General features: G+C 72.2%; 54 protein-coding genes and 1 pseudogene. 31 read left to right on the forward strand and 24 right to left on the reverse strand.

Annotated features, from left to right (window positions below):
• The 5 genes from NX794_RS32480 to NX794_RS32500 form a co-directional block, all read right to left on the reverse strand.
• The coding region (locus NX794_RS32480) for an ATP-binding cassette domain-containing protein (RefSeq protein WP_258783254.1) at positions 1 to 321 on the reverse strand (321 nt) is incomplete at its 3' end.
• Positions 322 to 347: 26 nt separating this feature from the next.
• Entirely contained in the window at positions 348 to 1,385 is a 1,038-nt protein-coding gene (locus NX794_RS32485; protein ID WP_258783255.1) for an ABC transporter ATP-binding protein, read from the reverse strand.
• A 67-nt stretch (positions 1,386 to 1,452) separates the two neighbouring features.
• Positions 1,453 to 2,433 (reverse strand): ABC transporter permease, encoded by a 981-nt coding sequence (locus tag NX794_RS32490; protein ID WP_258783256.1) that lies wholly within the window; start codon positions 2,431 to 2,433, stop codon positions 1,453 to 1,455.
• A 95-nt stretch (positions 2,434 to 2,528) separates the two neighbouring features.
• Positions 2,529 to 4,286 carry an ABC transporter substrate-binding protein gene (locus NX794_RS32495; protein WP_258783257.1) on the reverse strand — a complete coding sequence of 586 codons (1,758 nt, stop codon included), beginning with the start codon at positions 4,284 to 4,286 and terminating at the stop codon, positions 2,529 to 2,531.
• Positions 4,287 to 4,367: 81 nt separating this feature from the next.
• Complete coding sequence (locus tag NX794_RS32500; protein WP_258783258.1) at positions 4,368 to 5,396, reverse strand: ABC transporter permease; 1,029 nt, start codon at positions 5,394 to 5,396, stop codon at positions 4,368 to 4,370.
• Positions 5,397 to 5,865: 469 nt separating this feature from the next.
• On the opposite strand from NX794_RS32500, the gene NX794_RS32505 reads away from it, so the two are divergent.
• Genes NX794_RS32505 through NX794_RS32525 form a run of 5 tightly spaced genes read left to right on the forward strand, consistent with a single transcriptional unit; the run spans position 5,866 to position 11,407 of the window.
• A complete protein-coding gene (locus tag NX794_RS32505; RefSeq protein WP_258783259.1) occupies positions 5,866 to 7,482 on the forward strand; it encodes a peptide ABC transporter substrate-binding protein in 1,617 nt (538 codons plus the stop codon).
• 6 nt (positions 7,483 to 7,488) lie between these two features.
• A complete protein-coding gene (locus NX794_RS32510) occupies positions 7,489 to 8,409 on the forward strand; it encodes an ABC transporter permease (RefSeq protein WP_258783260.1) in 921 nt (306 codons plus the stop codon).
• Positions 8,402 to 9,385 (forward strand): ABC transporter permease, encoded by a 984-nt coding sequence (locus NX794_RS32515; RefSeq protein ID WP_258783261.1) that lies wholly within the window; start codon positions 8,402 to 8,404, stop codon positions 9,383 to 9,385. Before NX794_RS32510 ends, NX794_RS32515 begins: the two co-directional genes overlap by 8 nt.
• Before the next feature lie 5 nt (positions 9,386 to 9,390).
• Complete coding sequence (locus tag NX794_RS32520) at positions 9,391 to 10,374, forward strand: ABC transporter ATP-binding protein (protein ID WP_258783262.1); 984 nt, start codon at positions 9,391 to 9,393, stop codon at positions 10,372 to 10,374.
• Positions 10,358 to 11,407: an ABC transporter ATP-binding protein gene (locus NX794_RS32525; protein WP_309506052.1), complete on the forward strand. Its 1,050-nt coding sequence runs from the start codon at positions 10,358 to 10,360 to the stop codon at positions 11,405 to 11,407. Before NX794_RS32520 ends, NX794_RS32525 begins: the two co-directional genes overlap by 17 nt.
• Positions 11,408 to 11,537: 130 nt before the next feature.
• Here the strand turns inward: NX794_RS32525 and NX794_RS32530 are convergent, their stop codons facing one another.
• Positions 11,538 to 13,670, reverse strand: a complete 2,133-nt coding sequence (locus tag NX794_RS32530) for a S9 family peptidase (protein WP_258783263.1) — start codon at positions 13,668 to 13,670, stop codon at positions 11,538 to 11,540.
• A gap of 164 nt (positions 13,671 to 13,834) precedes the next feature.
• On the opposite strand from NX794_RS32530, the gene NX794_RS32535 reads away from it, so the two are divergent.
• The 8 genes from NX794_RS32535 to NX794_RS32570 all read left to right on the forward strand — a co-directional run bounded on the left by NX794_RS32535 (position 13,835) and on the right by NX794_RS32570 (position 21,496).
• Complete coding sequence (locus NX794_RS32535; protein ID WP_258783264.1) at positions 13,835 to 14,029, forward strand: hypothetical protein; 195 nt, start codon at positions 13,835 to 13,837, stop codon at positions 14,027 to 14,029.
• Between the two features lie 50 nt (positions 14,030 to 14,079).
• Positions 14,080 to 14,943, forward strand: coding sequence for an N-acetyl-1-D-myo-inositol-2-amino-2-deoxy-alpha-D-glucopyranoside deacetylase (mshB, locus tag NX794_RS32540; protein ID WP_258783265.1), 864 nt, complete (start codon positions 14,080 to 14,082; stop codon positions 14,941 to 14,943).
• A complete protein-coding gene (locus tag NX794_RS32545) occupies positions 14,940 to 15,362 on the forward strand; it encodes a DUF6113 family protein (RefSeq protein WP_258783266.1) in 423 nt (140 codons plus the stop codon). The genes mshB and NX794_RS32545 overlap by 4 nt, the downstream gene beginning before the upstream one ends.
• Positions 15,363 to 15,521: 159 nt before the next feature.
• Positions 15,522 to 17,846: a hypothetical protein gene (locus NX794_RS32550; protein ID WP_258783267.1), complete on the forward strand. Its 2,325-nt coding sequence runs from the start codon at positions 15,522 to 15,524 to the stop codon at positions 17,844 to 17,846.
• Positions 17,847 to 18,025: 179 nt separating this feature from the next.
• Positions 18,026 to 18,958: an ABC transporter ATP-binding protein gene (locus tag NX794_RS32555; RefSeq protein WP_258783268.1), complete on the forward strand. Its 933-nt coding sequence runs from the start codon at positions 18,026 to 18,028 to the stop codon at positions 18,956 to 18,958.
• Positions 18,955 to 19,695 (forward strand): ABC transporter permease, encoded by a 741-nt coding sequence (locus NX794_RS32560; protein WP_258783269.1) that lies wholly within the window; start codon positions 18,955 to 18,957, stop codon positions 19,693 to 19,695. Before NX794_RS32555 ends, NX794_RS32560 begins: the two co-directional genes overlap by 4 nt.
• Before the next feature lie 5 nt (positions 19,696 to 19,700).
• Complete coding sequence (locus tag NX794_RS32565; protein ID WP_258783301.1) at positions 19,701 to 20,885, forward strand: sensor histidine kinase; 1,185 nt, start codon at positions 19,701 to 19,703, stop codon at positions 20,883 to 20,885.
• The gene (locus NX794_RS32570; protein WP_258783270.1) at positions 20,882 to 21,496 is read left to right on the forward strand and encodes a response regulator transcription factor; all 615 of its coding nucleotides are present in this window, start codon (positions 20,882 to 20,884) and stop codon (positions 21,494 to 21,496) included. Before NX794_RS32565 ends, NX794_RS32570 begins: the two co-directional genes overlap by 4 nt.
• 18 nt (positions 21,497 to 21,514) lie before the next feature.
• Here NX794_RS32570 and NX794_RS32575 read toward each other — a convergent pair whose 3' ends face one another.
• Together NX794_RS32575 and NX794_RS32580 are read right to left on the reverse strand one after the other, a co-directional pair.
• Positions 21,515 to 22,381, reverse strand: coding sequence for a transglutaminase-like domain-containing protein (locus tag NX794_RS32575; RefSeq protein ID WP_258783271.1), 867 nt, complete (start codon positions 22,379 to 22,381; stop codon positions 21,515 to 21,517).
• Positions 22,382 to 22,407: 26 nt separating this feature from the next.
• Entirely contained in the window at positions 22,408 to 23,424 is a 1,017-nt protein-coding gene (locus NX794_RS32580) for a GNAT family N-acetyltransferase (protein WP_258783302.1), read from the reverse strand.
• Between the two features lie 140 nt (positions 23,425 to 23,564).
• Between NX794_RS32580 and fdxA the strand changes: the two genes are divergently transcribed.
• Both fdxA and NX794_RS32590 read left to right on the forward strand, forming a co-directional pair.
• Positions 23,565 to 23,885, forward strand: coding sequence for a ferredoxin (gene fdxA / locus NX794_RS32585; protein ID WP_258783272.1), 321 nt, complete (start codon positions 23,565 to 23,567; stop codon positions 23,883 to 23,885).
• A gap of 121 nt (positions 23,886 to 24,006) precedes the next feature.
• Positions 24,007 to 25,104 (forward strand): bifunctional succinyldiaminopimelate transaminase/glutamate-prephenate aminotransferase, encoded by a 1,098-nt coding sequence (locus NX794_RS32590; protein WP_258783273.1) that lies wholly within the window; start codon positions 24,007 to 24,009, stop codon positions 25,102 to 25,104.
• A gap of 77 nt (positions 25,105 to 25,181) precedes the next feature.
• Here the strand turns inward: NX794_RS32590 and NX794_RS32595 are convergent, their stop codons facing one another.
• On the reverse strand, positions 25,182 to 25,649 hold the full coding sequence (locus NX794_RS32595) for an ATP-binding protein (protein WP_258783274.1): 468 nt from the start codon (positions 25,647 to 25,649) through the stop codon (positions 25,182 to 25,184).
• A 285-nt stretch (positions 25,650 to 25,934) separates the two neighbouring features.
• Positions 25,935 to 26,936 (reverse strand): VldE C-terminal domain-containing protein, encoded by a 1,002-nt coding sequence (locus NX794_RS32600; RefSeq protein WP_258783275.1) that lies wholly within the window; start codon positions 26,934 to 26,936, stop codon positions 25,935 to 25,937.
• A 95-nt stretch (positions 26,937 to 27,031) separates the two neighbouring features.
• On the opposite strand from NX794_RS32600, the gene dapE reads away from it, so the two are divergent.
• Together dapE and NX794_RS32610 are read left to right on the forward strand one after the other, a co-directional pair.
• Entirely contained in the window at positions 27,032 to 28,111 is a 1,080-nt protein-coding gene (gene dapE / locus NX794_RS32605; RefSeq protein WP_258783276.1) for a succinyl-diaminopimelate desuccinylase, read from the forward strand.
• Positions 28,112 to 28,216: 105 nt separating this feature from the next.
• A complete protein-coding gene (locus tag NX794_RS32610) occupies positions 28,217 to 28,975 on the forward strand; it encodes an LOG family protein (protein WP_258783277.1) in 759 nt (252 codons plus the stop codon).
• A 13-nt stretch (positions 28,976 to 28,988) separates the two neighbouring features.
• On the opposite strand, the gene folP is transcribed toward NX794_RS32610, so the two are convergent.
• On the reverse strand, positions 28,989 to 29,849 hold the full coding sequence (gene folP, locus NX794_RS32615; RefSeq protein ID WP_258783278.1) for a dihydropteroate synthase: 861 nt from the start codon (positions 29,847 to 29,849) through the stop codon (positions 28,989 to 28,991).
• 137 nt (positions 29,850 to 29,986) lie between these two features.
• On the opposite strand from folP, the gene NX794_RS32620 reads away from it, so the two are divergent.
• Positions 29,987 to 30,340: a DivIVA domain-containing protein gene (locus NX794_RS32620; protein WP_258783279.1), complete on the forward strand. Its 354-nt coding sequence runs from the start codon at positions 29,987 to 29,989 to the stop codon at positions 30,338 to 30,340.
• Entirely contained in the window at positions 30,337 to 30,918 is a 582-nt protein-coding gene (locus tag NX794_RS32625) for a DNA-3-methyladenine glycosylase I (protein ID WP_309506053.1), read from the forward strand. The genes NX794_RS32620 and NX794_RS32625 overlap by 4 nt, the downstream gene beginning before the upstream one ends.
• A gap of 14 nt (positions 30,919 to 30,932) precedes the next feature.
• Here the strand turns inward: NX794_RS32625 and chcB are convergent, their stop codons facing one another.
• Entirely contained in the window at positions 30,933 to 31,736 is an 804-nt protein-coding gene (gene chcB, locus NX794_RS32630) for a 2-cyclohexenylcarbonyl CoA isomerase (protein ID WP_258783280.1), read from the reverse strand.
• Between the two features lie 371 nt (positions 31,737 to 32,107).
• Between chcB and NX794_RS32635 the strand changes: the two genes are divergently transcribed.
• Positions 32,108 to 32,275 carry a DUF3117 domain-containing protein gene (locus NX794_RS32635; protein WP_018544333.1) on the forward strand — a complete coding sequence of 56 codons (168 nt, stop codon included), beginning with the start codon at positions 32,108 to 32,110 and terminating at the stop codon, positions 32,273 to 32,275.
• An 84-nt stretch (positions 32,276 to 32,359) separates the two neighbouring features.
• Here the strand turns inward: NX794_RS32635 and NX794_RS32640 are convergent, their stop codons facing one another.
• Positions 32,360 to 33,055, reverse strand: a complete 696-nt coding sequence (locus tag NX794_RS32640; protein WP_309506054.1) for an O-methyltransferase — start codon at positions 33,053 to 33,055, stop codon at positions 32,360 to 32,362.
• 236 nt (positions 33,056 to 33,291) lie between these two features.
• Here NX794_RS32640 and sigE point away from each other — a divergent pair, with 236 nt between their 5' ends.
• The 5 genes from sigE (at position 33,292) to NX794_RS32665 (ending at position 38,088) form a co-directional block, all read left to right on the forward strand.
• On the forward strand, positions 33,292 to 34,005 hold the full coding sequence (gene sigE, locus NX794_RS32645; protein WP_258783281.1) for an RNA polymerase sigma factor SigE: 714 nt from the start codon (positions 33,292 to 33,294) through the stop codon (positions 34,003 to 34,005).
• Positions 34,002 to 34,979, forward strand: coding sequence for an anti-sigma factor family protein (locus NX794_RS32650; protein WP_258783282.1), 978 nt, complete (start codon positions 34,002 to 34,004; stop codon positions 34,977 to 34,979). The genes sigE and NX794_RS32650 overlap by 4 nt, the downstream gene beginning before the upstream one ends.
• Positions 34,980 to 35,075: 96 nt before the next feature.
• The gene (locus NX794_RS32655; RefSeq protein WP_258783283.1) at positions 35,076 to 36,656 is read left to right on the forward strand and encodes a S1C family serine protease; all 1,581 of its coding nucleotides are present in this window, start codon (positions 35,076 to 35,078) and stop codon (positions 36,654 to 36,656) included.
• A gap of 84 nt (positions 36,657 to 36,740) precedes the next feature.
• The gene (locus NX794_RS32660; protein WP_258783284.1) at positions 36,741 to 37,175 is read left to right on the forward strand and encodes a sec-independent translocase; all 435 of its coding nucleotides are present in this window, start codon (positions 36,741 to 36,743) and stop codon (positions 37,173 to 37,175) included.
• 247 nt (positions 37,176 to 37,422) lie between these two features.
• Entirely contained in the window at positions 37,423 to 38,088 is a 666-nt protein-coding gene (locus NX794_RS32665; protein WP_258783285.1) for a hypothetical protein, read from the forward strand.
• Positions 38,089 to 38,122: 34 nt separating this feature from the next.
• On the opposite strand, the gene NX794_RS32670 is transcribed toward NX794_RS32665, so the two are convergent.
• The 5 genes from NX794_RS32670 to NX794_RS32690 all read right to left on the reverse strand — a co-directional run bounded on the left by NX794_RS32670 (position 38,123) and on the right by NX794_RS32690 (position 44,167).
• The gene (locus NX794_RS32670) at positions 38,123 to 39,991 is read right to left on the reverse strand and encodes a trypsin-like serine peptidase (protein ID WP_258783286.1); all 1,869 of its coding nucleotides are present in this window, start codon (positions 39,989 to 39,991) and stop codon (positions 38,123 to 38,125) included.
• Positions 39,992 to 40,258: 267 nt separating this feature from the next.
• Entirely contained in the window at positions 40,259 to 40,792 is a 534-nt protein-coding gene (locus NX794_RS32675; RefSeq protein ID WP_258783287.1) for a DUF4232 domain-containing protein, read from the reverse strand.
• Positions 40,793 to 41,114: 322 nt separating this feature from the next.
• On the reverse strand, positions 41,115 to 42,248 hold the full coding sequence (locus NX794_RS32680) for an Mrp/NBP35 family ATP-binding protein (RefSeq protein ID WP_258783288.1): 1,134 nt from the start codon (positions 42,246 to 42,248) through the stop codon (positions 41,115 to 41,117).
• A gap of 43 nt (positions 42,249 to 42,291) precedes the next feature.
• Positions 42,292 to 42,882 (reverse strand): DUF1003 domain-containing protein, encoded by a 591-nt coding sequence (locus NX794_RS32685; protein ID WP_258783289.1) that lies wholly within the window; start codon positions 42,880 to 42,882, stop codon positions 42,292 to 42,294.
• Positions 42,872 to 44,167 carry a magnesium transporter MgtE N-terminal domain-containing protein gene (locus NX794_RS32690; protein WP_258783290.1) on the reverse strand — a complete coding sequence of 432 codons (1,296 nt, stop codon included), beginning with the start codon at positions 44,165 to 44,167 and terminating at the stop codon, positions 42,872 to 42,874. Before NX794_RS32690 ends, NX794_RS32685 begins: the two co-directional genes overlap by 11 nt.
• A 250-nt stretch (positions 44,168 to 44,417) precedes the next feature.
• Between NX794_RS32690 and NX794_RS32695 the strand changes: the two genes are divergently transcribed.
• Positions 44,418 to 45,155, forward strand: coding sequence for a hypothetical protein (locus NX794_RS32695; RefSeq protein WP_258783291.1), 738 nt, complete (start codon positions 44,418 to 44,420; stop codon positions 45,153 to 45,155).
• Between the two features lie 11 nt (positions 45,156 to 45,166).
• Here the strand turns inward: NX794_RS32695 and NX794_RS32700 are convergent, their stop codons facing one another.
• Together NX794_RS32700 and NX794_RS32705 are read right to left on the reverse strand one after the other, a co-directional pair.
• A complete protein-coding gene (locus NX794_RS32700; RefSeq protein ID WP_258783292.1) occupies positions 45,167 to 45,679 on the reverse strand; it encodes a hypothetical protein in 513 nt (170 codons plus the stop codon).
• Between the two features lie 23 nt (positions 45,680 to 45,702).
• Positions 45,703 to 46,827, reverse strand: a complete 1,125-nt coding sequence (locus NX794_RS32705) for a magnesium and cobalt transport protein CorA (protein ID WP_258783293.1) — start codon at positions 46,825 to 46,827, stop codon at positions 45,703 to 45,705.
• Positions 46,828 to 47,282: 455 nt separating this feature from the next.
• On the opposite strand from NX794_RS32705, the gene NX794_RS32710 reads away from it, so the two are divergent.
• On the forward strand, positions 47,283 to 47,867 hold the full coding sequence (locus tag NX794_RS32710; RefSeq protein WP_258783294.1) for a suppressor of fused domain protein: 585 nt from the start codon (positions 47,283 to 47,285) through the stop codon (positions 47,865 to 47,867).
• Positions 47,868 to 47,898: 31 nt separating this feature from the next.
• On the opposite strand, the gene NX794_RS32715 is transcribed toward NX794_RS32710, so the two are convergent.
• The gene (locus tag NX794_RS32715) at positions 47,899 to 49,122 is read right to left on the reverse strand and encodes an MFS transporter (protein ID WP_258783295.1); all 1,224 of its coding nucleotides are present in this window, start codon (positions 49,120 to 49,122) and stop codon (positions 47,899 to 47,901) included.
• A gap of 172 nt (positions 49,123 to 49,294) precedes the next feature.
• On the opposite strand from NX794_RS32715, the gene NX794_RS32720 reads away from it, so the two are divergent.
• From NX794_RS32720 to NX794_RS32730, 3 genes are all read left to right on the forward strand, one after another.
• Positions 49,295 to 49,936 (forward strand): DUF6758 family protein, encoded by a 642-nt coding sequence (locus NX794_RS32720; protein ID WP_258783296.1) that lies wholly within the window; start codon positions 49,295 to 49,297, stop codon positions 49,934 to 49,936.
• A 195-nt stretch (positions 49,937 to 50,131) separates the two neighbouring features.
• Entirely contained in the window at positions 50,132 to 50,989 is an 858-nt protein-coding gene (locus NX794_RS32725) for a PHP domain-containing protein (protein ID WP_258783297.1), read from the forward strand.
• Between the two features lie 122 nt (positions 50,990 to 51,111).
• On the forward strand, positions 51,112 to 51,717 hold the full coding sequence (locus NX794_RS32730) for a MarC family protein (RefSeq protein WP_258783298.1): 606 nt from the start codon (positions 51,112 to 51,114) through the stop codon (positions 51,715 to 51,717).
• Between the two features lie 46 nt (positions 51,718 to 51,763).
• Here the strand turns inward: NX794_RS32730 and NX794_RS32735 are convergent, their stop codons facing one another.
• Positions 51,764 to 51,916 (reverse strand): hypothetical protein, encoded by a 153-nt coding sequence (locus NX794_RS32735; RefSeq protein WP_086805833.1) that lies wholly within the window; start codon positions 51,914 to 51,916, stop codon positions 51,764 to 51,766.
• A gap of 218 nt (positions 51,917 to 52,134) precedes the next feature.
• On the opposite strand from NX794_RS32735, the gene NX794_RS32740 reads away from it, so the two are divergent.
• Positions 52,135 to 53,040 carry an NYN domain-containing protein gene (locus tag NX794_RS32740; protein WP_258783305.1) on the forward strand — a complete coding sequence of 302 codons (906 nt, stop codon included), beginning with the start codon at positions 52,135 to 52,137 and terminating at the stop codon, positions 53,038 to 53,040.
• 7 nt (positions 53,041 to 53,047) lie between these two features.
• Here NX794_RS32740 and NX794_RS32745 read toward each other — a convergent pair whose 3' ends face one another.
• Together NX794_RS32745 and NX794_RS32750 are read right to left on the reverse strand one after the other, a co-directional pair.
• On the reverse strand, positions 53,048 to 53,923 hold the full coding sequence (locus NX794_RS32745; RefSeq protein ID WP_258783299.1) for an alpha/beta fold hydrolase: 876 nt from the start codon (positions 53,921 to 53,923) through the stop codon (positions 53,048 to 53,050).
• A gap of 133 nt (positions 53,924 to 54,056) precedes the next feature.
• Positions 54,057 to 54,527, reverse strand: a pseudogene (locus tag NX794_RS32750) (DEAD/DEAH box helicase); the annotation flags it as partial.

Here is a 54,527-nt window from a genome sequence, read left to right on the forward strand (position 1 = left end):
GGCGTACGGGTCCTGGAAGATCATCTGGATCTCGGACCGGACGGGCGCCAGCCCCTTGCGGCCCGCGTGCGTGATGTCCTTGCCCTGGTAGGTGATCGTGCCGCTGGTCGGCTCCATCAGCCGGGTGATCAGCCGGCCGGTGGTCGACTTGCCGCAGCCCGACTCGCCCACGAGGCCCAGGCTCTCACCCTCGGAGACCTGGAAGTCCAGGCCGTCCACGGCCTGCACGGCGCCCACGGTACGGCGGATCGGGAAGCCGCCCTTGATCGGGAAGTGCTTGGTCAGCCCGGAGACGTCCAGGAGGGGGGTGGTGTTGCTCATGGTGGTGAAGTCCCGTCTCGTGTCCGTCAGTGCCGCTGGAGCTCGGCGTAGTGGGCGAAGAGTTCCCGCTTTTGGTCCGCGGTGAGGTGGCAGGCGGAACCGCGGCCCGCGACGATCTCCAGCATCGGGCGCTCCGTGGAGCACAGGTTGCCGGCGACCTTGTCGGCGAAGGCGCAGCGAGGGTGGAAGCGGCAACCGCTCGGCGGGTTGAGGAGCGAGGGCGGCGAACCCGGAATCGGCGACAGCTCGACGTCCACCGGACCGTGCAGGTCGGGCATGGAATTGAGTAGACCGAGCGTGTAGGGGTGCTGAGGCGAGGTCAGCACTTCCCTCTTCGTCCCGCGCTCCACGCACCGGCCGCCGTACATCACCAGCACGTCGTCCGCGATGTCGGCGATGACGCCGAGGTCGTGGGTGATGAAGATGATGGCGGTGCCGAACTCCTGCTGGAGATCCTTGAGCAGGTCCATGATCTGGGCCTGGACCGTCACGTCGAGCGCGGTCGTCGGCTCGTCGGCGATCAGCAGCTCGGGGTCGCAGACCAGGGCCATGGCGATCATCGCGCGCTGGCGCATACCGCCGGAGAACTGGTGCGGGTAGTCGTCCACTCGCATGTCCGGCTGCGGGATGCCCACCCGGCGCAGCATCTCGATGGCCCGTTTGCGGGCCTCCGCCTTGGAGACGCCCGTGTGCTTCCGGTAGGTCTCACCGATCTGCGTACCGATGGTGTGGTACGGCGAGAGCGAGGCCAGCGCGTCCTGGAAGATCATGGACATCTTGTTGCCGCGCAGCCGCTCCAGCTCCTTCTCTGAGGCGTTGAGGAGTTCTTGGCCGTCGAGAAGGATCTCGCCGTCGATCGCGGTGCGGTCACGGTCGTGCAGACCCAGGATCGTCAGGTTGGTGACCGACTTGCCGGACCCGGACTCGCCGACGATGCCCAGCGTCTGGCCCTTCGCAAGGTCGAAGCTCAGTCCGTCGACGGCCTTGACGATGCCGTCCTCGGTGGAGAAGTGGACCTTGAGGTCCCTGATGGAGAGGAACGGCTGCTGATCGGTGCTCGTCACGGGGACGCTCCTGGGGGTGATGCGAGGTCGCCAGGTGGGGCGGGGGATGGGGGCGGCGGGGCGGAGGTCAGGCGAGCCGGATCCGCGGGTCGATGAGAGCGTAGACGGCGTCCACGACGATGTTGAAAAGCACGATCGCGCCGGCGGACAGCAGGGTCACGCCCAGCACCATGGGCAGGTCGCTCTTGTCCACGGCGTCCACCGCGAGCCGGCCGACGCCCTGGAGGCTGAAGGTGTACTCCGTGATGATGGCGCCACCGATCAGCGTACCCAGGTCGATGCCGAAGACTGTGACGATGGGGCCCATCGCACCGCGCCAGGCGAACCGGAAGAACACGTTGCGCGAGGACAGGCCCTTGGCGCGGGCGGTGCGCACGTAATCCTCGCTGAGCTGTTCGACCAGCTGGGAGCGGGACATACGGGTGTAGTTCGCTGTGAAGATGATCGCGAGCACCAGCCAGGGCAGCAGCAGGCCCGAGGCCCATGCGCCGGGATCCTCGGTAATGGGCGTGTACGACGGGTTGTCGAGGATGTCGAGCTTCGCGACGAGGAAGTACATGGCGATGTAGCCGACGAAGTAGATCTGCAGCGAGGAGCCGAGCAGCGAGGCGGAGCTGGCCAGCTTGTCCTGCCACTTGCCCTGCTTGACGGCGGCGATCATGCCGGCACCGACACCGAGAATCAGGAAGACGATCGCCGAACCAAACGCCAGTGAGAGGGTCGTCGGGAGACGGTCCATGATCGTGCCGAGCACGGGCTCACGGTTGGCGAACGAGTAGCCGAGGCAGGGAGCATTGCAGTTGCCGAAGTCGCCATAGCTGCGTCCGACGAAGATGCCCTTGACCCAGTACCAGTACTGGACCGGAACCGGATGGTCGATTCCCAGGTTGTGCCGGACCTGCGCGAGCATGTCGGGCGTGCAGTTCTTGCCGCAGGACATCTGGGCGGGGTCACGCGGGATGGCGTAGAAGAGCCAGAAGGTGACGGCGCTGATGATCAGGAGGATCACCAGGGCGCCGATGACTCGGCGGACAAGGAAGCGGAGCATGGGGCGTGACTTTCCGGACGGGGCGCCGTCGCCGGGGGTGAGAGGGGGGCCGGAGGGGCGGCCAGGTCATGGCCGCCCCCCTGGAACGATCGCGCTTACTTCTTCGCGTACAGCTTGCAGAGGGCGATGCAGGTGTTGCCGGCGTCGTACACGACGTTGCCGACCTTCGAACCGTGCATCCAGTTGCGAATGGAGTGGTAGTCCGGGACCACCGGCGCCAGCTCCATGATCTGACGGTCGACGTCGCCCCAGGCCTTGTTGGCGGCCTCCACATCGGCAATCTTGGCGGCGGCGTCGATCGCCTTGTTGACGCTCGGGTCGTTCAGCTGAGCGTAGTTGCTGCGGCCGTCGCCGATGTTCTTACCGCTCCAGCAGGGGTAGAAGACCGAGTAGCCGTTCGGCCAGTCCGGGCTCCAGCCTGCGGCGAACAGGTCGTAGTCGTTGTCGATCTTGCCGATCTGCGTGTAGAAGGTCGACTTGTCGATCTGCTTGTTGACGACCTGGAAGCCGGCAGCCTCCAGCGCGTTCTTGATCTGGACGGCCTGCTTCACGGCGTTGTCGGACTGCTGGTAGGCGATGACCAGCTTCTGGCCGATCTTGCCCGCCTCCTTCAGCAGCGCCTTGGCCTTGGCCGGGTCGCCGCCCGGCTTCTTGTCCAGGCCGTACAGGTCGAACTTCTTGTAGCCGGGAGTGACCGGGCTGAGGATGGTGGTGGCCAGCTCACTGGTGGCCTTGCCGCCGCGGATGGTCTGCAACTGCTGGTGCGGCCAGGCCCAGTTGATCGCCTGACGGACCTTGACGTCCTTGATGCGGGTCGTGTTGATCGGCCAGTAGTAGGTGACCGTGTCGACCTGGGTGAGAACGCGCTGCTTGAGCTTGGCGTTGGTGAGTACCTGGGCGATGCGCTCGGCGGCGACCTCGTTGAAGATCGTCATCGCGTACTGGTCGTTGCCGCGGTCCGCGATGAAGCGGTCCGTCGAGGCGATCGGCTGGAAACCGAACTGGAAGACGTACTTGTCCGGGTAAGCGTTGCGGATCGCGTCGGTCTTCGGGTCCCAGTGCTCGTTGCGCACGTAGGTCATCGACTTGCCGATGCTGCGGCTCTCGATCTTGTACGGGCCGCAGGAGAACGGGCGCTTGTCGTACTTCTCCTTGGTGTCGTGCTTCTTCGGCACCAGGGAGTAGCCGCGCATGGCGAGCGTGTAGTTGAAGTCGGTGCGAGGCTCGGTCAGACGGAAGGTGATCGTCCGGCCGGAGATCTCGATGGAGTCGAGTTCCTTGCCGCTGTAGGGGCCCTTGTACTTGTCACCGCCGACCAGCCACTGCTGGACGTAGCGCGGGCCCTCGGTCACGAACGAGGCGAAGAGGCGCTCGTAGGTGTGCCGGACGTCGTCGAGGGAGAGCTCGGAGCCGTCCTCCCACTTGATGCCGTCCTTGATGGTGAAGGACCAGGTCTTGCCGCCGTCCTTCATGGTGCCCGCGTCGGTGGCCGCGTCACCGACGAGAGTGCAGCCGCCCTTCTCGTCGATCTTGTAGCCGGTCAGACCACGCATGATCGGAACCGTGATGGCGCCTTCGGTCGACACGTAGATCTGCGCCGGGTCCAGGTGGTCCATGTCGAACTGGTCGAGCGAGTAGAGCGTGCCGCCCTTGACCGCGCCTTGCACCTCGGGGGCCGGGCCCGCCGAGTCGGCCTTGGTGCCGACCGGGATGTTCACCGTCTTGGCGTCGCCGACGGACGGGACACCGTTGCCCGATCCGCCCTTGTCGCTGCTGCTGCAGGCGCTCAGCACGGTCGTCGAGGCGGCGACCACACCAGTGGCGATCAGGAAGTTTCTACGGGAAAAAGACATGCTGAGCCTGCCTGTAAGGGTCAATTCGGACGGTCGGAACCAGCCGGACGTCATCGAACCGGGCCGGGTGGAACGGGATTGCTAGCGCTTGGACTTGGGGTCCAGCGCGTCGCGCACGGAGTCGCCGAGGAGGTTGAAGGCGAGGACGAAGATCACCATGGACAGTCCCGGAAAGAGCATGAAGGTGATGTCCTGGGAGTAGAACTGGGCTCCGCGCTGGATCATCACGCCCCAGTCGGGGGTCGGGTCGATGATGCCGACGCCGAGGAATGCCAGGCCGGCCTCCGCGGTCACGTATGCGGGAAGCATCAGCGTGGACTGGATGATGATCGGCGTCCAGAGGTTGGGCAGCAGTTCCTTGAAGACGATGCGTGCCGGTGACGCACCCGTGACCTTGGCGGCCTCGACGAACTCCCGCTCGCGCAGTCCGAGCACTTGGCCACGCAGCAGGCGGGCGATGGAGGCCCAGCCGAAGGCGGACAGGACGAGAATGAGAGAAGCCGCCCGCAGCGAGGTGGGGATGTTGTCGTCGTCGGCGACGAACAGTCCGTAGACGACCGGCATGAAGGCGATGAAGAACAGCGTGGACGGGAACGACAGCAGGATGTCGATGACCCGGCCGACGAGGTAGTCCGTCCGACCGCCCAAGTAGCCTGCTGTGATGCCGATGACCACGCCGAGAAGGGTGGTGAGCAGGGTGGCGGCGACGGCGATGCCCAGTGAGGTCCTGATGCCGTACAGCAGGAACGTGAAGACGTCCCGGCCGAGCTGCGGCTCGATGCCGAACCAGAACTCCGAGCTCATGCCGCCGTTCGGCCCCGCAGGGTACGAGAAGGCGTCCAGCAGATCCGGGCGGTCACTCGCGTAGGTGGTGTACGGGTTTTTGCCGTACAGCTTGGCTATGAGGGGTGCGGCTATCGCGATCACGAAGAAGAAGATCACGATGTACGCGGAGATGACGCCCGTCTTGTCCCGCTTGAAGCGGGTCCAGGCGAGCCGCCCCGGAGAGCGGCTCTCGTTGCCCTTCGGGCCGCCGGAAGTGGTCGGCTTCTCGACGGGGTCGCCGAGCACCTCGAGTGAGGCGGCAGCGGATGGAGTTGGGACGGTCATGGTGCTCCTGGCCCAAGGGAGGGTCTGATGACTCCGCAGGGCGCTCCCCTACGGGCTACGCCGGACTTTTTCAACGCAATTCATTCAAGGTCAATAAATTCTCGGTCGCCTTGGTTGCGTCTTTACCTTCTTTACTCTTCCTTGACCAATCCGTAGCTACGCGGGTAGCGCCTCGTAATCAATCCGTGCTTCACATCGGACCAACTGCGCGAAACGGGCAGGAGGTTCGATATGCGGACGGTGGAGTGTCGAAATGCGTACATCGGAACGTCGGATTCCAACGTTTCGGCATCGTTGCGCGAAGATCTATTGCGCGTCCCGCTCAAGATCGTCCCGTACCCGCTCGACGGTGACTGCAATCAGGTGACCTGCCCTCCCAAAGACTCCGCGTAAAGCCGACAGTCGTGCAATATGCCCGGTATAAGGCGATATTGGCGGCCGGGGGTCGCGGACGCAAAGGAGGCACGCCATGCGGGGAATGACGCCCGTGCGTTGGTCCGCCGCCGCGGCGGCGCTGGCGCTCCTCCCCACCGCCTGCGGCTCCTCCGCCGGTAACGGCGGTGCCGTGGTCAGCTCCTCCTGGGGGGACCCGCAGAACCCGCTGGAGCCGGCCAACACCAACGAGGTGCAGGGCGGCAAGGTGCTCGACATGGTCTTCCGGGGGCTGAAGAAGTACGACCCGAGGACCGGCGAGGCGCGGAACTGGCTCGCGGAGTCCATCGAGACCACCGACTCGCGGAACTTCACCATCAAGGTCAAGGACGGCTGGCGGTTCTCCAACGGGGAGCGGGTCACCGCGCGGTCCTTCGTGGACGCCTGGAACTACGGGGCGAGCCTGAAGCACCACCAGAAGAACGCGTACTTCTTCGGCTACATCGACGGCTATGACAAGACGCACCCCGACAGCGGGACACAGCGCGCCGACACCCTCTCCGGGCTCCGGCTCGTGGACGACCACACCTTCACCGTCCGGCTGAACCAGAAGTTCTCCGGGTTCCCCGACACCCTCGGCTACGCCGCGTTCGCCCCGCTGCCCCGCCTCTTCTTCACCGACCACGCGGCCTGGCTGGACAAGCCCGTCGGCAACGGGCCGTACGCCATCGCGTCCTACACCAAGGGCGCCCAGATGTACCTGAAGCGATGGGACGGCTACCCGGGCCCCGACAAGGCCCGCAACGAGGGCGTGACCCTCATGGTCTACACCGACAGCAACACGGCGTACACCGACCTGCTCGCCGGCAACCTCGACCTCGTCGACGACGTCCCGGCCGCCCAGCTGAAGAACGTCGAGGGCGACCTCGGCGACCGGTACATCAACACCCCCGCCGGCATCATCCAGACCCTCGCCTTCCCCTACTACGACAAGGCCTGGAACAAGCCGGGCTCGGCGAAGGTCCGCACCGGGCTGTCCATGGCGATCAACCGCGCGCAGATCACCCGGACCATCTTCCGCGGCACCCGCACCCCGGCCACCGACTGGACCTCACCGGTGCTCGGCGCGGACGGCGGCTTCAAGGCCGGGCTGTGCGGCAGCGCCTGCGATTACGACCCCCGCCGGGCGAAGGAGCTGGTGAAGGAGGGCGGCGGGATTCCCGGTGGGCAGGTCAAGATCACCTACAACGCGGACACGGGCTCGCACAAGGAGTGGGTGGACGCCGTGTGCAACTCCATCAACAACGCCCTCGGCGACGACAAGGCCTGCGTCGGCAACCCGGTCGGCACCTTCGCCGACTTCCGCAACCAGATCGGACAGCACCGGATGAGCGGCCCCTTCCGGGCGGGCTGGCAGATGGACTACCCGCTCATCCAGAACTTCCTCCAGCCGCTGTACTACACCGGCGCCTCCTCCAACGACGGCCAGTGGTCGGACAAGAGCTTCGACCGGCTCGTGAACCAGGCCAACGCCGAGACCGACACCGCCAAGGCCGTCACCGCCTTCCAGAAGGCCGAGGAGGCCGTGCGCGACGCCATGGCCGCCATCCCGCTCTGGTACCAGAACGGCAGCGCCGGCTACTCCGACCGGCTGTCGCACGTGGCGCTGAACCCGTTCAGCGTGCCCGTCTACAACGAGATCAAGGTCGGCTGAGCCGCCGTGGGCCGCTACGTCGTGCGCCGGCTGCTCCAGATGATCCCGGTCTTCGTCGGGGCGACCCTGCTGATCTTCCTGATGGTGAACGTGATGGGCGACCCCGTCGCCGGCCTGTGCGGGGAGCGGGCCTGCGACCCGGCCACCGCCGCCCAGCTGAAGAAGGAGTTCGGCCTCGACAAGCCCCTATGGCAGCAGTACCTGACCTACATGGGGAACGTCTTCACCGGAGACTTCGGTACGGCGTTCAACGGCCAGCCCGTCACCGAGCTGATGGGCTCCGCCTTCCCGGTCACCATCCGGCTGACCATCGTGGCCGTCCTCTTCGAGATCGTCATCGGCATCACGCTCGGCGTGCTGACCGGCCTGCGGCGCGGCCGGCCCGTCGACACCGGGGTGCTGCTCGCCACCCTGGTCGTCATCTCCGTGCCCACCTTCGTCACCGGCCTGCTGCTGCAACTGCTGCTCGGCATCAGGTGGGGCTGGATCAGACCCTCGGTACGCACCGGGAGTTTCGACGAGCTGATCGTCCCCGGCCTGGTCCTCGCCTCCGTCTCCCTCGCCTACGTCACCCGGCTGACCCGGACCTCCATCGCCGAGAACCGGCGCTCCGACTACGTCCGCACGGCCGTGGCCAAGGGCCTGCCGCACCGCCGGGTCGTCACCCGGCACCTGCTGCGCAACTCGCTGATCCCCGTCGTCACCTTCATCGGCACCGACATCGGCGCGCTGATGGGCGGCGCGATCGTCACCGAGCGGATCTTCAACATCCACGGCGTCGGCTACCAGCTCTACCAGGGCATCCTGCGGCAGAACACCCAGACGGTCGTCGGCTTCGTGACCGTGCTCGTGCTGGTCTTCCTGGTCGCCAACCTCCTGGTCGACCTCCTGTACGCCGTACTCGACCCCAGGATCCGCTATGCCTGAGCAGCCGCCGTACGAACCCGAGCGCGCCATCGCCGGCACCGGCATGGGCGGCGCGATGGACCTCGGCGCGAGCGAGGCGGCCGGCCTGGAGAAGGCCCCGGGCGGCCCCGACGGCACCGGGCCCCGGGACAAGGCGCGTTCGCTGTGGTCCGACGCCTGGCGGGACCTGCGCCGCAACCCGGTCTTCCTGGCCTCCGCCCTGGTCATCCTCTTCCTGGTCTTCGTCTCCCTGTGGCCCTCGGCGATCGCGTCCGGCAGCCCGCTCAGCTGCGACCTGGCCAAGGCCCAGGACGGCTCGGGCCCGGGCGCGCCCTTCGGGTACGACGGACAGGGCTGCAACGTCTACACGCGCACCGTCTACGGCGCCCGTACGTCCGTCACGGTCGGCGTGTGCGCCACGCTCGGGGTGGCCCTGTTCGGCTCCGTCCTGGGCGCGCTCGCGGGCTACTTCGGCGGTGTCTGGGACTCCGTCCTGTCCCGGCTCACCGACGTCTTCTTCGCCATCCCGGTCGTCCTCGGCGGACTCGTGCTGCTCTCCGTGGTGACCAGCAACACCGTCTGGCCGGTCATCGGGTTCATGGTGCTGCTCGGCTGGCCGCAGCTCTCCCGGATCGCCCGCGGCTCGGTCATCACCGCCAAGCACCACGACTACGTGCAGGCCGCCCGCGCCCTCGGCGCCTCCGACTCCCGCATCCTGCTGCGGCACATCGCCCCGAACGCCGTGGCCCCGGTCATCGTCGTCGCCACCATCGCCCTCGGCACCTACATCGCCCTGGAGGCCACCCTGTCCTACCTGGGCGTCGGCCTCAAACCGCCCAGCGTCTCCTGGGGCATCGACATCTCCGCCGCCTCCCCCTACATCCGCAACGCCCCGCACGCCCTGCTCTGGCCCTCGGGCGCCCTGGCCGTCACGGTCCTGGCGTTCATCATGCTCGGCGACGCGGTCCGCGACGCCCTCGACCCGAAGCTGAGGTGAGCGGCGTGCTGCTCGACGTACGGGACCTGCGGGTGGAGTTCCGGACCCGGGACGGCGTCGCCCACGCCGTCAACGGGGTCAGTTACGCGGTGGACGCGGGGGAGACGCTCGCCGTGCTCGGCGAGTCCGGCTCGGGCAAGTCGGTGACCGCGCAGGCCGTCATGGGCATCCTGGACACGCCGCCGGGGCGGATCACCGGCGGGCAGGTCCTCTTCCAGGGGCGGGACCTGCTCACTCTCAAGGAGGAGGAGCGGCGCAAGGTCCGCGGGGCCGGCCTGGCGATGATCTTCCAGGACGCGCTGTCCGCCCTCAACCCCGTGCTCCCGGTGGGCGACCAGCTCGGCGAGATGTTCACCGTGCACCGGGGGATGTCGAAGAAGGAGGCGCGGGTCCGGGCCGTGGAGCTGATGGACCGGGTGCGCATCCCGGCCGCCGCCCAGCGGGTGCGGGACTATCCGCACCAGTTCTCCGGCGGCATGCGCCAGCGCATCATGATCGCCATGGCGCTGGCCCTGGAACCGGCCCTCATCATCGCCGACGAACCCACCACCGCCCTGGACGTCACCGTGCAGGCCCAGGTCATGGACCTGCTCGCGGAGCTGCGGCGCGAGTACCGGATGGGGCTCATCCTCATCACGCACGACCTGGGTGTGGTCGCCGACGTCGCCGACCGGATCGCGGTGATGTACGCGGGCCGGATCGTCGAGTCCGCCCCCGTGCACGACATCTACAAGGCACCGGCCCACCCCTACACCCGGGGCCTGCTCGACTCCATCCCGCGCCTGGACCACAAGGGTCGGGAGCTGTACGCGATCAAGGGCCTGCCGCCCGACCTCGCCGCGGTCCCGCCCGGCTGCGCCTTCCACCCGCGCTGCCCGATGGCCCGCGACGTCTGCCGCACCGACGTGCCCCCGCTGCACGCGGTGGCCGACGGCCGGGGCAGCGCCTGCCACTTCTGGAGGGAGTGCCTGCGTGGCGACGAGCGCTGAGCCGATCCTGGAGGCCGACGGCCTGGTCAAGCACTACCCGCTGACCCGGGGCATCGTGTTCCACAAGCAGATCGGCGCGGTCAGGGCGGTCGACGGCGTCGACTTCACCCTCGGCCGCGGCGAGACCCTCGGCCTGGTGGGGGAGTCCGGCTGCGGCAAGTCGACGGTCGCGAAGCTGCTCTGCAACCTGGAACGCCCCACGGCCGGCGCCATCCGCTTCAAGGGCGAGGACATCACCCGGCTGTCCGGCCGCGCCCTGAAGGCCGTACGGCGCAACATCCAGATGGTGTTCCAGGACCCCTACACCTCCCTCAACCCCCGGATGACGGTCGGCGACATCATCGGGGAGCCGTACGAGATCCATCCCGAGGCCGCGCCCAAGGGGGACCGGCGCCAGCGGGTGCGGGAACTGCTGGACGTCGTCGGGCTCGACCCCGCGTTCGCCAACCGCTATCCGCACCAGTTCTCCGGCGGCCAGCGCCAGCGCATCGGCATCGCCCGGGGGCTGGCGCTGCGCCCGGAGGTCATCGTCGCCGACGAGCCGGTCTCGGCGCTCGACGTCTCGGTGCAGGCCCAGGTGATCAATCTGCTGGACCGGCTCCAGACGGAGTTCGACCTCTCCTACGTCTTCATCGCGCACGACCTGTCGATCGTCCGGCACATCTCGGACCGGGTCGGGGTCATGTACCTGGGCCGGATCGTGGAGACCGGACGGGACGCCGAGATCTACGACCATCCCACGCACCCCTACACCCAGGCCCTGCTGTCGGCCGTCCCGGTACCCGACCCGGCGGCCCGCGAGGACCGCGAGCGGATCATCCTCAGCGGTGACGTGCCCTCCCCGGCGGACATCCCCTCCGGCTGCCGGTTCCGGACCCGCTGCTGGAAGGCGCGGGAGCGGTGCGCCCGGGAGGTCCCGCTGCTGGCCGTGCCTGCCGGACTGCGGGAGGCGGGCGGCCCGGCCGCGCACGACTCGGCCTGCCACTTCGCCGAGCCCCGGCAGGTGGTCCCGCCCGAACAGGCCCGCCCCTGACGGGCAACGGGCCGGGGTGACATGGCGCACCCCGGCCCGTTCACGGCACCCGCACGGCCGTACGCGAAGCAGCCTCCCGCGTCCGTATATCGGTGCCGCTTCCGTCAAGTTGCCGGTGCGTTAACGCAGTTCAGGCGGGGGTTCCCGGGAGGCCGAGGGACCGCCGGAGGAACTCCACCTGGAGCAGCAGCAGGTTCTCGGCGACCGTCTCCTGCGGGGTCATATGGGTCACCCCGGACAGCGGCAGCACCTCGTGCGGGCGGCCGGCGGCCAGCAGCGCGGAGGACAGCCGCAGCGAGTGGGCGACGACCACGTTGTCGTCCGCCAGTCCGTGGATGACCATCATCGGGCGGTGCGGCAGCGCCGCGTCGACCAGACCGGCGTCGTCGATCAGGGAGTTGCGGCGGTACACCTCCGGCTGCTCGTCCGGCAGCCCGAGATAGCGCTCCTGGTAGTGGGTGTCGTACAGCCGCAGGTCGGTGACGGGCGCGCCGACCACCGCCGCGTGGAAGACGTCCGGGCGGCGCAGGGCTGCGAGCCCCGCGAGGTAGCCGCCGAAGGACCAGCCCCGGATCGCCACCCGGGACAGGTCCAGCGGAAAGCGCTCGGCGAGCGCGTGCAGCGCGTCCACCTGGTCCTGGAGCACCACGGCCGCCACGTCGTCCCGGATCTCCTTCTCCCAGGCCGGCGAGCGGCCCGGGGTGCCCCGGCCGTCGGCGACGACCACCGCGAAGCCCTGGTCGGCGAACCATTGCGAGGTCAGATGGGCGTGGTGCGCGGCGACGACCCGCTGGCCGTGCGGACCGCCGTAGGGGTCGAGCAGAACCGGCAGGGGAGTGTCACCGTGGTAGTCCCGTGGCATAAGCACGGCGCACGGAATTCGGCGTGCGCCCCCCTCGGTCAGCGTGACCCGGGGGGACATTCCGGGGTCTTCGGCGTACGACGGGACAGTGACCGCCGGGTTTCCGTCACGCAGCACCTGGACACGGGCGCCCGGCCTGTCCAGGGTCGCGGACACCAGGACGGTCACGCCGCCGGCCCGCACCGCCGTGTGCACACCGGGTTCCCGGGACACGCGCTCCCAGCCCAGTTCGTTCACCCGGTACACATGGACTTCGCCAATCTCGGCCGCCTCGGCCGCCGTGCCGGCCGAGGCGGAAACCAGTACGTCCGCCGCACTCACGTCCAGAACCGCACGGATGTGCAACTGGGCACTGGTCAAGGGGCGTTCACCGACCGCCAGGACCCGGGCGCCGCCCTCGTCCGCGATCCGCACGAGCTGTCCCGAGGGGCTCCAGCAGGGCACGCCAGGGAAAAGTTCCAGCCATGTTGGATCTTCGTCCGCGTGCACCATCCGCGTCGCCCCGGTGTCCGGGTCCACCGCCAGGTAGAGCTGGCCGCGCTGGTCCCGCGCCTGCACCAGGATCAGCGGTGCACCCGCCTCTGACCAGTGCACACGCGCCAGATAGGGATACCGGCCCCGGTCCCATGCGACCTCCGTGCGCTCCCCGTCCAGGCCGAGCACGAAGAGCCGTACGTCCGCGTTAGGGGTGCCCGCGGCCGGGTACCCGACGTTAGTTGGCTCACGCCCGGGGTTGGCCGGGTCCGCGGTCCACCACCGCCGCACCGGCGTCTCGTCCACCCGGGCGACCAGCAGCCGGGTGGAGTCCGGGGCCCACCAAAAGCCCCGCGAGCGGGCCATCTCCTCGGCCGCGACGAACTCCGCGAGCCCGTAGGTCACCTGCTCCGACTCCGGCTCCGCGAGCGCCCGGTCGCCCGTGCCGTCGGCGCCCACCACCCGCAGGGCACCCCCCGCGACGTACGCGACATGCCGGCCGTCGGGCGCCGGACGGGGGTCGATCACCGGTCCGGGGACCTTCAGTTCACGCGTCGCGCCATCACCGAGCCCGGCCGTGAAAAGCCGCCCTGACAAGGTGAAAGAAGCGAGTTCCAGCGCGGCGTCGGTGGCGTAGCCGACGATGCCGGCACCGCCCTCGCGGCTGCGCTCGCGGCGGGCCCGCTCCGCGGGCGACAGCTCCTCGGCGGCGCCACGCAGCAGGGCGCCCGGGTCGGCCGCGCGGCGCTCGGCACCGTCCGGCAGGTCCAGCACCCACAGGGAGTTGGCCCGGTCCGTGCCGGAGCCCGCGCGCAGGAAAGCGACGCGCGAACCGTCGGGCGCCACGGCGAACGCACGCGGGGCGCCGAGCGTGAACCGCTGGGTCCGGGCGTGCCGACGGGGGAAGGAGTCAGCCTCGGTCGTCATACCCCGACCATATTGGCCATGCGCCCCCTTGTGCGGCCGTGCGCCGAGCGATGCGCGAGTACGGATAGTTATGATCACTACCGCTGCGTGGGTATGAACCTGCTGGCGTTCGCGTGGATTTGCTCAACTGGTCTGGATCTCACGATCTTTGGAGGTGAGCCGCCGTGGCACTCTCGATTTCGGCGGTGGTGCTGCTGGCGATCATCGTCTTCCTGCTGATCAAGAAGTCGGGACTGAAGGGCGGGCACGCGGTCATCTGCATGCTGCTCGGCTTCTATCTCGCCTCCTCGACCGTCGCTCCCACGATCAGCGATTTGACGACGAACGTCGCCAGCATGATCGGCAGCATCAAGTTCTGACGGCCGCGCGTGCCGGGGCCGCCCTGACGGCGACCTCGTAGGGTGGTCCCATGACGGAACTGCCCGACCGGCGCCTGCTGCTGGTGCACGCGCACCCGGACGACGAGTCGATCAACAACGGCGCCACCATGGCCCGGTACGCGGCCGAGGGTGCCTACGTGACCCTGGTCACCTGCACCCTCGGCGAGCGCGGCGAGGTCATCCCGCCCGAGCTGCGGCACCTGACCGGTCCCGCGCTGGGCGCGCACCGGCGCGGCGAGCTGGCCGCCGCCGTCGGCGCGCTCGGCGTGACCGACGCCCGGCTGCTCGGCGGCGCGGGCCGCTACGGCGACTCCGGGATGATGGGCATCCCCGACAACGACGACCCGGGCTGCTTCTGGCAGGCCGACGTCGACACCGCCGCGGGCGCGCTCGCCGAGGTGATCCTGGAGGTCCGCCCCCAGGTCGTCGTCACCTACGACGACCACGGCGGCTACGGCCACCCGGACCACATCCAGGCCCACCGCGTCGCCATGCGCGCCGTCGACCTCGCCGCCGAGCGCGGCCACCTGGTCGCCAAGGTCTACTGGAACCGTGTCCCGCGCTCCGTCGCCGAGGCCGCCTTCGCCCGCCTCCAGGACGAGCTGGCCGCGCTGCCCTTCGACAAGGGCGCGACCGTGGCCGACGTCCCCGGGGTCGTCGACGACGAGCGGATCACCACCACGATCGACGGCGGCCCGGGCGCCGCCGCGGCCAAGGCCGCCGCGATGCGCGCCCACGCCACCCAGATCGAGGTGGCCGAGCCGTACTTCGCGCTCTCCAACGAACTCGCCCAGCCGCTGTTCACCACCGAGTACTACGAACTGGTGCGCGGCACCGGGGAGCCCGGGGAGACCGACCTGTTCGCCGGGCTCGGCACCGGGGCGGCGTCGTGAGCGGCGGCGGACCCGGCTCCGGCCCGCTGCTCGCCCAGCCGCTGCGGGCGCCCTCGGCCGGCCGGGCCCTCGCCCATCTCGGGCTCCTGCTGCTCGGCGCGGTCGTCGCGCTCGCCGGGACCCTCGTCCAGGGCGCCTGGTTCCCCGGCGGCCTGCTGCTCGCGCTCGCGGGCGCGGCCGGGGTGTTCCTCGGCGGGGCGTACGCCACCGGCGGCCGGGGCGGCGCCCTCGCGCCGGTGGCCGGCTGGATGGTCGCCGTCATCCTCCTCACCCTCGCGCGCCCCGAGGGCGACTTCTTCTTCGGCGCGGGCGGCGGCTCCTACCTCTTCCTGCTCGGAGGTATGGCCGTCGCTGTGATCTGCGCCACCCTCGGTGCGGGCAGGCAACCCGGCGGCCGTCCCGCCCGACTTGGCAAGTGACGTACCACTTCGCCGTCCGGCGCGCGTGCGAGTCCGGTGGGGGTTTCCTCGGCGGTCCCGGGATACGCGCCAGAGGTGGCCAGTATGGTGGTGCGCGCCGCCGAGCCGCCCGAGCAGTCAGGTCGGAACGGGCGGTGGAGCCAACCGGGAGAACCTGCCTTGAGTCGTGAAACTGACACTCCGTCCACCGGGCCCGACGGGCGCGGCGGAGCCTCGTACCCCTCCGGCACCCCGCCGTACGGGACCCCCATGGCTTCCGACGCCGCTGCGGACGCGGGCCGTTCGGGCGCGCGGCCGGAGGAGAAGAAGACCGAGACGACGCTGACGACCCGGATCCGGATCAACATCCCCGGATCGCGGCCCATCCCGCCGGTCGTCATGCGCACGCCCGTCGCGGACGGCGAGGGAACCGGCGACGAGACCCCCGCGCCCGAGGCGCGGCCCGCCGCCGACCGGCCGGCCGCCGAGGCCCCCGCCGAGCCGGCCGCACCGGCCGCGCCGACCGAGGAGAAGACCAGCGACTGGTTCGCGCCCCGCAAGTCCGGCCCCGCCAAGGGTGGTCCGGGCGGCGGCGGCACGAACGGCGCGGGTATCCCCGGCGGTTCCGCCGCCGGGGCCCCGGGTGCCCGTACGGGTGGTCCGGGAGCGCCCGGCGCGGCCGGTACCACCGGCGCGCGCCCGGGAGCGGGCCGTCCCGGCGGCGTGGTCGGCTCGATGACCGCGCCGGGCGCCCCCCGCCCCGGCGGCACCAACGGCAAGGGCCTGCCCGGTGCCACCGGCGGCCCCGTCGCCCCCGGCCACGGCGGCGGCACCGGCTCCTTCGACGTCACCGAGGCCCTGGCCGCCGCCAACGCGGCCAACGCCGCCCACACCACCGGTGAGCCGCGCCGCGACGACCTGCCGTACTTCGCCGAGAACGGCGGCGGTCCGGAGGGCCGCACCGGCACCGGCACGCACGGCGGGGGCCTCGGCGGTCCGGGAAGCGGTCCCGGCGGGCCCTCCGGCTTCAACGGCCCCGGCGGACACGGCGGTCCGGGCGGTCCCGGCGGCCCGCAGGGCCCGGCCGGCCCCACCGGCGGCCCGGTCACCGGCGACGGCATGCTCGTCCCGCCGGTCGGCGAGCCCTTCGACGGCCCCGGCGGCCCCGGCGGCCCCGGTGGCTACGGCGGCCCGAGCGGCCCCGCAGGCGTTGGCGGCCCCGGCGGTCCGGGCACCCCGCCCGCCCGCAGCGCCCTCGCCGACCTGGCCGGTCTCGACGGCACCGGGGGCACCGGCGCGCCCGCCGGGCACGTCCCCGGTGGCGGGCTCAGCGACGACACCGCGATCCTCACCCCGCAGAAGCCGGCCCCCGGACCGGGCACCCCCGGCTACCGCTCGCCGGCCGCCGACAACGTCTCCGGACACACCGTCACCAGCGGCATCCCGGTCGTCCCCGGCGCCGCCAAGCCGCCCTTCGGTTCCGGCGGCCCCGCCCAGCAGACGGCGCCCAAGCCCGCCCCGGCCCCGGCCCCGGCGCCCAAGGCCGCGGCCAAGCCGAAGAAGAAGGGCCGCAGCAAGCTGGTGCTGCTCGCGGTCGCCGTGGTCGTCGTCGCGGGCGGTGCCTACGGCGCCGGCCTGCTGATGAACCGCACCGACGTGCCGAACGGCACCACCGTGCTCGGCGTCGACATCGGCGGCGGCACCCGCGACGACGCCGTCAAGAAGCTCGACGACGCCTTCGGCAGCCGGGTGAACAAGCCGCTGAAGCTGGCCGTGGGCGGCAAGACGGTCAGCCTCACCCCGGAGAACGCCGGCCTCCAGTTCGACTACCAGGCCACCGTGAGCCAGGCCGCGAAGAGCGACTACAACCCGGTCCACGTCATCGGCTCCCTCTTCGGCGAGAAGCGCGTGGTCGACCCGGTCATGCCGGTGGACGAGGAGAAGCTCCAGGCCGCCCTCCAGCAGGCCGGCGGCGGCTCCGGCTCGGTCCAGGACGGCACCGTCACGTTCGAGGCGGGCAAGGCCGTGGCCGTCTACGGCAAGGCGGGCCAGGCCATCGACGCGGGCCGCTCCACCGCGGCCGTCGAGAAGGCCTACCGCGCCCAGGTGGAGACCGACACCGCCACCCCGGTGACCGTGCCGAGCACCACCCGGCAGCCGACGGTGTCGAACGCCGAGGTCGACCGGATGATGAAGGACTTCGCCAAGCCGGCGATGTCCGGCAACGTCACCGTGCGGACCGACGCGGCGCACTCGGTGCCGATGAGCCCCGAGAAGTCGCTGTGGAAGTTCCTGCGGGTGACCCAGGTCAACGGCAAGCTCGTCGACAAGCCCGACCTGACCGCCCTGAAGCAGCTCTACGGCCAGGCCTTCGACGGTGTCCTGATCACCCGCGGCAACGGCAAGAAGACGCCCGTCACGCCGCAGGACGTGTACGTCGCGCTGCGCCAGGCGCTGGTCAGCACGACCAACCGGGTCGCGGTCATCCCGACCGACCCGAGCTAGTGCTGCGACCGGAAAGGTTCACCGGCTCGCGGCCCGCGCCGGCACCGGGAAGAGGGGCCGCCCCCGTGGGCGGCCCCTCTTCCGCGTCCGAAGTCACCCGATCCACATGACATCTGTCATCCGGGAGTCGGGACCGCCGACACTGCCGGGCACCCGGTCCCGTTCGCGAGCATGGAGACATGACGACGACAGCGGTACCGGCCGCCACCACGACGACCGTGGTCGGCTTCGACCAGGTGACCAAGAGCTACGGCGGCAACCGGGCCGTCGACGGCCTCTCGCTGCGGCTGCACCCCGGCGAGACCGTCGCCCTCCTCGGTCCCAACGGGGCCGGCAAGTCCACCACCCTCGACCTGCTCCTCGGGCTCAAGCAGCCCGACAGCGGCACGGTGAGCCTGTTCGGCGGCACGCCGCGCGAGGCGATCGTCGCCGGCCGCGTCGGCGCCATGCTGCAGAGCGGCGGCCTGATGGACGAGGTCACCGTCACCGAACTGGTCAAGCTCTCCTGCTCGCTGCACCCGAAGCCGTACCCGGTGTCCGAGGTGCTGGCCCGGGCCGGCATCACACAGATCGCCGACCGCAAGGTCAACAAGCTCTCCGGCGGCCAGGCCCAGCGGGTGCGCTTCGCCCTCGCCACCGCCGGCGACAGCGACCTGATCATCCTGGACGAGCCCACCACCGGCATGGACGTCTCCGCCCGCCAGGCCTTCTGGGCCACCATGCGCGAGCAGGCCGACCAGGGCCGCACGGTCCTGTTCGCCACCCACTACCTCGAAGAGGCCGACGCCATCGCCGACCGGGTCCTGGTGCTGCACCGCGGCCGGCTCCTCGCCGACGGCACCGCCGCCGAGATCAAGGCCCGGGCCGGTGCCCGCCGGATCTCCTTCGACCTGGACGGCGAGATCGACGAGAGCGCCCTGCGCGCGCTGCCCGCCCTGCGCACCCTCGACGTCTCCGGGCAGACCGTCCGCGCCCAGTCCGCCGACCCGGACGCCACCGTGCACGCCCTGTACGGCCTCGGCCTCTACCCCCGCAACCTCGAAGTCGCCGGCCTCGGCCTTGAGCAGGCCTTCGTCGCCATCACCCAGGCCGAGGAGGCCGAGCAGTCGTGAACGCCCTGATCAAGCTCGAACTGACCCGCGCGCTGCGCAACAAGAAGTTCCTGTTCTTCTCCGTGCTCTACCCGGCGATCCTCTTCCTGATCTTCGCGGGCAGCACCGGCGCCGACGACAAGGTGGACGGCACGGGCCTGACCGTCGCCACCTACCTGATGGTCTCCATGGCCTCCTTCGGCGCCCTGACCGCCGTCCTGATGGGCAACAGCGAGCGCATCGCCAAGGAACGAGAGAGCGGCTGGGTACGGCAGCTGCGGCTGACCCCGCTGCCGGGGCGCGGCTACGTCCTCGCCAAGACCGCCAGCGCCGCCGTGGTGAGCCTGCCGTCGATCGTCGTGGTGTTCCTGGCCGCCGTCGCCGTCAAACACGTCCACCTCGACGCCTGGCAGTGGCTCGCCCTCACCGGCGTCATCTGGGCCGGCAGCCTCGTCTTCGCCGCGCTCGGCGTCGCCATCGGCTACCTCGCCTCCGGGGACGCGGTCCGCCCGATCACGATGATCGTCTACTTCGGCCTGTCCATCCTGGGCGGCCTGTGGATGCCGTCCACCACCTTCCCGCGGTTCCTCCAGGACATCGCGAAGTGGCTGCCCACGCACGCGTACGCTGCCCTGGGACGGGCCATCGAACAGAGCCAGGCGCCGCACGCGGCGGACGTGGCCGTCCTCGCCGTCTACTTCGTCCTCTTCGCGGGCGGCGCGGCCTGGCTGTACCGGAAGGACACGCTGAAGGCGTGAGCACCATGACGGAAGAACGGCCGGCCCGCGCCGGCGGGGACGTGCCCATCGGCCGGCCGCCCACCGTCCGGCGCGAGGTGCTGGTGAAGCTGCTGTGGATCGGCGTCTGGCTGATCTTCCTGGGCTCGCCCCTGGACGACCTGATCGGCGGCGCCCACTCCACGGACGCCACCGCGGCCGGCGCCTGCGGACTCGCCGCCTTCGTCGGCGTCTACCTCGCCCTGGTCTTCCGCAACATGGGCCGGCCGTTCTCCGGCCGGGCCGTGGTCGGCCTGCTCCTGCTGCTCGCCGTCCTCGCCTCGGTACTGGCCTGGACCCTCGGCAGCGCCTGGCTCGGCCTGTACGTGTACCTCTCCGTGGCCTGCGGGGCGACCCTGCCGCCCCGCGCCGCCTACTGGGCCATCCCCGCGACCACCGTCCTGATGTACGCCGTCGGCACGCGCTCCGACGAGGGGGAGGCCCGGGGCCTGATCCTGCTGACCGCGCTCATCGGCTTCGGCATGACCGGGATCCGCCAGCTCATCCACACCACCATCGAGCTGCGCAAGGCCCGGGCCACCGTCGCCCAGCTCGCCGCCAACGAGGAGCGGCTGCGGCTCGCCCGCGACCTGCACGACCTGCTCGGCCACTCGCTCTCCCTGATCACGCTGAAGAGCGAGCTGGCCGGGCGGATGCTGCCCGGTCACCCGGACAAGGCGGCCCAGCAGGTCGCCGACATCGAACAGGTCAGCCGGCAGGCGCTGGTGGATGTCCGGGAGGCCGTCACCGGCTACCGGCGCCCCCGGCTCGCCGTCGAGCTCGCCGGCTCCCAGGTCGCCCTGACCGCCGCCGGCGTCACCGCGGAGCTGCCGGCCGAACCCGACCTGGCCGGTGTCCCGGAGGAGGCCGAGTCCGCGCTCGCCTGGGCGCTGCGCGAGGCCGTCACCAACGTGGTCCGGCACAGCGGCGCCGAGCGCTGCCTGATCCAGGTGGCCCGGCGCCAGACCCTGGACGGCCCGGTCCTCGAACTCACCGTCGAGGACAACGGGTCCGGCGGCTCGGGCAAGGGGCCCGGCAACGGCCTGACCGGCCTGACGGAGCGCCTGGAGAAGGCCGGCGGCACCCTGGAGGCGGGCCGGACCGGACCGGGTTTCCGGCTGGTCGCCCGCGTGCCCACGGCCCCCGCGGGGGACGTAGGATCCGGGGCATGACGCGCACGATCAAGGTCCTGCTGGCCGAGGACCAGTCGATGGTCCGCGAGGCGCTGGCCGCGCTGCTCGGCCTGGAGGACGACATCGAGGTCGTCGCCCAGGTGGCGCGCGGCGACGAGGTGGTCGCGGCCGTCGGCGCGCACGGGGTGGACGTGGCGCTGCTCGACATCGAGATGCCGGGCTGCACCGGCATCGAGGCGGCCGCCCGGGTGCACCGGCAGTACCCGGCCGTCAAGCTGGTCGTGCTCACCACCTTCGGCCGGCCCGGCTATCTGCGCAGCGCCATGGAGGCGGGCGCCGACGCCTTCCTCGTCAAGGACGCCCCGGCCGCCCAGCTCGCCGAGGCGATCCGCAAGGTGCTCGCCGGCGAGCGGGTCATCGACCCCACGCTGGCCGCCGCCGCGCTCGCCGAGGGCGCCAACCCGCTCACCGAACGCGAACGCGAGGTGCTGCGCGCTGCGGCCGACGGCGCCACCAACGCCGAACTCGCCACCGCCCTGCACCTGTCCCAGGGCACGGTCCGCAACTACCTCTCCACCGCCATCCAGAAACTGGCGGTCCGCAACCGCGCGGAGGCGGTCCGCGCGGCCCGCGAGAAGGGCTGGCTGTGAACCCCGGCGTCTGCCGGGTCAGTTGAGCATCGCGCGGGCCGTGTGGGCCTGTTGGCGAGCCTGGTGGGCGGCCTGTTCGTCGACGATCCCGATCAGGTCGGCGTAGGTGTCCAGTTCCTCGGCGCCCGCCGTGAACTCGCCGCGCTGGACGAGGATCTGTCCGCGTTCGTAGCGCAGCCGCGCCGGGTGCGAGGGGATCAGCAGGGACAGTTCCACCGCGCGCAGGGCGGTGTCGGACCGCTCGGGACGGGTGGTGGCCCAGGACCGGATGTTGTTCAGGATGCGCTGGACGACCTCCAGCGGTGCCGCCGGCTCCAGCATCGAGGCGTCCAGCGGCGCCCCCGTGGCCCCCACCACCAGCAGCTCGGCGTCCGCGCCGGTCAGCACGCGCCCCTCGCCGAACGGGTCGGCCAGCACCTGCTCGCCCGCCGCGCCGAACCCGACCACGAAGTGCCCCGGCAGCGCCACCCCGTACACCGGCGCCCCGGCCCGGCGGGCCACCTCAAGCCACACCACCGACAGCAGGATCGGCAGCCCGCGCCGGCGCCGCAGCACCTCGTGCAGGAGGGACGACTCCAGCCGCTGGTAGTCGCCGGGCGTGCCGTGGAAGCCGTACCGGCGCCCGAGCAGCCGTCCGACCGCCGCCGCCCAGGCCGCCGCCCCGCCGGGCCGGTACGGCAACTCGCCCGCGAGGCGGTCCAGCTCCAGCTGCGCGGCGTCCAGACCGGCCTCGTCCAGCGAGCCGTCCGCCTCCGCGCCGATCAGCAGGCACAGCGCCGCGAGGTCCGGCCGCTCGGCGCGGGCCTCCTCGGCGAAGCGCTCCCGCAGCTCGGCGGACCGCTGTGGCGAGGGCGGGTACGGCGGCGGCAGATACGGACGGTCCATGACGGGTTCCTGCCCTCCCGGGGTCGCTACGACCCGGCGCCGGCGGCATCGTCCGGCTCCCGGTAGTGGTGGTAGGCGTGGTGCGGGGCGAAGCCCAGCGCGGTGTACAGCGCCCGGCCGCCCGTGTTGTCCGACTCGACCTGGAGCCAGGCCGCCGACGCGCCCTCCGCCAGCGCGCGCCCGGCCAGCGCGGCCATCACCTCGCCGGCGAGCCCCTGCCGCCGCCGGGCCGGATCGACCTCGACCGCCGCGAACCCGGCCCACCGGCCGTCCACGACACACCGCCCGATCGCGGCCGGCGGCTCACCCGGGCCGGCCGGCACGGACGCGAACCACACCGACGGGCCGCCGCCGAGCACTCGCAGGGCCACCTCGCTCACCCCTTTGCGCTGGTACCGCGCGAGCCACGCCTCGTCCGCCGTCCGGGACAGGGCCACGCCCGCGCCCTCGGCCCGGTCCGCGACCGGCGCCAGCGCCCCGGTCCACAGCTCGGCGGTCACCTCCCGCACCCAGCCGCGCCGCTCCAGCTCCGCGCCCAGTACCTCCTGGGTGCCCTCGGCGCCGGTGGCGGTCTGCACGTAGGCGGGCAGGCCACGCTCGCGGTACCAGCGTCGTACGGCGGCGAGGGCCGCGTCGAGCGGAAGCCCGGGGTCGCCGAGCGGCAGCGCGCTGTTGGCCCGCCGGGTGAAGCCCGCCGCGGCCCGCAGCTCCCACGCGCCGAGCCGCTCGCTCTCCACCGGCCGCCAGCCGCGCGAGGCGACCCGCGCCAGCTCCGGATACGTCGCCGCCGGGCCCCGGCGCCGGGCCGGGGCGGCCGGCACCACCTTGCCCGCGACCAGCGACGATTCCGGAATCCGGACGGTCTCGCCGTCCCGGCGTGTGATCATGAGCACGCCGTCATCCCATGATGTGAGAACCCCGACCGTGTCGGTGAACTTCTCCACCGCCGCGCGAGGTTCGGTCAAGCGCCGTACCGAGACCCGTTTGCCCACGTCAGCACGGGTGACGCGGACGTCGAGCCGGCCCGCTCCGGATATTTCCACTGGTCGGTTCACCCCTCCTGTACGGATCACGCCCCGGAACGGAGATACTAGAGGCGGGCATCGACGACGCCGCGCTCCCGCGCGCCAGGCGGCGGAGCCTGAGGAGGCCCGCCAGCGCCCTATCGAGGAGGAACGACAGCGTGACCTACGTCATCGCGCAGCCTTGTGTCGACGTGAAGGACAAGGCGTGCATCGAGGAATGCCCGGTCGACTGCATCTACGAGGGCCAGCGGTCCTTGTACATCCACCCGGACGAATGCGTCGACTGTGGTGCCTGTGAGCCGGTCTGCCCGGTCGAGGCGATCTTCTACGAGGACGACGTCCCGGAGGAGTGGAAGGACTACTACAAGGCGAACGTCGAGTTCTTCGACGAGCTGGGTTCTCCCGGCGGCGCCAGCAAGCTGGGCCTGATCGAGCGCGACCACTCCTTCGTCGCCGCGCTGCCGCCGCAGAACGCCTGACCGGCCGAACGCCAAGCGGCCGCGACACCGAGCCGCCCCGGTCCCGTACGGCCCGATCGCCCGATCAGCGCCGTGCGGGACCGCGGCGTTTCCGGCACCAGACGAAAGTGAGCCACTGATCGTGTCCGCAGTCTCCGACCTGCTTCCCGCCTTCCCCTGGGACAAGCTGGAGCCGTACAAGAAGACGGCCGCGGCCCACCCGGACGGCATCGTCGACCTCTCCGTCGGCACGCCGGTCGACCCGGTCCCCGACCTGATCCAGAAGGCCCTGACCGACGCGGCCGACTCCCCGGGCTACCCGACCGTCTGGGGCACCCCGGCGCTGCGCGACGCGATCACCGGCTGGCTGGAGCGCCGCCTCGGCGCCCGCGGGATCACCCACCGCCACGTCCTGCCGGTCGTCGGCTCCAAGGAACTGGTGGCCTGGCTGCCGACCCAGCTCGGCCTCGGCCCCGGCGACCGGGTCGCCTACCCGCGCCTGGCCTACCCGACCTACGAGGTCGGCGCCCGGCTGGCCCGCGCCGGGTACGAGGTCTACGACGACCCGCGCGAGCTGGACCCGGCCGGCCTGAAGCTGCTGTGGCTGAACTCCCCGTCCAACCCGACGGGCAGGGTCCTCGGCAAGGAGGAGCTGACGGAGATCGTCGCCTGGGCCCGCGCGCACGGCGTCCTGGTGTTCTCCGACGAGTGCTACCTGGAGCTGGGCTGGGAGGCCGACCCGGTCTCGGTCCTGCACCCGGACGTGAACGGCGGCTCCTACGACGGCATCGTGGCCGTCCACTCCCTGTCCAAGCGCTCCAACCTGGCGGGCTACCGCGCGGCCTTCGTCGCCGGCGACCCGGCCGTCCTCGGCCCGCTGCTGGAGATCCGCAAGCACGGCGGCATGATGACGTCCGCGCCGACGCAGGCGGCCGTCGTGGCGGCCCTCGGCGACGCCGCCCATGTGCGCGAGCAGCGCGAGCGCTACGCCGCCCGCCGCGGCGCCCTGCGCACGGCCCTGCTGGACCACGGCTTCCGCATCGAGCACAGCGAGGCCAGCCTCTACCTGTGGGCCACCCGCGGCGAGTCCTGCTGGGACACGGTCGCCCACCTGGCGGACCTCGGCATCCTGGTGGCCCCGGGCGACTTCTACGGCGCGGCGGGCGACAGGTTCGTCCGCGTGGCCCTGACGGCGACGGACGAGCGCGTGCGGGCCGCCGTGGACCGCCTCAAGGTCTGAGCCGGCTGGAGTGGACATACACAGGCGACGGGGCCCGGGGGAACGCTCCCCCGGGCCCCGTCGCCGGTCCGTCGGCGTCAGCCGCCCAGCGGCAGGGCCTTGGTCGGCAGCGAGGACGTCGGCAGCGAGGAGGTCGGCAGGCCGCCCTTGGTCAGGGTGTCCGTGGGCAGGCCGCCCTTCGTGACGTTGGACGCGGCGTCCCCGAGGACACCGCCCGCGGAGCCGGCGGCGTCCCCGGCGGCCTTCTGCGCCACGGGCGTCGTCTTCTTCACGGCGCCGCCGGTGGTCTTGCCCGCGGCCGGCACCGCCTGCCCGACGGCCTTGCTGCCCGCGTCACCGGCGAGCGAGGTGGTGCCCCGCGCGGCACTGTCGACGGTGTTGCCGACGTGCGCGCCGTCCAGAGCGGTCAGACCGCCCAGGTTCGGGGTGGCCGCCGGCAGGTTCGTGGCCGCACCGGCGGAGCCGGCCGCACCGACCCCGGCAGCCGCTCCCGCTGCGACGAGCAGCGCGGCACGGGCGATCCGGCGGGTCAGAGGGAGGGACATGATGCTCCATTCGACGGGAGAGAACGTTGGTGTCCGGGGCCCGGGACCGGGCTCGGACGCCGTGACTACCGCTCGAAGCCCGCGAAGGTTGCGGACGCGCCAGGTAAAGAATGGATAACGCATCGCATTATCAGGTGTGGATAAAAACGGGCATAGGGCGTTCGCCCAGGTGTCCGCAGAATCCTTACGGCCCTTGATTTCCCGGGGCTCCGGCCACCGGACCCGGCGCCGCCCGCGGCAGCGCGCGAACGGGGGCCGCGCAACCCGCCCGGGGGACCCCCCGCACTACTGTCCGGTCACGATCCGGACCGGTCCCGTGGCGCCTTCCGCGCCGCCCGCCCCGTCCGCCCCGTCCGAGGTCACCGACCGCCACTGGTCGCTGGTGCTGCCGACGGTCCACTCCCGGCCCGCGTACACCACCCGCTGGATGTGCAGCGCCGAGGAGTTGGCGACCGCCCACTGCGCCAGCTGCCAGCCCCGCTGCCGCTCGTCGCGCCCGGACGCGTCCCGTTTCCCGCCCCCGGACACCGGGACCGTCACGGTGTGCCCGTGCGCGGTCGCGGTCACGCTCGGCGCGGGGGAGGGGGACGGCACCGGCGTACCGCCCACCTCGGCCCCGGCCTGCTGGAGCGCGTCCCGCCCGAAGTCCCGTACCAGCGCGGTGCGCACCGCGTCCGGGCCGACCGCCGAAGCGGTCCGCTCGGGGCGTCCGTCACAGGTCAGCGTGGCTGCGGCCCGGCCGGTGAGGGCCGCCCCCAGCAGGGTGGCGTCCGGCTCGTGCTTGGCGTACGCCTCCGGGTAGCCGCTGCGCTGCACCCGCTGCGCGGCCTCCGTCAGCGGCAGGCCGGCGTAGTCGGGCACCTTGGCCAGGTGGGCGTAGAACATGCCCGCCGCGTACGCCGGGTCCATGATCTGCTCGTCGCTGCCCCAGCCCTGCGAGGGCCGCTGTTGGAACAGGCCGAGGGAGTCCCGGTCGCCGTGCTCGATGTTGCGCAGCCCGGACTCCTGGAGGGCGGTGGCGAGCGCGATCGTCACCGCCCGCTGGGGCATCCCGCGCCCGGTGCCGACGGCGGCGATCGTCGCCGCGTTCGCCGCCTGCTCGGGCGTGAACTCGTACGACGTCCCGTCGCCCGCGGCGGAGACGACCCGGCAGCCGCGCTCGCCGCCGCCGTTGGTGACGTACTGCACCACCAGGTACGCGGCGACACCGCACAGGACCAACAGGGCGCCCGCGTAACGCAGGAGACGGCCGCGACGCTTGGGACGGGTGGGGGACGGCTCTGACACGCGTACAAGGTACTGGAGTCTCCTGAGCTCCCCGGCCAGTGGTCGGGCCCGTCGCGGACCCGGTCGCCGGCGGGGCGCGCGCTAGGGTCGTGACCATGGCCGACACCTCGCTTGACCTCACGCTGGACGCCGCCGCGCTCACCGCGCGGCTCGTGGACATCCCCTCCGAGAGCGGCACCGAGAAGCCGCTCGCGGACGCCGTCGAGGCCGCCCTGCGCGCGCTGCCGCACCTGACGGTGGAGCGGTACGGCAACAACGTGGTCGCGCGCACCGAACTGGGCCGCGCCGAGCGCGTGATCCTGGCCGGGCACATCGACACCGTGCCGATCGCGGACAACGTGCCCTCCCGGCTGGACGCGGACGGCGTGCTGTGGGGCTGCGGCACCTGCGACATGAAGGCGGGCGTAGCGGTCCAACTGCGCGTCGCGGCCACGGTCCCGGCGCCCAACCGCGACCTGACCTTCGTCTTCTACGACAACGAGGAGGTCGCCGCCGAGCTGAACGGCCTCCGGCACCTCGCCGAGGCCCGCCCCGAGCTGCTGGCCGGTGACTTCGCGGTCCTGCTGGAGCCCTCCGACGGCGAGGTGGAGGGCGGCTGCCAGGGCACGCTGCGGGTGCTGCTGCGGACCACGGGGGAGCGGGCCCACTCCGCGCGGTCCTGGATGGGTGCCAACGCCATCCACGCGGCGGCCCCGATCCTGGCCCGCCTCGCCTCCTACGAGCCCCGCCGCCCGGTCATCGACGGCCTGGAGTACCGCGAGGGCCTGAACGCGGTCGGCATCACCGGCGGGGTCGCGGGCAACGTCATTCCCGACGCGTGCGTGGTCACCGTCAACTTCCGCTACGCGCCCGACCGTACCGAGGAGGAGGCGATCGCCCACGTCCGCGAGGTGTTCGCGGACTGCGGCGTCGAGGAGTTCACGGTCGACGACCACAGCGGCGCCGCCCTGCCCGGCCTGTCCCACCCGGCCGCCGCGGCCTTCATCGAGGCGGTGGGCGGCACGCCCCGGCCCAAGTTCGGCTGGACGGACGTCTCCCGCTTCTCCGCGCTCGGCGTCCCCGCGGTCAACTACGGCCCGGGCGACCCGCAGCTCGCCCACAAGCGCGACGAGCGGGTGGACACCGCGAAGATCCTCGCCGGTGAGGAGCGCCTGCGGAACTGGCTGACCGCGTAGTCCCGGTCCCGCCACCGCAGGGTGCCGGACACGCCGACGTCCCCCCGCCGTAACCCGCGTGGATCTAGGCTGACATCGAACTACCGGCAAGCGGAGGGAGCGCACATGCCTACCGGCAACCCGGAGGGGAAGAAGCAGCCACCGGACGAGCAGCGGCTCGGACCGGTCCTGCGACGGCGGGGCCAGGTCACGCCCAGCACGACGGACCAGCGGCTGCTGGACGAGCGGGCGCCCTCGGACTGGGTGCACACCGACCCCTGGCGGGTGCTGCGGATCCAGTCGGAGTTCATCGAGGGCTTCGGCACCCTCGCCGAACTCCCGTCGGCCATCAGCGTGTTCGGCTCGGCGCGGACATCCCGCGAGTCGCCCGAGTACGACGCCGGGGTGCGCCTGGGCCGTGGCCTGGTGGAGGCCGGCTGGGCGGTGATCACCGGCGGCGGACCCGGCGCCATGGAGGCGGCCAACAAGGGCGCGTCCGAGGCGGGCGGCGTCTCGGTGGGCCTCGGCATCGAGCTGCCCTTCGAGCAGGGGCTGAACCCCTACGTCGACATCGGCCTGAACTTCCGCTACTTCTTCGTGCGCAAGATGATGTTCGTCAAGTACGCCCAGGGCTTCGTGGTCCTGCCCGGCGGCCTCGGCACCCTCGACGAGCTCTTCGAGGCGCTCACCCTGGTGCAGACCCAGAAGGTCACCCGCTTCCCGATCGTCCTGTTCGGCAGCGACTACTGGGGCGGCCTGGTGACCTGGATCCAGGACACCCTGATCGCCCAGGGCAAGGCCTCCGAGAAGGACCTGCTGCTGTTCCACGTCACCGACGAGGTGGAGGAGGCGGTCGCCCTGGTCTCCAAGGAGGCCGGCCGCTGAACCCGACGGCCCCTCAGGCCAGTCCGCGCCGGGCCACCGCGGGGACCCGGTGGCCGGCGATGGACGCCACCATGTCCAGCACCTGACGGGTCTCGGCGACCTCGTGCACCCGGTACACCCGAGCCCCGAGCCACGCCGAGACCGCCGTCGTCGCGAGCGTGCCGACCAGCCGCTCCTTCACCGGCCGGTCCAGTGTCTCGCCGACGAAGTCCTTGTTGGACAGCGACACCAGCACCGGCCAGCCGGTGTCCACCAGTTCGCCCAGCCGCCGCGTCGCCTCCAGGCTGTGCCGGGTGTTCTTCCCGAAGTCGTGCCCCGGGTCGATCAGCACCGACTCCCGGGGCACCCCGAGCGACACCGCCCGCTCGGCCAGGCCCACGGTCACGTCGAGGATGTCGGCCACGACGTCGTCGTACGTCACCCGGTGCGGGCGGGTGCGCGGCTGGGCGCCGCCCGCGTGCGTGCACACCAGCCCCGCCCGGTACCGGGCGGCGACCTCGGCGAGGCGCGGGTCGACGCCGCCCCACGCGTCGTTCAGCAGGTCGGCGCCCGCCTCGCACACGGCCTCGCCGACGTCGGCCCGCCAGGTGTCCACGCTGATGACCACCTCGGGGAACCGGCGCCGCACCTCCGCGACGAAGCCGACTGTGCGCCGCGCCTCCTCCTCGGCCGTGACCTCCTCGCCGGGGCCGGCCTTCACCCCGCCGATGTCGACGATCGCGGCGCCCTCGGCCACCGCCCGCTCGACGCGCGCGAGGGCGGGCTCGTCGCGAAAGGTGGCCCCCTGGTCGTAGAAGGAGTCGGGGGTCCGGTTCACGATCGCCATGACCACCGGTTCGTGGGGCCCGAATTCCCGCCTGCCCAGCCTGAGCATCCGCTGTGCCCTCTCCTAGTACGTCCCGCAGTACGGCCGCCTGCGACCCTAACTGTCGGACCCGCATGGCACGATCGGACCCTGACCGATTCCGTGTCCGGCACAGCGTCCGGCACCGAGCGTGGGGACCCCTGGCGATGGTGATGTTCTTGTTCCTGGTCGTCGCGCTGGCCGTCGTGGTCGCGGCGGTCACCCTCGGCGTGGTGGGCGGCGGCGAGCGCGGCCCGCTGCCCGAGGCGGCCCCCGAGCGGCTGCACGACCCGCTGCCCGCCGACCGCCCGGTGGACCGCGCGGACGTGGAGGGCCTGCGCTTCCCGGTCGCCCCGCGCGGCTACCGCATGGCCGACGTCGACGACGCCCTCGGCCGGCTCGGCGCCGAACTCGCCGAGCGCGACGCCCGCATCGCCGATCTGGAGTCCGCGCTGGCCGGCGCCCAGGCCGCCGCCGTGCGGCCCCGCCCGGACAAGCCGGAGCAGGGGGAGCAGCGGTGAGCGGGGCCGTCCCCGGGCCCGACGGCGCCCTGCGCTGCCCCTGGGCCCTGTCCACCGACGACTACGTGGCCTACCACGACGAGGAGTGGGGCCGCCCGGTGCACGGCGACGACGCTCTGTTCGAGCGGGTCAGTCTGGAGGCCTTCCAGTCGGGCTTGTCCTGGATCACGATCCTGCGCCGCCGCCCGACCTTCCGGACGGCGTTCGCCGGCTTCCGCGTCGAGAAGGTCGCCGCCTTCACCGACGCCGACCGCGAGCGCCTGCTGGCGGACCCCGGCATCATCCGCAACCGCGCCAAGATCGACGCCACCCTCGCCAACGCGCGCGTGCTCGCCGACTGGGCCGAGGGCGAGCTGGACGAGCTGATCTGGTCGCACGCCCCCGACCCCGCGGGCCGTCCGGCGCCGCGGACCCTGGCCGACGTCCCGGCGGTCACCCCCGAGTCGGCGGCCCTGTCGAAGGCGCTGAAGAAGCGGGGCCTGAGATTCGTCGGCCCCACCACGGCGTACGCGCTGATGCAGGCCTGCGGGCTGGTCGACGACCACCTGGCGGACTGCGCGGCCAGAACCGCCCGCTGAGGGGCGGCGCCGGGTCAGCGGCCCAGGTACTTCGGCCGCTCCTTGTCCACGAAGGCCTGTACGGCGATCGCGTGGTCCTCGGACCGGCCGGCCCTGCTCTGCAGCTCGTCCTCCTTGGCCAGCGTCTCCTCCAGGGAGTGCGTCAGCCCGTAGGCCACCGCCTCCTTGATCGCCGCGTAGGCGACCGTCGGCCCCTGGGCGAGCAGCCGCGCCGTCTTCTCGGCCTCGGCCCGCAGCTCCGCGGCCGGCACCACCCGGTTGGCGATGCCCAGCTCCAGCGCCTCCCGCGCGCTGATGCCGCGCGGGAAGAGCAGCAGGTCGGCGGCGCGGCTCGGGCCCACCACGCGCGGCAGCGTCCAGGAGACGCCGGAGTCCCCGGTCAGGGCGACGCCCGCGAAGGAGGTGTTGAAGGAGGCGGTGTCGGCCACCACGCGGTGGTCGGCGGCGAGCGCGAACCCGAAACCCGCCCCGGCCGCGACGCCGTTCACCGCGGCCACCACCGGCTTCGCCGCCCCGGCGAGGGCCCGCACGATCGGGTTGTAGTGCTCGCTGACCGTGCTCATCGTCTGACCGGCCCCGGTCTCGCGGTCCCGGGCCAGCAGCCCGATGTGCTCCTTGAGGTCCTGGCCCACGCAGAAGGCGCGGTCCCCGGCGGCGGTCAGCAGGATCGCCCGTACGGCCGTGTCGCCGGCCGCGGATTCCACCGCCTCGCGGAGGGCCGCCTTCGTCGCGACGTCCAGCGCGTTCATCGCCTCGGGGCGGTTCAGCGTGATCGTCGCGAGTCCGTCGCTCACCTCGTGGAGCACGGTGTCGGCCATGGCGTATCCCTCCGGGTCGCGGCTGGTGACGTACCGCTCGGTACGCCCCTGTCAGGGGACAGCATGGCGGAGTCCGGCGTCCAGCGGCCGGACCGCGCATGTGACCTGCGTCAAAGAAATCACGGTCGGATCCGGCCGCCGGGTGTGCGTGCGGTGGCGCAGTATCGCAGCCACATCGCCGAATTGAGTGGTTTTGCTCGCGCGCGTTGCTCAAGCGATGCCGACCGATGTTGGTCATCGGGTCCTGCGATGCGGGATAATGGCCTGGAAGCAATGTGTTCGATGCCGGTGACGCGTGTCCGCCTCGGACGGCGTGGCCCTTCCTGGGGCCGAAGGCAGACGATGAGCTGGTTTCAGGAAGGGGAACGAGCATGGCGGCCATGAAGCCGCGGACGGGTGACGGCCCGCTCGAGGTGACCAAGGAGGGGCGGGGCATCGTCATGCGCGTTCCGCTCGAAGGCGGCGGTCGGCTCGTCGTCGAGCTGACCCCCGACGAGGCCGAGGCGCTCGGCGACGCCCTCAAGAAGGTCGTCGTCTGACGTCCCAGCGATCCTGTCCTTGCGGCTGCCCCGGCATCGTACGCGGTGCCGGGGCAGCCGCGTCCCGGGGCCCGGCGGCCCCGGTCAGCGCTTGACGGCGCACAGCAGCCCGTCGCCCACCGGCAGCAGCGACGGCACCAGCTCCTGGCTCTCGCGCACCGTGCGCAGCAGCTCGCGCAGCCGCAGCACCTCCGTGGGCTGCGGCCCGGAGTCCACCGTACGGCCGCCCGCGAAGACCCCCTCGAAGACCACCAGGCCGCCGGGGCGCAGCAGCCGCAACGATTCGGCGAGATAGTCCGCGTACTCCTGCCGGTCACCGTCGCAGAAGACCAGGTCGTAGCCGGCGTCCGCGAGCCGGGGCAGCACGTCCAGGGCGCTGCCCGGGATGAAGCGGGCCCGGTTGCTGGCGAAACCGCACGCCCGGAACGCCTGCCGGGCGAACTGCTGGTGCTCCGGCTCCGGATCGACCGTGGTGAGCACCCCGTCGGGACGCATGCCGTGCAGCAGATGGATTCCGGACACCCCGCAGCCCGTGCCGATCTCCGCGACCGCCTTCGCGTCCACGGACGCGGCGAGCAGGCGCAACGCGGCCCCCGTGCCGGGCGACACCGAGCGCAGCCCCGCGTCGCGGGCCCGGTCACGGGCCCAGCGCAGCGCTTCGTCCTCGGCGACAAAGGCGTCGGCGAACGCCCAGCTCGTCTGCCGGTTGCCGGTAATGACCCTCTCCTGTCCCGTGGTTGCCTGGGCGTGACTGTATCCGTTGGCGTCGGGAACCCGCAGATGAGGCCGGGCGTTGAGAGGGGTGGAACGGCAGGCCGGGACGTGACGGGGGGCACGAGGTGGATCAGGACACCGAGCAACTGCTGACGCAGCCCCCCGAGCCGTGTCAGCATGTGTCAAATTCTCGTAAAACCGCTTATCCGGAGCTAACGGGCGAGGTGGCTATGGTAGGGGCTCCACTGGACACCACCAGAGCCGACAGGGGAGGTGCGGCCGCACCCGGAGACCGGGGCGGAGTGCTGCGGCGCTTCCTCGGGTCGGCGGGCAGGCCGAAATCCGTGACCGACACCGCTGCTGACCGCCACGCCGCCGCGCCCGTCGCGGCCGACGCCCCGACCGCGACCTTCTCCACCGACGCGGACGCGCAGGCGTGGAACCCGCCCACGTGGGACGAGATCGTCAGCACGCACAGCGCCCGTGTCTACCGCCTGGCCTACCGTCTGACGGGCAACCAGCACGACGCCGAGGACCTCACCCAGGAGGTCTTCGTCCGGGTCTTCCGCTCCCTGTCGACGTACTCGCCGGGCACCTTCGAGGGCTGGCTGCACCGCATCACCACCAACCTCTTCCTGGACATGGTCCGGCGCAAGCAGCGCATCCGCTTCGACTCCCTCGGCGAGGACGCGGCCGAGCGCCTGGCCAGCCGCGAACCCACCCCGCAGCAGCTCTTCAACGACGCCCACTTCGACGCCGACGTGCAGCAGGCCCTCGACACCCTGGCGCCCGAGTTCCGCGCCGCCGTCGTCCTGTGCGACATCGAGGGGCTGTCCTACGAGGAGATCGCCGCGACCCTCGGCGTCAAGCTCGGCACGGTCCGCTCCCGTATCCACCGCGGCCGCTCCCAGCTCCGCAAGGCCCTCGCGCACCGCTCCCCGGAGGCCCGCGCGGCCGAGCGGCGCTCGTTCCTGGCCCGTGTCCCCGCTCTGGGGGGAGGGGGCGCGACCGCGTGAGTGGCACCCGACCCGAACCCGCGGCGAAGACGCACTTCGCGGAGCAGCACCTGGGAGACCGGCTCTCCGCCCTGGTGGACGGAGAGCTGGGTCACGAGACGCGCGAGCGTGTCCTCGCGCACCTGGCCACCTGCGCCCGGTGCAAAGCCGAGGCGGACGCCCAGCGCGCGCTGAAGAACGTGTTCGCCGAGGCCGCCCCGCCACCCCTCTCCGAGAGCTTCCTGGCCCGCCTCCAGGGGCTTCCCGGGGGCGGTGGCACGGACGGCGGCGTACCGCCGCCCGGCGGCGAGCCGGACCCCGGCGCCACCGGCGTCTTCGGGGTGCGGCGCGCCGACCGCTTCGCCTTCGGCTACGTGCCGGCCCGGCCGCACACCGCCCCGGCCCCCGAGGACCGCGGTTTCCGCATCCACCCCGTCGGCCGCCCGGACGACGGCCGCTCCGCCTCGCGCGGACTGCGGTTCGCGTTCGCCGCGGCCGGCGCGGTCTCGCTGGCCGCGGTCGCCCTCGGCGGCGTGACCACTGCGGTCCCCGGCGACCTCACCGGCGAGGCCCGCGGCGGCTCCGGCACCGGGAGCAATGTCGTACCGGCCCGCTCGGCGGGCACCACCGGCACGGCCGGCGGCGGCACGGCCACGCCCGAGACGCAGCGCCGGCGCGCACTGGGCCCGCTGTTCGCCGCGGGAAGCGGAGCGCTGCTCGGGCGGAAACCGGCGGCGCCGACCGCCGCGTCCGCACCACTGCTGCCCGGCGCGCCGGCCCCCACGGCGGACCCGGACCGAAACCCGCTGCGCGGCCCGATCAGCCCCGTGACGGCCGGCGCGGACGCCGTGTCACCGCTCATACGTCCGCTCCGCGAGGCGGTCCTCCCCCTCACCGACCTGGTCCCGTCCAAGGCCCCCGGTTCCGGCCTGCTGTCCGTCCCCCTCCCCGGCACCACCTCCGCGTCCCCGGCCACCCCTCACCAGCTGCCCTGACCGGCCACTTCGCCCCGCCGCGCGAACCTGGTTGAATCCCCTGAGGCCCGCGGCGACCACCCGGGCGCGCAGTCGAGGCCCGGCCATGGGGAGAGCATGAACGAGGGGAACCGTGTCCCGCCGGAGCCGGCTCCGGCGGGACCGGCGTCGGTGACACCGCCCGACCCGCCCGAGAGCCCGGACCCGGGGCCCGCCGGCACCGCACCGGACGGCGACTTCGAGCTGGCCAAACCCGCGCCACCCGCCGAGCGCCCCGAGCCCCTGCACGCCCCCGACCCCTACGGCACCCCGCCCTACGGCCAACCCGGCCCCTGGGCCCCGGCCCCGCCCGTCCAGCATCCGGCGGCGGACACGGCGGCGCCCCTGTCCCCGGGCCCGGCTGTACCCCCCGCCGCGTCCGCCCCGGCGCCGGACCCGGTCGTACCCCTTGCCACGCCCGCCCCGGCGCCGGGCCCGGCCCCCGAGCCGTGGGCGCGGTACGACCCCTGGGCGGCGCCCCCGGCCGGGCAGCGGGCGGTGGCGCAAGGCCCCTGGCAGCAGACCGGGGCCGCCGTCCCGGGCCGGGAGCGGCGCGGGCGGCGGCTGCTGCTGGCGTGGACGCTGGTGGTCGCCCTGGTCTCCGCCGGGGTCGGCGGGGTGGCCGGCGCCTATGTCCAGCGGCAGGGCTGGGGCGACGACGCGCGGCTGCCCCGGGCCGGGGGCGTGCCCGCCGGGCGGGCGCCGGACAGCGTGGCCGGGATCGCCGCCCGCGCCCTGCCCAGCGTGGTCACCCTGCACGTCACCGGTGCCGACGAGGCCCGCACCGGCACCGGCTTCGTGCTCGACGGCCAGGGACACATCCTCACCAACAACCACGTCGTCGCACCCGCAGACGAGGGCGGCCGGATATCGGTCACCTTCAGCACCGGCGACACCGTCAAGGCCGAGGTCGTCGGCCGGGACAGCGGCTACGACCTCGCCGTCGTCCAGGTGCACGGCGTGCACGGGCTGACCCCGCTGCCGCTCGGCGACTCCGACGAGGTCAGGGTCGGCGACCCGGTCGTCGCCATCGGCGCCCCCTTCGACCTGGCCAACACCGTCACCTCCGGCATCATCAGCGCCAAGGAACGGCCCATCACGGCCGGCGGCGAGAAGGGCGACGGCAGCGACGTGTCGTACGTCGACGCCCTCCAGACCGACGCGCCGATCAACCCCGGCAACTCCGGCGGGCCCCTCCTCGACACCCGCGCCCGGGTCATCGGCATCAACTCCGCGATCCGCTCCGCCGCCGGCGGCTCCGACACGGAGGGCGGCCAGGCGGGTTCCATCGGCCTGGGCTTCGCCATACCCGTCAACCAGGCCAGGCGGGTGGCCGAGGAACTGATCAACGACGGCCGGGCCACGCACCCCGTGCTCGGTGTCACCCTCGACATGGCCTACACCGGCGACGGCGCCCGGATAGACGACCGGAGCGCGGGCGGCGGCCCCGCCGTCACCCGGGGCGGCCCCGGCGAGCGGGCCGGCCTGAAGGCGGGCGACGTGATCACGAAGGTGGGCGGTGAACGGGTGCACACGAGCGAGGAGCTGATCGTGAAGGTCCGCGCGCACCGCCCGGGCGACCGGCTGCGGCTGACTGTGAAGCGCGGCGGCACCGCGCGCGCGGTCTCACTGGTGCTGGGCGCCTCGGCGCGGAACTGACGAAAGTCTCACCACGGGACGGTACCGGTCGGACCAGAACGCCGGGTACGGTTGAGCGACCGAGGACATCGCAAGGAGCGTCGGGTGTTCAATGACATAGGACCACTGGAGCTGGTGACCCTCATCGTGCTCGCCGTGCTCGTCTTCGGTCCGGACAAGCTCCCCAAGTTCATCCAGGACGTGACGCGCACGATCCGGAAGATCCGCGAGTTCTCCGAGAGCGCGAAGCAGGACATCCGCAGCGAACTGGGACCGGAGTTCAAGGACTTCGACTTCGAGGACCTCAACCCCAAGACGTTCCTCCGCAAGCAGCTGGACAGCGACGAGCTGGGGCTGAAGGAGATCCGCAACGGCTTCGACCTGAAGAAGGAGATGGCCGAGGTCACCGATGCCGTCCACCACCGGGACAGCGGCACCTCCACCGGCCCCGCCTCCTCGGGCGGGCGGATCGACATGACGAAGAAGCCCGAGGACCCGGGCAAGGACGACCGTCCCCCGTTCGACGCCGACGCCACCTGAGCCCACGCGCGGCACCCGGGCGCGCCACGCCGACACGCGGGCGCGCCCGCACACGTGACGCGTTTCACTGCGCACACCGGTCGCACACGGCCTGAAGAGGCCGTTCGCGCGACCCACGCCCCCGGTGCCTGCCCTGCCCTCCCCAGCGGTGTGGATATGCTGCCGAGTTGTTGTGCGGACCGGCGGAGTACGCCCGAAGGGGGGCGGGCCATCCCCGGTCCGACGAGAGCGAGGAGGCGTCGCGCAGATGGAGACGACGAGTCGGGTGGGCGCGAAGACGCCGGCCGCGAAGGGCGGGCGGCAGCTCCCCTCCGACCGGCGTGCGGTCGACGGCTACCTACAGGCGCCCTTTTCCTGGTACGGCCTCGACGAGGCCTTCACCGGGCCGCGTTGGCTGATGCAGGTCGGTACGGCGGCCGACGGCGCCGTCGAGCACGGTTCGATCGGGCACGGTGACGAGCCCTCCCTGCGGGCCGAGGCCGCGTCCGCCGGTGAGGGGCGGGAGAAGTTCGCGGTCGTGGTGACCGTCGCCGCGCAGCCCTCGCGGCGCAGTGCCGACGGCACCGGGCTGCTGGAGGCCACGTCGGTGTCCTCGGCGGCCTGGCTGGCCGGTGTGGGACTGCTGTCCTTCACCTGGCCCGGGCAGATGGACCACACGCTGCGCGACGACTGGCTGGACCAGCAGACCGAGACCGCCTGGGCGCTGGCCGACGACCTGGAGGGCCCGGAGTGGTCCACGCTGTCCCTCCCCGTGGACGGCGTCGCGGCGTCCTTCCACTACCGGGAGTCGGAGTTCGGGTGGGTGCTCGCCGGCACCACGGGAGCGGGCGTGCACCTGGGCGCGTACGGACGGGGCATGAGCGCGTACGGGCTGGGCTTCGCCGTGGTGAAGGACGTCGCGGCCTACGCGTGACCGGGAGGGCGCCGGACCACGCCGGCGCCCCTGTTCAGCCTGCGTGCACCAGGGTCTGTTCGCCGCCGAGGCGGGTGGCGGCCGTGTCGGTGTACATGGTGGTCTCGCCGTCGGACCAGCGGACCACGAGGTCGTCGGTCCGGTGGTCTCCCGTGAAGTCGCCGGTCGTCATGACCGCGTCGTGCTTCCAGAGCGCGTTGGCGTTCAGGACGCGCCGTTCGGCGCCGAGGCCCGAGGCGCCGGTACCGGTGTAGGTGTCGAGTTCACCGTCGGTCCAGCGCACCATGAGGTCCCATGTGCCGGTGCCGGAGAAGTCGCCGCCGGTCAGCAGCGTGGCGTCCTTCCAGGTCGCGTTCTTCTTCTTGAGCTGGTGCTCCTGGCCGAAGGTGCCGGAGTCGACGCCGGTGTAGAGGGTCACCTCGCCATCCACCCAGCGGACGATCAGGTCGGTCACGTGGGTCGCGGCGCTGAAGCGGCCGGCCGCGATCTGGACGGCGTCCTTCCAGACACTTTTGGGCTTGCTCATCTGGACGCCCGCCCAGTTCAGGCCCTTGGTGCCGACGTCGCCGTAGAGGGTGGTCTCGCCGTCGGACCAGCGCACCAGCAGGTCGAACCGGTCGGAGCCGGTGAAGTCGCCCGCGGTCAGGGTCGCCGCGTGCGTCCAGGTGGAGTTCTTCGGCAGCAGCCTCCGCTCGCCCGTGAACAGGCCGCGCCCGTCGCTGTCGTAGAGCGTGACCTCGCCGTCGGACCACACCACGAGCATGTCGCCGTGGCCCGTGCCCTGGAAGTCGCCCGAGGCCATGAGCCGGGCGTGCTTCCAGGTCGGGCCGGAACCCATGGTGTAGGGCAGCGGCGGCTGCCGGTAGGGGCCGTAGTCGGGGTTGCGGCCCTGCTGGGCGTCGGCGTAGAGCCGGAAGAAGCGGTCGCCGTGCAGGGGGCTGTAGGTGATCTCGTTGTAGCGCGGGTCCGTCGTGGGCACGTCGGGGCCGCCCGCGAGGAAGCCGCCCACGTTGCCGATGATCGTGCCGGTGTCGCCGGAGGCGTCGAGCGCGGAGAAGAACGGCCCGCCGGAGACCCCGCCCCACATGCCGGCGCAGAAGATCTGCATCTGGTAGTAGCCCGACAGCGCGGTCGTGCGGATGCCGGGGCAGCGGACCGCCTGGTCCGAGGGGTTGTGCGGGAGGGAGGGGTAGCCGACGACGGTCACCTTGTTGGCGTAACCGGGCGTGCGGGCCAGGGCGTTGGCGCCCACCAGGTCCTGGACGTTCCGCCGGCCGTTCGGCTTCAGGCTCGCGAAGGCGTAGTCCAGGTCGGAGGACTTGGCCTTGTCCCAGGTGGCCGCCTTGTCACGGAACCACTTGTCGACCGCCCAGACCTGGTACGGCTGCGCCGCCGCGCTCTTCGTGCGGTCGTACCGGGGCACGAACATGGAGTTCGCGCCGACGCAGTGCCCGGCGGTGAGGATCAGGTTGTGCCCCTTGCTCCGCACCACGCTGGCCGAACAGCGGTGCCCCTTCAGCCCCTTGTCCTTGCTGAAGATCGTGCCGACGGACTTGAGGCCCTTGAAGTGCTGGGCGGTGATGCCGGTGGTGGTGGGGCGCGGGCTCGTCGCCGCGAGGCCCGCGGGCGGGGCGGTACGGCCCGAGGGGTCGGTCGCCGCCGTCATGCGCTCGGGGGTCCAGAAGCGCATGGCGGCCTCGGCCGTCCAGCCGGGATCGGCGGCCGGTACCGCCGCGGGCGGGGCCGACGCCGTCGGCGCGGGGGTGCCGGGGGCCGGGGGCGCGGTGGCGGCCTGGGCCGCGGTGGCGTGGCCCGCCAGCGCCGCGGCGCTCAGCAGCGCGGCGCTCAGCACCGCGGCGGCGCCGAGACGTATGCGTCCGCGCGGCGGCTCGGGTTTCAGCATGCAGGTCTTCTCCAAGGGGCGGGCCGGGCGGCACGAGGACCCGAAGCGCGGACGCCCGCCGTGGACGGCGGGCGCGACGCGGCCGCGGAGTCCGGCGCGTGGTCCTCCGCCGGTGATCCGCCGCGCGCTCACCGCGCGCGACGGCACCCCCCGATGCCTTCCCCCGTGCCGCCGTACGGCGGCTGTTCGACCGACCGTGGTCAGCGGTCGCAGCCGTCATGATCGCATGACGGACGAGCGAGCGCACACCCTTTATCCGGGTTTGGGTCAGTGCAGTTCGGGTGCGCCCAGCAGCATGTCGGAGTCGCACACCTGGGCCCGCCGGTGCTGCCCCCGCGCGTCGGTGAGCGGCACGCGGGAGCCGTAGTCGTGGGCGCCGGGGTGCGGGGGCCGGACCTCGACACGGGGGTCGTACTCGGCCATGACCTGGCAGGACCCGGACGGTGAGCCGACCGCGTCGTAGAAGACCGGGATCGCGATGCTGTGGCCCGGCTTCAGCAGCAGGTGGACCGGTGTGCGCCGCTGCGGCCGGGAGTCGGCCGAGGGGCCCTTGCCGACGGACACGCTGAGCCGCGGGTAGCCGTCGAAGGCGCAGGGCGTGGACCCCTTGTGCGCGGCGCTGAGCGTCGCCGTCGGGGTGTGGCGCGGGGTGCCAGGGCGCAGGGTCATCTTCCAGCTCAGCTGGGCCGACCCGCAGTCGGCGATCCGGGCGTCCGAGGCGCTGTCGCTCCGCCCGCAGCCGACGGCGGCCAGCAGCGTCACCAGACCGAGCGCGCAGACCGCCGCTGTCCGCCGTGCCATGAGAACTCCCCCTGGTGACGCCCCCGCCGCGGGGCCCGGTGCCGCCGCCGCTGTCTTCACCGGACAGCTAGACGCGGACCGGCGGACCGGGGTTCCGCCCGCCGGGGGAAGAGCACCGAGGGCGGCCCGCCCGGACCGAGCCCCGCTAGGCCCTGTCGTCAAACTCCCGCCTGCTCCGCGACGCCATGCACGCACTCTCGCCGCACCGGGCCCTGACCCAAGTACGTCCAGTACGAGGATCAGGGCCCGGCACGCCGAGAGCACGCACCTGACGCCGCGAAGCCCGCCCTCCGGGCGAACGACGGGAGTTTGACGACAGGACCTAGAACTTGTTCCGCGGGGTGATGCCCAGGGACAGCCCGGACAGGCCTCGCTGACGGCCGCCCAGCTTGCCGGCGATGGCGCGCAGGGCCGCGCCCGCGGGGGACTCGGGGTCGGTGAGGACGACCGGCTTGCCCTCGTCGCCGCCCTCGCGCAGCCGGACGTCGATGGGGATCGAGCCGAGGACCGGGACCGTCGCGCCGGTGGTGCGGGTCAGGCCGTCGGCGACCGTCTGCCCGCCGCCGGTGCCGAACACGTCGACCATCTCGCCGCAGTGCGGGCAGGGCAGGCCCGACATGTTCTCGACCACGCCGACGATCTTCTGGTGCGTCTGGACGGCGATCGAACCGGCCCGCTCGGCCACCTCGGCCGCCGCCTGCTGCGGGGTCGTCACGACCAGGATCTCGGCGTTCGGGACGAGCTGGGCCACCGAGATGGCGATGTCACCGGTGCCCGGCGGCAGGTCGAGGAGCAGCACGTCCAGATCGCCCCAGTAGACGTCGGCGAGGAACTGCTGGAGGGCGCGGTGCAGCATCGGGCCGCGCCAGACGACCGGCGCGTTGCCCGGCGTGAACATGCCGATGGAGATGACCTTCACGCCGTTCGCGGACGGCGGCATGATCATGTTCTCGACCTGGGTGGGGCGCCCGTCGGCGCCCAGCATGCGCGGCACCGAGTGGCCGTAGATGTCGGCGTCCACGACGCCCACCTTCAGGCCGTCCGCCGCCATCGCCGCCGCGAGGTTCACCGTGACCGACGACTTGCCGACGCCGCCCTTGCCGGAGGCGACCGCGTAGACCCGGGTGAGGCTGCCCGGCTTGGCGAACGGCACCTCGCGCTCGGTCTGGCCCCCGCGCAGCGCGCTGGCCAGCTCCTTGCGCTGCTCGTCGCTCATCACGTCGAGGGTGACGTCGACGCGGGTGACACCCTCCACCCGGGAGACCGCCTCCGTGACGCGCTGGGTGATGGTGTCCCGCATGGGGCAGCCGGACACGGTCAGGTACACGGTGACCGCGACCGCTCCGTCCGCGCCGATGTCCACCGATTTGACCATCCCGAGTTCGGTGATCGGGCGGTTGATCTCGGGGTCGTTCACCGTCGCCAGCGCCTCGCGCACCGCGTCTTCCGTAGCCATAAGGTCGATGGTACGGCGCGCCGAGGGGCGTTCGGCATGCCCCTCAGCGGTCGTCTGTGTCACGTCCCGGTGACCGTTCCGCCGGGAATACGACATGGCCGTCCTGATGCCGCGACTCCTCCAGTTCCTTGACCAGATCCTGCAGCTCCGAGCGGATCCAGTCCCGGGTGGCGACCTCGCCGAGGCCCATCCGCAGCGCGGCCACCTCCCGGGTCAGGTACTCGGTGTCCGCGATGGACCGCTCGTTCTGCTTGCGGTCCTGCTCCAGGTTGACCCGGTCGCGGTCGTCCTGCCTGTTCTGCGCGAGCAGGATCAGCGGGGCCGCGTAAGACGCCTGGAGGGACAGCATCAGGGTGAGGAAGATGAACGGGTACTGGTCGAAGCGCAGATGACCCGGCGCCGCGATGTTCCACACCACCCAGAGGATGATGACGACCGTCATCCAGACGATGAAGCGTCCCGTGCCCAGGAACCGGGCGATCCGCTCCGACAGCCGGCCGAAGGCCTCCGGGTCCCACTCGGGCAGGAACCGGCGCCGGGGCGGCCGCGGCTGATCCAGGCGCGCCCGGGGCCGGGGGGCGGCCGTGGCGCCCGTCGGAGTGCGCTCGCGCGTGTTGTCCCGCTCAGCCGCCATGGGTGCTCGCCCCCTCTCCCTCGGCCTCGTCCAGATGGAACTCGGTCTCCCGCCAGTCGTCGGGCAGCATGTGATCCAGTACGTCGTCCACGGTGACCGCCCCGAGCAGGGAGCCCGACTCGTCCACCACCGGCGCCGCGACCATGTCGTACGTCGCGAAGAACCCGGCGATGACCGGCAGCGCGGCATCCGGGTCGAGGGGTTGCAGATCGTCGTCGACCAGCGAGCTGACCAGCGTGTACGGCGGGTCGCGCAGCAGCCGCTGGAAGTGCACGGTGCCCAGGTACTTGCCGGTCGGCGTCTCGTCCGGCGGCCGGCACACGTACACCTGGGCGGCCAGCGCGGGGGAGAGGTCGGGGTTGCGGACGCAGGCGAGCGCGTCGGCCACCGTGGCGTCGGGGCGCAGCACGATCGGCTCGGTGGTCATCAGACCGCCGGCGGTGTGCTCCTCGTACGACATCAGGCGCCGCATGTCGGCCGCGTCGGCGGGCTGCATCAGGCTGAGCAGCCGCTCCTTGTCCGCCTCGGGCAGCTCGGAGAGCAGGTCGGCGGCGTCGTCCGGGTCCATGGCCTCCAGGACGTCGGCGGCCCGCTCCTCCTTCAGCTTGCCCAGGATCTCGATCTGGTCGTCCTCGGGCAGCTCCTCCAGCACGTCGGCGAGCCGGTCGTCGTCCAGGGCGGCGGCGACCTCGGCGCGCCGCTTGGCGGACAGGTGGTGCAGCACGTTGGCGAGGTCGGCGGGGCGCAGCTGCTCGAAGGTGGCGAGCAGGCTCTCGGCGCCCTGCCCGTGCTCCTCCAGCGAGAACCCGGAGACCGCCGACCACTCCACGGTCAGCGTCTCCCCCTTGGCCCGCCGGAAGGCGCCGCCCTTCCTGCCCTTGCGGACGAAGACCCGGTCGATCTCCCAGTCCCGGCGGGCGGGCAGCTGCTGCACGGACAGGTCGAGGACGGTGACCTCCTCGCCGGTCTCCTCCAGGACCACCCGCCGGTCCAGCAGCTCCCCGAAGACCAGCCGCTCGGTGGGGCGCTGTTCGAAGCGGCGCACGTTCATGACGCCGGTGGTGATGACCTGCCCGCTCTCCACGCCGGTGACCCGGGTCATGGGCAGGAAGATACGGCGCCGGGTGGCCAGTTCGACGACCAGTCCGAGCACGCGCGGGGGCTTGCGGCCCACCCGCAGCATCACGACGAGATCGCGCACGCGGCCCACCTGGTCGCCGCTCGGGTCGAAGACGGGGACCCCGGCGAGGTGCGAGACGAAGATCCGGGGGGCGCCGGCTGCCATGGTGGTGCTTCCTTTGCCTGGGAATCGCTGGGCGGGGGCTGGTGCGGTGCGTGCGGTGCGCATCGCGGTCGGTGCGGGACGCGGGTGCGGTGTTTGCTCGGATGTGTCCGCCCGGGTGCGCTTCAGGCTAGCCCGTACCGGTCGGATACGCCCTGGTGGGGCGTCCGGAAGGACTGGCTCCACCGGGCCCCGGGAGCACCGGTACGCTGCGGTACGCCGCTCAGGAACCGTCAGAAAGGCAGCTGTCTCTGTGACTGCGATTCCCCGGGGCCGGGCTCGCCGGACCGCGCTCGCCACCGTGACCTGTGCGCTGGCCGTGACGGGAGCGCTGGCGCTGTCGGGGTGCGGCGGCGACGACCCGGACGCGGGGACGAACGGCGTGGGCAAGCTGCCCGCCGCGAAGATCCAGGCGAAGAGCCGGGCGGCGGCGGACGCGGCGTCCGCGGTCCGGCTGTCGGGCACGGTGGCCGCCGGCGGGCGCACGTACCGGCTGGACATGCGGCTGAAGGCGGACGGCGGCACCGGCTCGGTCACCTCGGGGGGCTCGACCTTCCAGCTCCTGCGGATCGGCGAGCAGCTGTACCTGAAGGCCGACGCGGGCTTCTGGAACCACGCCGACGGCGACGGCGCCACCGACAAGCTGGACGGCAAGTACGTGAAGGTGCCGCAGGGGGACCCCGCGTACAAGAAGTTCAGCGGCTTCACGGACAAGGCCGTCCTCCTCGAAGGTCTGCTGACACTGCACGGCAAGCTGGCCACCGACGGCCGGCACGAGCAGTCGGGTACCCGCACGGTCCGCGTCACCGGCGACCAGGGTTCCGGCGGCACCCTGGACGTCTCCCTGGAGGGCACCCCGTATCCGCTGAGCCTGACCCGGGCCGGCAACGCGGGCACGCTCCGCTTCTCGGACTGGGGCCGGAACTTCACGGTGCGGGAGCCGGCGGCGTCGGACACCGTGGACTACGGCAGGCAGCTGCCGACCTCCTGACGGCTCCGGCGTCACTTCCTCCGGCGCCCGGCCAGCAGCTTGGGCAGGGCCGCCGGGACGGGGCGGCGGGTGGTGGCCGGGCTCGGGAGCGGGCGCCGCGCCAGGCTGTCGGCCGGCAAGGGGGCCACCGCGCCCGTCGGCACCAGGCACAGCACCCGGCACTCGCGGGCCCAGCGGGCCGGCATCTCCTCGCCGTCGGGGGCGTTGAGCCGTTTGCCCTTCAGGTCGGCGACCGCGGCCTCCCACGCGGCCGAGCCGGCGGGCAGTTCGGAGACGGCCACCGGGAACGTCACCAGCCGGCCGCCCTTGTCCTTGCCGCGGGCGGTCACCTCGGCCGTGCCCCCGTCCACCAGGCCCGGCAGCGGCTGCTCACCGGGGCCGTCCCCGACCAGGCACACCGCGCCCTCGCGCCACACGTGCCACAGGGCGCGCGGTGCCGGGGCGTCCGCGCCCCTGACCCAGATGAGGCCGGACTTCTTCGCGGCCTCCTCGATGAGGGCCAGGTCGAGCAGCTCGCCAGTCATGCGCCCAGCCTATCCGGGCGCCCTCACAGCCAGCCGTTGCGCTTGAGCGTGCGGTGGATGCCCAGGCACAGGAGCACCGTGACGCCCATGATCGACGGGTAGCCGTACTTCCAGTGCAGTTCGGGCATGTACTCGAAGTTCATGCCGTAGACCCCGCACACCATCGTCGGTACGGCGATGATCGCGGCCCATGCCGTGATCTTCCGCATGTCCTCGTTCTGCGCCACGGACGCCTGCGCGAGGTTGGCCTGGAGGATGGAGTTGAGGAGTTCGTCGAAGCCGATGACCTGCTCGTGCACCCGCGCGACATGGTCGGCGACGTCCCGGAAGTACTTCTGGATGTCCGGGTCCACCAGCCGCATCGGCCGCTCGCTCAGCAGCAGCATGGGCCGCAGCAGCGGGGCCACCGCCCGCTTGAACTCCAGCACCTCGCGCTTGAGTTGGTAGATCCGCGCCGAGTCGACACCGCGCGAGACACCGCCCCCGCGGCCCGGCGAGAAGACCTCGGTCTCCACCTCGTCGATGTCGTCCTGCACCGCGTCGGCGACCGCGATGTAGCCGTCCACCACGTGGTCGGCGATGGTGTGCAGCACCGCCGAGGGGCCCTTGGCGAGCAGTTCGGGGTCGTCCTGGAGGCGGCGGCGCAGCGCCCGCAGCGAGCCCTGGCCGCCGTGCCGGACGGTGATGAAGAAGTCCCGGCCGGTGAAGCACATGACCTCACCGGTCTCCACGACCTCGCTGGTGGCGGTGAGCCGGTCGTGCTCGACGTAGTGGATGGTCTTGAAGACCGTGAAGAGCGAGTCGTCGTACCGCTCCAGCTTCGGCCGCTGGTGGGCCTGCACCGCGTCCTCCACGGCCAGCGGGTGCAGCCCGAACTCGGTCGCGATACCGGCGAACTCGGCCTCGGTGGGCTCGTGCAGGCCGATCCAGACGAACCCGCCGTCCCGCCGCACCAGCCGCATCGCCTCGTGCGGGGTCAGCGGCTTCCCGCTCTCCACTCGCGCGCCGTCGCGGTAGACGGCGCAGTCGACGACGGCCGAGGGCGTCGCCGGGTCGCGCGTGGTGTCGTACGACGTGCTCGTGTCCTTGCGCAGTGAGATGCGGGACGACGGGCGGACCACGGCGCGCAGGTCGCGGATCATCGACATGGGCAGGCTCCTTCGCGGGCGGGCGGCGACAGCGCGCGCGGCGACGGGTGGAACTACCCGGAATGGGGACGTCCTGACTGCGGAGGTTTGGGCCGTCCACAAAGCGGGGAGCACCGCACCGTCGCGGTGGCGGCTTCGCTGCTGCTGCACAACTGATTCAGGTCAGGCAGATCAGGCAAAGCAAGACGAAGTGCTCTTCCGAACGGACGATGCGCACGGGAAGGCGGCAGCCAGCCGGACAGTCAGCGGGCGGAAGAGCGAGTGGTACTGCACGGTCGACTTCGATCCATGACAGCCCCACCTCCTCCGGCCGGTCCCTCGTAAGGGAGTCTCATCGGCGTCGGGACTTGAGCGACGCTTCTGCGCGCTGCCCCGAACGACCGGCTCAGAGTACCAGCCGCCCGTACTGTCAAGGTGCCGCTTTGCCCGCCGCTGACGAGTTCTATGCTCACCGCATGGTTGATGTTCTCCCTCTGGTCGAGGCACGGTTGGGCACCGCGCTGGGCGAGCCGGACGCGCGTGCCGCCGTCACCTTCCTCGGCACGGACCGTATCGAGGTGCTCCGCTTCCAGGAGGGCGACGTCGTCCGCTACGCCACGCTCGGCATGTCGGCCCACCCCATGACGGACCCCACCGGACTGGTCGCCGACCCGGTCAAGGGCCCGCGCGCCGAACTGGTGCTGTCGGTGCGCGCGGGTGTCGCCGACACTGGCAAGGTGCTCCGCCCGCTCGCGGTGCTCGCCGCGACACCGCAGGTCGAGGGCCTGGTCGTGACGCCCGGTGCGTCCCTGGACGTCGGCGAGCCGCTGTGGCCCGGCGCCCCCTTCACCTCGGTCCTGGTGGGCGAGCCCGGCGGACTTGTGCCGGACCTGGAACTCGACGCCCCGCTGGACCCCGTACGGTTCCTGCCGCTGCTGCCGATGACGCCGAACGAGGCCGCCTGGAAGCGGGTGCACGGCGCCGGGGCGCTCCAGGAGCGCTGGCTGGCGAACGGGACGGACCTGCGCGACCCCGCGCGCCGGCCCGTCCCGCTGGAGTGACCGAGGTCACCGAATTCGGGCTTGAACTCGCTCAGTTGGCGAAGACGGTGACCCCGTCCTCGGTGGCGTGCCGCGGCTCCAGTTCCTCCGCCTCGTGGGTGAGGGCCCGGCGCCGTACGACGACCACGAGCGCGCCGAGCAGCGCGGTGACGGCCGCGACCACGAACGGGACGTGGATGTCGGTCCACTCCTCGATCTTCGGCGCGAAGAAGGGCGCCGCCGCCGCGGCGAACCAGCGGACGAAGTTGTAGCCCGCGCTCGCCACCGGGCGCGGCGCGTCCGACACGCCGAGGGCCAGCTCCGTGTAGACGGTGTTGTTCACGCCGATGAAGGCGCCCGACAGGATGGTGCAGACGACGGCGGTGGTGTGGCTGCCGTAGCCGAGCACCAGGACGTCGGCCGCGAGCAGCACCAGTGAGCCGCCGAGCACCTTCAGCGAGCCGAACCGCGCCTGCAGGCGCGGGGCGACGAGCACCGAGAAGACGGCGAGCAGCAGGCCCCAGGCGAAGAACACCGCGCCCGACCGGTACGGGGTCATGTCCAGCACGAACGGCGTGAAGGCCAGCACCGTGAAGAACGTGTAGTTGTAGAAGAACGCCGAGGCGGCAGCCGACGCCAGACCGCCGTGGCCGAGCGCCTTGAGCGGGTCGAGGATCGAGGTCTTGCGGGCCGGCTTCGGCTGCTCCTTCAGGAACGCGGTGATGCACAGGAAGCCGATCGCCATCAGCGTGGCCGTGCCGAAGAAGGGGTAGCGCCAGCTCACGTTGCCGAGGACCGCGCCGAGCAGCGGGCCGCAGGCCATGCCGAGGCCGAGCGCGGACTCGTACAGCAGGATCGCCGCCGCGCTGCCGCCGGCCGCCGCGCCGACGATGACCGCGAGCGCCGTCGAGACGAACAGCGCGTTGCCCAGGCCCCAGCCGGCCCGGAAGCCGACGAGCTGCCCGACCGAGCCGGAGGTGCCGGCCAGACCGGCGAAGACGATCACGAAGGCGAGGCCGAGCAGCAGGGTCCGCCGGCCGCCGACGCGGCTGGAGACGAAGCCGGTCAGCAGCATGGCGATCGCGGTGATCAGGAAGTACGAGGTGAAGAGCAGGGACACCTGGCTGGCGGTGGCGTGCAGACCCTGCGCGATGGACGGCAGGATCGGGTCGACGAGTCCGATGCCCATGAAGGCGACGACGGAGGCGCCGGCCGTGGCCCAGACCGCCTTGGGCTGCCGCAGGATGCCGCCGGCACCCGCGTCGAAGGGGTCCATGTGTGCTTCTCCCATCCCGACGAAATAGTTGGTGTATACACATAGTAAGTTAGCTCGGCTAATTAATGCAAGCTACACCCAGTTGTCTGTGATGGCGGGCCCCGTCGGCCGTTCCCTCCGGACGGGTGATCGTCCTTGACGTGGCGCGGCAGGGGTAGGACCGTGGGGCTCTATGAGGGGCGAACCCAGTTGCCCGAGGTGTGGTGGCCGGGTCAGGGCTCCCGGTCTCTTCGCCGACGCGTGGCAGTGCGATGCGCACGGGACGGTGTATCCGCTGCAGCCCGTGATCCCGCCCAGTGTCGAGGCCCTCAACGTCGTGGTGCACCGCACCCAGGTTCCGGTGTGGATGCCCTGGCCGCTGCCGGTCGGCTGGCTGTTCACCGGTGTGGCCTCGGCGGGCGACGACCGCAGCGGGGGCCGCGCCACCGCCGTCGCCTGCTCGGGCCCCGGCCCGTTGGGCGGCCCCGGCGAGCTGATCCTCGTCGCCGAGGAGCTGGGCGTCGGACTGGGCGCGCGGTACGCGGGCATCGACGGCCCGGACCCGGGGTCGTACATGAACGTCGAGAAGCCGCCCCAGACCAAGGTCCTGGCCGCCGGCCGCCCCACCCCGCTCTGGCACGTCTACCGCACCCCCGACGACCGCGCCGTCTTCGCCGGCGAGGCCCTCGGGATGTGGCTCTGGGCGGTGATGTGGCCCGAGCAGGCGGGCCTGCTCATGTACGACGAGCTGGTGCTGACGGACCTGCGGGACGCGGGGGCGGAACTGGATCTGGTGCCCTGCGGAGCGTTGTCGCCGCGCTTGCTTCGGCCGTAGGGGGGGTGCTGTTGCCGGGTCGCTGCGGGTTCGTTCGGGTTGCTCGCGCCCACGCGGCGGAGCCGCATGTCACCTACAGCCCCGCGCCCCTGGCGGTACTGCTGTGCGAGGTGCTTTCCGGTGTGACCGTTGGAGGTCGCGGCCCGGCTATCCTTAGGCGTCCCCCTTGTTTCCTCGTCGTCGTCTGGAGTCACCGTGCGTATTGATCTGCACTGTCACTCCACGGCTTCCGATGGGACGGACACGCCTGGTGAGCTGGTGCGGAACGCTGCCGCTGCCGGGCTCGACGTGGTCGCGCTGACCGACCATGACACCACCCGGGGGTACGGCGAGGCGGTCGCCGCGCTGCCCGAGGGGCTCACGCTGGTCACCGGTGCCGAGCTGTCCTGCCGGGTCGACGGGGTGTCCCTGCATCTGCTGGCCTACCTCTTCGACCCCGAGGAGCCGGCCCTGCTCGCGGAGCGGGAGCTGGTCCGCGACGACCGGGTGCCGCGCGCGCAGGGCATGGTCGCCCGGCTGAACGCGCTCGGTGTGCCGGTCACCTGGGAGCAGGTCGAGCGGATCGCCGCCGGCGGTTCGGTGGGGCGTCCGCACGTGGCCTCCGCGCTGGTCGAGCTGGGTGTCGTACCCACCGTGAACGACGCCTTCACCGAGCAGTGGCTGGCCGACGGCGGGCGGGCCTACGCGCCCAAGCACGAGACCGACCCCTTCGAGGCGATCCGGCTGGTCAAGGACGCGGGCGGGGTGACCGTCTTCGCGCACCCGGCCGCCGCCAAACGGGGCCGCACGGTCCCGGAGGCCACGATCGCCAAGATGGCGGCGGCCGGCCTCGACGGCATCGAGGTCGACCACATGGACCACGACGCCGACACCCGGACCCGGCTGCGCGGACTGGCGCGGGACCTGGGGCTGCTGGTCACCGGGTCCTCGGACTACCACGGCAGCCGCAAGACCGTCGCGCTCGGCGAGTACACCACCGACCCCGAGGTCTACGGCGAGATCATCCGACGGGCCACCGGCGCCTTCCCCGTGCCGGGGACCGGCGGAGCCTGACCCTTCCGGACTCCCGGGGCCGCCCGTAGGGGCCTCGCCGGGTTCCTCCCTGCCGCCGTCGCGCGCCGGCTCACGCGCGCTCTCCCTCCCGCTCTTCCTCCCGCAAGGCCAGTGCTTCCCCCATGTTCGACATCGCCGTCTTCGGCTCCCTGTTCCTGACCCTCTTCGTCATCATGGATCCCCCCGGGATCACCCCGATCTTCCTCGCCCTGACCGCCGGACGTCCGGCCAAGGTGCAGAAGCGGATGGCCTTCCAGGCCGTCTGCGTGGCGGGCGGGGTCATCGCCGTCTTCGGCGTCCTCGGTCACCAGATCCTGAACTACCTGCACGTCTCCGTGCCCGCGCTGATGATCGCGGGCGGGCTGCTGCTCCTGCTGATCGCGCTGGACCTGCTCACCGGCAAGACCGACGAGCCGAAGCAGACCAAGGATGTCAACGTCGCCCTCGTACCGCTGGGCATGCCGCTGCTCGCCGGGCCCGGCGCCATCGTGTCGGTGATCCTGGCCGTGCAGAAGGCCGGCAGTGTCGCCACGCAGGTGTCGGTGTGGTCCGCGATCCTCGCGATCCACGTCGTGCTGTGGCTGGTGATGCGTTACTCGCTGCTGATCATCCGGGTCATCAAGGACGGCGGCGTCGTCCTGGTGACACGGCTCGCGGGCATGATGCTCTCCGCGATCGCGGTGCAGCAGATCATCAACGGGATCACTCAGGTGATCCGGGGGAGCTGAGGCGTCAGGTCTCGGCTCCCCCGGAAAGCTTGAGTGCGCTGACCCGTTACGAGGCCGGGGTCTCGGCCGGGCGGATCCACAGGCGCTGCCCCACGGCGGCGGCCTGTTGCACGATCCGGTTGACGGAGGCGGCGTCCACGACGGTGCTGTCCACGGTGGTGCCGTCGACCTCGTCGAGTCGCATGATTTCGAAGCGCATGGGCTTCTCCCTTCGTCTGGTCATCCTCCTGCGGAGAACTACTTGAGGTGCCGGACGAGTGTCCGGCGTCTGATGTAGTCAACGTGCCGCTTGTTACAAACATTCCCTACGCTAAAGAAATTTTTCGAACAACTAATTACCGACCGGTAAGCGTCTTCCGTGGGACCGGCCCGGGACCGGCCGGGACCGGTTGTGTTCGCAGCGTGACCGACGGGACAATGAAGGCGATGAACGACGACCTGGCCGCCGTGAGCGCCCGCATCGACCGCACGAACGAGCTGCTGGAACGCATGCTCGCCGAGGTGGCCAAGACACCTTCTACCCACGCGATCTTCGTCGACGCCGGGTATCTGTACGCGGCGGCGGGCCGGCTGGTCGCCGGCACCGAGGACCGCCGGGCCTTCGACCTCGACGCCGAGGGCCTGATCGACGCGCTCATCGACCGCGCCCGCACCGTCTTCGCCGACAGCCGGCTGCTGCGCGTCTACTGGTACGACGGCGCCCGCCGCCGCATCCACACCGCCGAGCAGCAGTCCATCGCCGAACTCCCCGACGTCAAGGTCCGGCTCGGCAACCTCAACGCCAACAACCAGCAGAAGGGCGTCGATTCGCTGATCCGCTCCGACCTGGAGTCACTGGCCCGGCACCGCGCCATCAGCGACGCGGCCCTGCTCGGCGGGGACGAGGACCTGGTCTCGGCGGTCGAGGCGGCCCAGGGGTACGGCGCCCGCGTCCACCTGTGGGGCATCGAGGCACCCGAGGCACGCAACCAGGCCGAGCCGCTGCTGTGGGAGGTCGACAGCCAGCGCACTCTCGACCTGGAGTTCTTCAAGCCGTACGTCAACCGGCGCACGGCCGCCGCCTACGACGCCGGCGCCGGCACCCGGCCCACCCGCGACGACGTCCGCTTCGTCGGCGCCCAGATCGCGGCGAAGTGGCTGGCCTCCCGGGGCCGCGAGGCCCTGGTCGAACTGCTCCCCGGCCACCCCTACCTCCCCGGCTCCGTCGACCAGGACCTGCTGGTCGAGGCCGAGGGACTGCTCCAGTACTCGCTGCGCGGCCAGGCCGACCTGCGCCGGTCCCTGCGGGACGGCTTCTGGGACCACCTCCAGGCGCAGTACTGACGCCGGACTAGTCCGGGGCGCCGTCCCAGAAGCCGGCGAGGGCGCGGGCGGTGTCCAGCGGGCGGTCGGTGTTGGGGGAGTGCTCGGCGTCCTCGATCACCGTCCGCCGGGCCCCGAGCCGGGCGGCCATGTCGTCCAGCAGCGGCAGCGGCCAGGTGTCGTCCCGGGAGCCGGACAGCACGTGGCAGGGCAGCGGCAGGGCCGCCAGTTCGGCGACCCGGTCCGGTTCGGTGCACAACTGCCGCCCGGTGGCGAGGAGTTGGGCGGGCCTGGTGTCCAGCCAGCGGCGCCGCAGATCGTCCCGGTCGTCCAGTCCCCCGTCGAGGGAGGGCGCCTCGGTCTCCTCGGGCGGCTCCATCGCCCGGATCGCCTCCCAGACCTCGGCCATGCTCAGCACCGCGAGCGCGTCGCGCAGCAACTTCACCCGCTCGCGCTGGGACGCCGAGATCTGCGCCGGTCCCGAGGACATCAGGGTGAGGGAGCGGAAGGGCGTGTGGTCGAGCAGCACCGCCGCACGGGCGATCTGGCCGCCGAGCGAGTGCCCCAGCAGGTGCGCCGGTTCCCCGAGCGCCGCCGCCTGCGCGAGCACGTCCCGCGCCAACTCCTCCTGCGCGTAAGCCGATTCGTCCCACTCCGGGCCGGCCGACTCGAACTGGCCGCGCCCGTCCACGGCCACGGTCCGGTAGCCGCGCTCCGCGAGCGGTACGTGCAGCGGGTTGAAGTCCTCCTTGCTGCCGGTGAATCCCGGCAGCAGCAGCACGGTCCCGCGGGGCTCGACCCCGGCGGCCACGGGCGCGTCGACCACGGCGAACTCCCCGCGCGCCGTCCGCAGCGGGTACGCGCGGGCGCCGGGGGGCGGGGTGAAGGTGGTGGGCCTGCTCATGGGCAGAGGTTATCGGGCGGTGCATGTCCCGCGTCCGCGCGGGCATCCATGGGGCGGGGACGTGGTGTTGTGGGAATGCCGATGGCCCGGCCCCCCTCAGCCGAGGGGGGCCGGGCCATCGGCATGCGCGGGATCAGGCCTCGGTGGCCTCGGCGGCGGCCGTCGCCTTGCGAGTACGGCGGCGCGGCTTGACCTCCGGCTCCTCCGTCGCCTGCGCCGGAATCTCCGGAGCGGCGGCGACGGCCTTACGGGTCCGACGCGCCTTCGGAGCGGGGGCGGCCGGCTCGGCGCCGTCCACGGCGACCTCGGCGACCGCTGCGGTCTTCCGGGTACGGCGGGGCTTGGCCTCGACCTCGGCCTCGGGGGCTTCGGCGGCGGCGGCCGTCTTGCGGGTGCGCCGGGGCTTGGCCTCGGCCTCAGGAGCCTCGGCGGTCGCGGCCGTCTTGCGCGTGCGACGCGGCTTGACTTCAGCCTCCGCCTCGGTGGCTTCCGGGGCGGCGGCGGCGGCCGTCTTGCGGGTGCGGCGCGGCTTGGCCTCGGCCTCAGGGGCCTCGGCGGTAGCGGCGGTCTTCCGGGTGCGGCGCGGCTTGGCCTCGGGCTCCGT

It is taken from the genome of Streptomyces pyxinicus, from assembly GCF_024753135.1.
GTDB classification, from domain to species: Bacteria; Actinomycetota; Actinomycetes; order Streptomycetales; family Streptomycetaceae; genus Streptomyces; species Streptomyces pyxinicus.

Bases quoted from the DNA above. Each gene is read 5' to 3' on its own strand.
- NX794_RS32490 (WP_258783256.1), bottom strand. From the start codon at position 2,433: ATGCTCCGCTTCCTTGTCCGCCGAGTCATCGGCGCCCTGGTGATCCTC.
- NX794_RS32495 (WP_258783257.1), bottom strand. From the start codon at position 4,286: ATGTCTTTTTCCCGTAGAAACTTCCTGATCGCCACTGGTGTGGTCGCC.
- NX794_RS32500 (WP_258783258.1), bottom strand. From the start codon at position 5,396: ATGACCGTCCCAACTCCATCCGCTGCCGCCTCACTCGAGGTGCTCGGC.
- NX794_RS32505 (WP_258783259.1), top strand. From the start codon at position 5,866: ATGCGGGGAATGACGCCCGTGCGTTGGTCCGCCGCCGCGGCGGCGCTG.
- NX794_RS32515 (WP_258783261.1), top strand. From the start codon at position 8,402: ATGCCTGAGCAGCCGCCGTACGAACCCGAGCGCGCCATCGCCGGCACC.
- NX794_RS32530 (WP_258783263.1), bottom strand. From the start codon at position 13,670: ATGACGACCGAGGCTGACTCCTTCCCCCGTCGGCACGCCCGGACCCAG.
- mshB (WP_258783265.1), top strand. From the start codon at position 14,080: ATGACGGAACTGCCCGACCGGCGCCTGCTGCTGGTGCACGCGCACCCG.
- NX794_RS32555 (WP_258783268.1), top strand. From the start codon at position 18,026: ATGACGACGACAGCGGTACCGGCCGCCACCACGACGACCGTGGTCGGC.
- NX794_RS32565 (WP_258783301.1), top strand. From the start codon at position 19,701: ATGACGGAAGAACGGCCGGCCCGCGCCGGCGGGGACGTGCCCATCGGC.
- NX794_RS32570 (WP_258783270.1), top strand. From the start codon at position 20,882: ATGACGCGCACGATCAAGGTCCTGCTGGCCGAGGACCAGTCGATGGTC.
- NX794_RS32575 (WP_258783271.1), bottom strand. From the start codon at position 22,381: ATGGACCGTCCGTATCTGCCGCCGCCGTACCCGCCCTCGCCACAGCGG.
- NX794_RS32595 (WP_258783274.1), bottom strand. From the start codon at position 25,649: ATGTCCCTCCCTCTGACCCGCCGGATCGCCCGTGCCGCGCTGCTCGTC.
- dapE (WP_258783276.1), top strand. From the start codon at position 27,032: ATGGCCGACACCTCGCTTGACCTCACGCTGGACGCCGCCGCGCTCACC.
- NX794_RS32610 (WP_258783277.1), top strand. From the start codon at position 28,217: ATGCCTACCGGCAACCCGGAGGGGAAGAAGCAGCCACCGGACGAGCAG.
- folP (WP_258783278.1), bottom strand. From the start codon at position 29,849: ATGCTCAGGCTGGGCAGGCGGGAATTCGGGCCCCACGAACCGGTGGTC.
- NX794_RS32620 (WP_258783279.1), top strand. From the start codon at position 29,987: ATGGTGATGTTCTTGTTCCTGGTCGTCGCGCTGGCCGTCGTGGTCGCG.
- chcB (WP_258783280.1), bottom strand. From the start codon at position 31,736: ATGGCCGACACCGTGCTCCACGAGGTGAGCGACGGACTCGCGACGATC.
- NX794_RS32635 (WP_018544333.1), top strand. From the start codon at position 32,108: ATGGCGGCCATGAAGCCGCGGACGGGTGACGGCCCGCTCGAGGTGACC.
- NX794_RS32655 (WP_258783283.1), top strand. From the start codon at position 35,076: ATGAACGAGGGGAACCGTGTCCCGCCGGAGCCGGCTCCGGCGGGACCG.
- NX794_RS32665 (WP_258783285.1), top strand. From the start codon at position 37,423: ATGGAGACGACGAGTCGGGTGGGCGCGAAGACGCCGGCCGCGAAGGGC.
- NX794_RS32670 (WP_258783286.1), bottom strand. From the start codon at position 39,991: ATGCTGAAACCCGAGCCGCCGCGCGGACGCATACGTCTCGGCGCCGCC.
- NX794_RS32675 (WP_258783287.1), bottom strand. From the start codon at position 40,792: ATGGCACGGCGGACAGCGGCGGTCTGCGCGCTCGGTCTGGTGACGCTG.
- NX794_RS32680 (WP_258783288.1), bottom strand. From the start codon at position 42,248: ATGGCTACGGAAGACGCGGTGCGCGAGGCGCTGGCGACGGTGAACGAC.
- NX794_RS32685 (WP_258783289.1), bottom strand. From the start codon at position 42,882: ATGGCGGCTGAGCGGGACAACACGCGCGAGCGCACTCCGACGGGCGCC.
- NX794_RS32690 (WP_258783290.1), bottom strand. From the start codon at position 44,167: ATGGCAGCCGGCGCCCCCCGGATCTTCGTCTCGCACCTCGCCGGGGTC.
- NX794_RS32700 (WP_258783292.1), bottom strand. From the start codon at position 45,679: ATGACTGGCGAGCTGCTCGACCTGGCCCTCATCGAGGAGGCCGCGAAG.
- NX794_RS32705 (WP_258783293.1), bottom strand. From the start codon at position 46,827: ATGTCGATGATCCGCGACCTGCGCGCCGTGGTCCGCCCGTCGTCCCGC.
- NX794_RS32710 (WP_258783294.1), top strand. From the start codon at position 47,283: ATGGTTGATGTTCTCCCTCTGGTCGAGGCACGGTTGGGCACCGCGCTG.
- NX794_RS32715 (WP_258783295.1), bottom strand. From the start codon at position 49,122: ATGGACCCCTTCGACGCGGGTGCCGGCGGCATCCTGCGGCAGCCCAAG.
- NX794_RS32720 (WP_258783296.1), top strand. From the start codon at position 49,295: ATGAGGGGCGAACCCAGTTGCCCGAGGTGTGGTGGCCGGGTCAGGGCT.
- NX794_RS32730 (WP_258783298.1), top strand. From the start codon at position 51,112: ATGTTCGACATCGCCGTCTTCGGCTCCCTGTTCCTGACCCTCTTCGTC.
- NX794_RS32735 (WP_086805833.1), bottom strand. From the start codon at position 51,916: ATGCGCTTCGAAATCATGCGACTCGACGAGGTCGACGGCACCACCGTG.
- NX794_RS32740 (WP_258783305.1), top strand. From the start codon at position 52,135: ATGAAGGCGATGAACGACGACCTGGCCGCCGTGAGCGCCCGCATCGAC.
- NX794_RS32745 (WP_258783299.1), bottom strand. From the start codon at position 53,923: ATGAGCAGGCCCACCACCTTCACCCCGCCCCCCGGCGCCCGCGCGTAC.